This is a genomic window from Mycolicibacterium austroafricanum (assembly GCF_000612725.1).
GTDB lineage: Bacteria > Actinomycetota > Actinomycetes > Mycobacteriales > Mycobacteriaceae > Mycobacterium > Mycobacterium austroafricanum.
Genome location: NZ_HG964456.1, coordinates 403,049 through 459,743, shown reverse-complemented (window position 1 = coordinate 459,743; position 56,695 = coordinate 403,049). Strand labels below are relative to the sequence as shown.

Sequence of the window (56,695 nt, the reverse complement as noted above, 5' to 3'; positions counted from 1 at the left end):
CATTGGTCACCGGTGCGAGCGGAGGGATCGGCGAGGAGTTCGCCGTTCAGCTCGCCCGCCGTGGCGCGAACCTGATCCTTGTCGCACGCCGGGCCGAGAAGCTGGCCGCGCTGCAGCACACCCTCACCAGCCGCCACCCCGGGATCGTGGTCGACGTCCTGACCGTCGACCTCGCCCTGCCGGGTTCGGCCGCCGAGCTCGAAGCCGCAGTTCGCGAACTGGGCCGCACCGTCGACGTCCTGATCAACAACGCCGGTGTCGGGTTGCACGGCAAGTTCGCGACACAGGAGCCTGCTCCGAACGCCGCCCAGATCCAGTTGAACTGCGGGACTTTGGTCGATCTGACGGCGCGCTTCCTGCCTCCGATGATCGAACGCAGGCATGGCGTCGTCCTCAATCTCGCGTCGACGGCGGCGTTCCAGCCGACTCCCGGTATGGCCGTCTACGGCGCCACCAAGGCGTTCGTGTTGTCCTTCACCGAGGCGCTGTGGCAGGAGTGCCGGGGCTCGGGGGTCAGGGTCCTCGCGCTGTGCCCCGGAGCCACAGAGACCGAGTTCTTCGACCGGACCGGCGAGGAATTCCTCACCGACGGCAGGCAGACCTCCCGACAGGTTGTCGACACTGCGTTCGCCGCGCTCGACGGATCCTCGCCGACAGTGATCTCGGGCTTCCGCAACAAGCTGTTGGCCTCCGGCTATCGCGTATCGCCGCGGAAGGTCCTGCTCGCGGTCTCGGAGTACATGCTCAAGGCCAACCGCTGAAAAAGGCAGCCCGATCGCGCTGTGAGGGCATCGCGGCGTTCGTCGATCTCGCGGCGAATGAGGGTGCGGATCTCGTATTACGTCCCTCAGAGATCGATTCGCCTCGGGCGGACCGGCTGGCCGATATCAGACCGGCGCCTGGCTCCGCGCGCTCTGGTAGAGGCAGATCGCCGCGGCGGAGGCGACGTTGAGACTTTCGGCGTTGCCGGGCATCGGAATCCGCACCCCCGCCGTCGCGAGTCCGGCGACGTCGGCGGGAAGGCCGTGGGCCTCCGGCCCGAACAGCCACGCGGTGGGCACCGACAGGTCCGCGTCCTCCAGACTGACCCGGCCGTCCAGCACCGTCGCCAGCACCTGCAGCCCCGCGTCCTTCAGTTTCGTGACAGCTGCGACGGCGTCCGGGGCGCTGAGAACCGGGATCGAGAAGATGCTGCCCGCCGAGGCGCGCAGGCACTTGCCGTTGTAGGGGTCGACGCTGTCGCCTGCGAGCACCACAGCGTCGGCGCCCATCGCATCCGCGACGCGGATCAGCGTGCCCGCGTTCCCCGGTTCGGAGATTCCGACCGGCACCGCGACCAGCCTCGGGTTGCCGGCGAGCACCTGATCGAGATCAGCCTCCGGAATCGAACACACGGCGACCAGTCCGACCGGGGTCACGGTGTCCGACAACGCTTTTGCCGCTTTGTCGGTGACCAGGTGGACGGGCGCGGCACCGAGCAGGGCGGCGAACTTCTCCGCCGCGCCCTCGGTGGCGAAGACCTCGTGAACGAGACCGCGCCGCAACGCGGCCTCGACGAGGTTGGGACCTTCGGCGAGAAAGCGTGCGGCGCGGCGGCGCCCGGTGTGGCGGTGCAGCTTGACCGCCGCCGCCACCCGGGCAGAACGCTCGGTGAGGGTCAGGCAGCCTCGCCCGACGGAGCGTTGACATCCTCTGGCAACGCGGCCTTGGCGACCTCGACCAGCGCGGTGAAGGCGGCCGGGTCGCTGACGGCGATCTCGGCGAGGTTCTTGCGGTCGACCTCGACACCAGCGGCCTTGAGGCCCTGGATCAGCCGGTTGTAGGTGATGTCGTTGGCGCGGGCGGCGGCGTTGATCCGCGAGATCCACAACTTGCGGAACTCGCCCTTGCGGGCGCGCCGGTCACGGTAGGCGTAAGTCAGCGAGTGCAGCTGCTGTTCCTTGGCCTTGCGGTACAACCGGGACCGCTGGCCGCGGTAGCCCTTGGAGGCCTTCAGTACAGTGCGCCGCTTCTTCTGCGCGTTGAGTGCGCGCTTCACGCGTGCCATGGGGTTTTCCTATCTCGGTGGGGTCAGGTGGTTCGGATGCGGCGGCGGTCAGCCGTTCAGCAGCTTCTTGACGCGCTTGACGTCGTTGGCTGCCACCACGGTGCGGCCGTCGAGCCGACGGGTGCGCTTGGTGGGCTTGTGCTCAAGCAGGTGCCTACGGTTGGCCTTCTGACGGACGACCTTCCCGGATCCGGTGGTACGGAACCGCTTCGAAGCGCCGCTGTGGGTCTTCGCCTTGGGCATTGTTTCCTCAGTTCTTTGGTGTGTCGGTCGGTGCGTCGGCTGCCTGCGCGTCACCGCGCTGCCCGGCCGGGGTGTCTGCATCGTGCGCCGCCTTGGCACGAGTCTTCGCGCCGCGGTGCGGCGCCAGCACCATCGTCATGTTGCGGCCGTCCTGCTTGGCGGACGTCTCGATGAAGCCGTATTCGGCGACGTCGGCGCCCAGGCGTTGCAGGAGCCGGAAGCCCAGTTCGGGCCGCGACTGCTCACGTCCGCGGAACATGATCGTCACCTTGACCTTTGACCCGGCCTCCAGGAAGCGGATTACGTGACCCTTCTTGGTCTCGTAATCGTGCGGGTCGATCTTGGGACGCAGCTTCTGTTCCTTGACGACGGTCTGCTGCTGGTTCTTGCGAGACTCGCGTGCCTTCTGGGCCGTCTCGTACTTGAACTTGCCGTAGTCCATGATCTTGCACACCGGCGGCTTGGCGTCGGGGGCAACTTCGACAAGGTCGAGATCGGCATCCGCGGCGACGCGGAGTGCATCTTCGATGCGCACGATGCCTACCTGCTCACCGCCCGGTCCGATCAGGCGGACTTCAGGTACGCGGATGCGCTCGTTGACGCGGGTCTCAGTGCTGATGGGGCCTCCCGGGATAGTTCCTGCTGTCCTAGCGGAACCCCATTCGCCGCCGGCACACTGCTCGCATAGAACAGATAAGCCCTGCTCAAAGCAGGGCCCAAAGCCGACCAGGACAGACATCTAAGATGTCTGTGACCGGACCGCAGTACCTTCGAATCATCGTCGGCCGGCGGTGGGAGTGGGACTCCACTTGCTGTCCCTGGCGTCAGCCGGGACGGTCGCGCATGCCAGTCTAGCAGGCATGACCGATAGCTCTGACATCCGCGGAACGGACGGCTCGGCCGTCAGGCCCAGATCCGACGGCTCGGCCGTCGACCCCGATTCGGCCGCGCAGCCGCCGGTTCGCGAACTGGCCGAAGTTCCCGCGGTCGAGGTGATCACCCGGTCGGCCGTCATGCTGATGAGCGCCGCCGCCGAGAAGCTCGGGCTGTCGGACGCCGATCCCGAGGAGAGCCCCTACCGCGACCTCGACGAGGCCCGCCGGCTGATCACCGCGCTCGCCGGGCTCGTCACCGCGTCGGCCGAGTACCTCGGTCCGCACGCCGGCCCGGTCCGCGACGGTCTCAAGACCCTGCAACTGGCGTTCCGCGAAGCCAGCGCCGCACCCGACGAGCCGGGACAGGGTCCGGGCGAGAAGTACACCGGCCCGGTCTGGTAGCGCCGCCCGGAGCCGCCGGACACCCGCACGAGGCACGGCGTAACCGAATATCCTCGCCGGCTATGACGCCAACCAGCCTCGCCCGGGCCCGTCCGACGTCCAGCCACCGCTGGGTGCCCGCGGCCGCCGGGTGGATCGTGGGGGTCATCGCGACGCTGTCGCTGCTGGCCAGCGTCTCGCCGCTGGTCCGGTCCCTGATCCGGGTCCCGCGCGAGTGGGTCGACGACTACATCTTCAACTTCCCCGACACCAGTTTCGCGTGGGCGTTCGTGCTGGCGCTGCTGGCCGCCGCCCTGGCCGCGCGCAAACGCATCGCCTGGTGGATCCTCGTCGGCTACATGATCGCGGCGGCCGGTTGGAACATCGCCGGTCTGGCCGAGGGCCGAGAACGCTGGTTCGCCGAGGTCGGCGAGGTCATCGGTCTGGCGTTTCACCTGGCCGCCATCGCGTTCCTGCTGCTTGCCCGCAAGGAGTTCTGGGCCAGGGTGCGCCGCGGCGCGTTGCTCAAGGCCGCCGCGACGCTGGTGGCGAGCATGGCCGTCGGCACACTCATCGGCTGGGGTCTGCTCGAACTGTTCCCCGGATCCCTGGCCCGGTCGGACCGGTTCCTGTACGCGCTGAACCGGGTCAGCGCGTTCGCCGGGGCCGACGCCGCGTCGTTCAGCGGTCATCCGCACGTGTTCGTCAACGCGCTGCTCGGCCTGTTCGGGGCGGTGGCCCTGATGGTCACGGCGATCGTGCTGTTCCAGTCGCAGCGCGCGGACAACGCGCTCACCGGTGAGGACGAGTCGGCGATCCGCGGTCTGCTCGAGCTGTACGGCAAGAACGACTCGCTGGGCTATTTCGCGACCCGGCGCGACAAGGCCGTGGTGTTCGCGCCCAGCGGCCGCGCCGCGATCACCTACCGCGTGGAGGTCGGGGTGTGTCTGGCCAGCGGCGACCCGGTCGGTGACCCCAGGTCCTGGCCGCAGGCGATCGACGCGTGGCTCAAGCTGTGCCAGGCCTACGGCTGGGCGCCGGGCGTGATGGGCGCGAGCGCATCTGGCGCACAAACCTTTCGGGAGGCCGGGCTCAACGCCCTGCAACTCGGCGACGAGGCGATCCTGCATCCGGAGGACTTCCGGTTGTCCGGGCCCGACATGCGGGCCGTCCGGCAGGCGGTGACCCGCGCCCGGCGTGCCGGCGCCACCGTGCGGATCCGCAGGCACCGGGAGCTGCCCGCCGACGAGATGGCCGCGGTCATCGAGCGGGCCGATGCCTGGCGCGACACCGACGACGAGCGCGGGTTCTCGATGGCGCTGGGGCGGCTCGGCGATCCCGCCGACGGGGACTGCCTGCTGGTGGAGGCGGTGCAGGCCGACCAGGTGGTCGCGATGCTGTCGCTGGTGCCATGGGGCGGCAACGGAGTGTCCCTCGATCTGATGCGCCGTTCCCCGCAATCCCCCAACGGCACCATCGAATTGATGGTCAGCGAGCTGTGCATGCAGTCCGAGGACATCGGCATCACCCGGATCTCGTTGAATTTCGCGATGTTCCGCTCGGCCTTCGAGCACGGCGCCCAACTGGGCGCGGGTCCGGTGGCAAGGCTGTGGCGGTGGCTGCTGGTGTTCTTCTCGCGCTGGTGGCAGCTGGAGACCCTGTACCGGTCGAACATGAAGTACCAGCCCGAATGGGTTCCCCGGTACGCGTGCTACGACGACGCCAGGCTGGTGCCCCGCGTCGGCGTGGCCTCTGTGATCGCCGAAGGCTTTCTCGTGCTGCCGTTCTCGCGGCGCCATGAACAGCCGCACACCGGCCACCACATCGCCGCCCCCGGAACACTGGTGGCCACCGGCCTGTTGCACAGCGACGGCACCGCACCCGACGGGATGGGACTGCAGGCCGACCTGGCCGACGACGACCAGCCGAGGCTGCCCGAGCAGGTCCGGGTCAGGATGGCCAAACTCAAGGCGCTTCAAGCCCAGGGGGTCGACGCGTATCCGGTGGCCAACCCGCCCAGCCACACCGTCGCGCAGGCTCTGGCCGCCGAGGACGGCGCAGACGTCGCGGTCGCGGGCCGGGTGCTGCGGTCACGCGACTACGGCGGCGTGCTGTTCGCCCAGCTCCGCGACTGGTCAGGCGAAACCCAACTGGTGCTGGACAATTCGCTGCTCGCCGACGGCAGCACCGCGGACTTCACCCGGACCATCGACCTCGGTGACCTGATCGAGGTCACGGGCACGATGGGCCGCAGCCGGTCGGGCAAGTGGTCACTGCTGGTCAGCGGCTGGCGGCTGATCGGAAAGTGCCTGCGCCCGTTACCGGACAAGTGGAAGGGCCTGACCGATCAGGAGGCGCGGGTCCGCGCCCGCTATGTCGATCTCGCGGTCAACACCGATGCCCGGGAGCTGATCCGGGCCCGCAGCGCGGTGCTGCACGCGATCCGCGAGACCCTGGTCGCCAAAGACTTCCTGGAAGTCGAGACGCCGATCCTGCAACAGATTCACGGCGGTGCGAATGCCCGGCCCTTCCTGACCCACATCAACGCCTACGACCTCGACCTGTATCTGCGGATCGCGCCCGAGCTGTATCTGAAGCGGTTGTGCGTCGGTGGTGTGGAGCGGGTGTTCGAACTCGGACGCGCCTTCCGCAACGAGGGTGTCGACTTCAGCCACAACCCGGAGTTCACGCTGCTGGAGGCGTATCAGGCGCACGCCGACTACCACGTGTGGATCGACGGTTGCCGGGAGCTGATCCAGAACGCCGCGCAGGCGGCCAACGGTGCGCAGGTGTTCATGCGGCCCCGTGCGGACGGGGTTCTTGAGCCCGTCGACATCTCCGGTCCGTGGACGGTCAAGACCGTGCACGGCGCGGTGTCCGAGGCGCTCGGCGAGCAGATCGGCCCGGACACCGATCTGGCCACGTTGCGCCTGCTCTGCGACCGCGCGGGCATTCCCTACCTGACGCACTGGGACGCCGGAGCGGTGGTGCTCGAGCTGTACGAGCACCTCGTCGAGGACCAGACCCGGGAACCGACGTTCTACAAGGACTTCCCCACCTCGGTCTCTCCGCTGACGCGGCCGCACCGCAGCATCCCCGGGGTGGCCGAGCGCTGGGACCTGGTGGCCTGGGGTGTCGAACTCGGCACCGCCTACAGCGAGCTCACCGATCCGGTCGAGCAGCGCCGCCGTCTGCAGGAGCAGTCGCTGCTCGCCGCGGGCGGTGACCCGGAAGCGATGGAGCTCGACGAGGACTTCCTGCAGGCGATGGAGTACGCGATGCCTCCGACGGGCGGGCTGGGGATGGGCGTGGACCGGGTGGTCATGCTCATCACCGGGCGCAGCATCCGCGAGACCCTGCCCTTTCCGCTGGCAAAACCGCGGTAATCGGACCTCGTTCGCAGCGAGGTCACAGCCTGTTCCCAGCCACGCCGGTCAATCTGGGTGCCGTGACGTTGATGCACGGGTGGTTGCCTGTCGCGGTGCAGATCCTGGCCGTCGTCGCGGTGGTCACCGCCATCGGTCGGCGGACCCGGCGCTGGCGGCTGGTGTGGGTGCCGTGGTCGGCGCTGATCGGCGTGGTGCTCGCCGTGGCGGCCTACTGCTACATCGCGTCGGCCGGTGTCGCAGACGACTCGAACCCGGCACCGCACACACTCTGGGTCTGGATCGCGTTGTCCGGGTTTGCTTTCGGTGTCCTGGTGTCAGGCTGGCGCGGTGCCCGGTGGTGGCGCCGGACCGCCGCGACGCTGGCGGTACCGCTGTGCGTGCTCTCGGCGGCACTGGTGGTGAACCTGTGGGTCGGCTACTTCCCCACCGTGCAGACGGCGTGGAACCAGCTCACCGCGGGGCCGCTGCCGGACCAGACCGATGCGGTCACCGTCGCGGCGATGCAGAAGCAGCACGCGATGCCCGTCAAGGGCAGCCTCGTCGCCGTCGACATTCCCGACACCGCGTCCGGATTCCGGCACCGGCAGGAGTGGGTGTACCTGCCGCCGGCCTGGTATGCCAGTGACCCGCCACCCGCACTGCCCACCGTCATGATGATCGGTGGCGAGTTCAACACCCCCGCGGACTGGCTGCGCGCGGGCGGTGCGGCAAGGACGCTCGACGCCTTCGCGGCCGCCCATGGCGGATACGCTCCGGTGGTGGTGTTCGTCGATCCCGGCGGGACGTTCAACAACGACACCGAGTGCGTCAACGGCACGCGCGGCAACTCCGCCGACCATCTGGTCAAAGACGTGGTGCCGTATATGAAGTCGCATTTCGGGGTGAGCTCGGCCGCGGCCAACTGGGGTGTGGTCGGCTGGTCGATGGGCGGCACGTGCGCCGTCGACCTGACCGTCATGCACCCGGAGGTGTTCAGCGCGTTCGTCGACATCGCCGGTGACGCCGCACCGAACGCCGGCACCCAGGCTGAAACCGTGGACCGCCTGTTCGGCGGCGACACGGCCGCCTACACGTCGTTCGACCCGACCGCGGTGATGACCCGGCACGGCCCGTACCGTGGGGTGGCCGGGTGGTTCGACGTCAACGGCGCCGTCGCGGTGTCGGCCACTGCGCAACCCAACGATCAAGCGGTCGCGGCCAGTTCACTGTGCGCGACAGGTGGCAGGTCGGGCATCGACTGCGCGGTGGTGAGTCAGCCGGGCAACCACGACTGGCCGTTTGCGTCCACCGCCTTCACCTCGGCCCTGCCGTGGCTCGCGGGCCGGATCGGCACCCCCGGTGTGCCGCAGATCGATCTGCCCCGCACCGTGTCCGGGTAGCGTGAGAGGCATGCCGGACGATCCCAGCACCGAACCCGAACCCGGATACTCCTCTGACGGGGTGCCCACGTTCGAGTCCGTGCGGGAGAAGATCGAGACGCGCTATGCGACATCACTCGGTTCGGCCGAACTCGCGTCCGAGACACCCGAGGGACGCACCGTCGAAGAGCAGTACGACGCTCGGCAGCGGGCCGCCGCCGAGCGGCTTGCGCAGATCCGCGAGTCGATGGCGCCGGAACCGGACACCGATCAGTAGTCGGATTCGGCGGCGAGGAGCTCGGCGAGAAACGCGTCCGGTCCGGGCCGGGCGAGCCGGGCGCGTGCGAAGGTGCGCACCCGCTGCCGCACCTGCGGCGACTCACCGACGTCGGCTCCGATCGTCACCGCAGTGTCCCGCCAGTCACGGCCCCACGCAACCGATTCCGTGATCGGCGCCTGATCCTCGCCGACGAGCGCGACCGTCGCGGCACCCGAGGCGTCCAACGTCCCCGCCCCGTCGACCGCACCGGATCTGACCCGCACCGCGATCCCGGCCGCCGAAGCGCGGCCCGACAGCTCGACCAGGACCACCGCATTGGCCACGTCGTCCGCGGATTCGACACGCCAGCTGACGGTGTTCTCGGCCGCGTCGAACACCCCCGGCGGGACCGCGGCCCAGCTGACCGACGCGACCCCCGCCGCGATCGCGGCCGCGCCGCGCCGGGTCACCTCGCCGGCCACCAACGCGTAGTCGTCGCGCCGGGACTGCACTGCGACGGCCGCCGGCCCGGCCTCGACTCCGATGTCGGCGGCCAGCTCGGCGCAGGCCCGCGCCAGCTCAGCCACGCGCGGATCACCAAGTCGGGCAAGCCCTTCGAGCAATTCGGCGTGCGGGCGCAACAGCTCCGCGACGTCGGAGTCGAAGGTGTCGTCGACGAAGTAGTCCCCGGCGGCCGCTGTGAGCAGCGCGAGTTCGCCGTCCAGCACGGCGGCGCCGAGTTCGGGGATACCGTCGCGCACGCTCGCCGGCCACCAGCGCCGCATCCAGTGCCCCAGCGCCAGCCGGCGCAGAGAGTCCAGCGCGGCGGGCCGGACCGCGACACCCTCGACCTCCACCTGCCCGTCGGGGACGCCCCCGAGCGCGGACACGATCGCGCTGTGCGCCGACTCACCCACGACGCGCCACAGCCAGTCGGCCCGAACGGGATCGGTGAATGCGATGTGGACGTCGGACTCGGGCCCGTCGACGGACCAGGACAACACCGCGCCGGACACCTCCAGCACCGCGCTGAGCTGCACCGCATCCGGCCCGGGGCCGGTGGTCCACAATCCGGAATCCTCGGCGAACCTCATCGGAGGTCCCGCGCCTCGAGCATCGACTTGATGCGCTGACGGTGGTCCAGACTGACCGACCGGGAAATGCCCTCCAGAAGCTCCCGCACGTCGTCGATGTCGGAGCACGGCTCCTGCCACACGTCGCGGCCGTGCAGGCGGGCCCAGAGCCTGCTCAGGTAGGGCCTGCAGAACGCCGCGAGTTCGTCGACGACGAGTTGCTGGCGCGGATGCACCGGGCCACCGTCGGCGAGGTAGCGCCGGGCGTGCAGCACGTAGGCCTCCTTGCGCAGCCGGGCCTGGATCTGGCGGGACAGGTCATGTCGGGCCTGCGCGCACTCGTCGAGCGGCGCGAGGTCCACCCCGACCTCGATCCCGGCGATCACCGTCGCCTGCCTGTCCTCGCCGAGCAGCCCCCACGGCGCGCACGCCCGGTCCACCTCCTCGGCGCACAACAGCGGAACATCGGGCAGCTCGTCACGGGCCAGCGCCCGGCGCAGCGTCGCGCGCACCCGGTCGGCGACGCTGCGGTCGAGAGGCCGGTCGCCGTCGCCACCCGTGATCACCGGGCGACGTTGGGGCTGTACCGAACTCAGCCCGAGTTCGACGATCGACCACGGCGCGACCCGTTCGGGACGGCGCACGGCGGCGCCGAGGTTGTGCGGTGTGGGGTCGGCGATCAGCGCGGACCACACCCGCTGGCGGGCGACGGTGGCGTTGTGTCCGACCGCGCGTCCGAGCACCGTGGACAGGCCGGCGAGGAACGGTCCGGTGATCTCGTCACCGGCCCGTACGTCACGCCAGGAGCGCGCCAGTTGTTCCGACAGCGCCGCGACGACGTCGCCGTCGTCGAGATGCCGGTTGAGCACCTCGACCGCCGTGCGGTCCCGGTCGGAATGAATGTCGCGCAGCAGTGACTCGGCGGTGGCGCGGTCCTGCGCACCCGGGGCTCCCCGGGTGACGGCGAGTTCGTAGCAGGGCGGGAAGTAGAGCTCCTGGGCGTTGCCGGTGGTGATCCGCAACCGGCGTCGTTCGCGTTTGAGAAGGTCGAACCACGACGCGGTGGCCCGCAGTGTGTCGGCCTGACCCAGGATCGCGTCGCGCATCTCCGCGGCGACGTCGGGTGGCACGAAGGGCGCGGAGTACCGGGTGTTGGCGCGCAGCCGCAGCACGAGCGGGTCGATGATCCGTTTAACCGTGCGGCTCAGCGGTCCGCCGTCGTCGGCGCTGAGCACCTCGACGCCCGGACCGATCTCGCGCCAGGCACGTTCGATCACCGCGCGGCGCGGCTGCCGCACGGCCACCGGGACGTCCGGGCCGGCACTCACCGGATCAGGATAGAAGTTGGGTTCGGTAGCGGGCCTGTTCACCGAGCCTGACAGCATGCCCGGATTGCTGACGCTGATCTTCTTCGGTTTCCTGTTCGCCGGCACCGCGGCGGTGCTGCTCGCCCCGACGGGGACGGTTGTCCGGTCCCGCGGTGTGGTGGTGGCGTTGCGGCTGACCGGCGACTTCTGCGCGGGCTGTTCCGAGGTCGAACTCGACGTGATGGTCAGCCGCCCCGAGGGTGGGCAGTTCGCGGCCCGCCAGAGGACCCTGATTCCCGACAAGTCGTTGGGGCGCTTCGTGCCCGGCAGCGTCGTCGACATGTACTACCGCCACGGTGACGAGTCGTCGGTCGCGGTGGGAGTCACCGCGCACCGTCCACCGCGAAGGTGACCAACGCCGCCCAGTACAACGGGGCGGCGGCATCGTCTCCGGCACGCCAGCGCGTCAGCTGTGCGCGCTGCCAGGCGTTGACCGCCCGGCCCGCATGCTGCGCCTCGTGCGCCGTGTCGACCGCGATGACGACCGCGGCCATCGGATCGTGGGAGGCGTCGGCCGCCGGGCAGAACTGTCGGTAACCGGCGGCGGTAGGCAGTGACCACAGCGTGGCGGTTACCACGAGCGCACCGCCGAGGATGAGCGCGGCCACCAGTCCGGTCGCCTCGTCGAAGCGGTAGTCGCCGCCGGAGGAACACGCCAGCAGCGCGGCGCGCGGCGGGATCGCCAGCTGCGCGGTCATCAGATCCGCGGCCGTCAGCGGCTGCTCATCGGCCAGGTGCAGCGCGGCACGGTCGGCGTGGCCGACGTCGCCGTCGGCCGCGGTGGCGTGTCCGACGAAGAGAAGCCGGCTCGGCTCGCGGGTGAGCTGGGCGGCCAGCCAGCCGCGGTCGGCGTGCGCGCTGCGGAACAGCTCGACGGTGGATGCGACGTCGGGCAGAACCTCACACCGTGCCCTCAGCTCGGCGAAGTGGCGGGTCAGTGCCGCGTCGGGATCCGGGCGCCCCAGCACCGAGCCGAGCGCGGAATCGGGGCGCTGACCGGGCACGCGGGGGTCGAGGATCAGCAGCCGGGCACGGTTGTCGCGGCGCTCGTCCCACTGTGCGGGCGTGCGGGCGGCATTGGCGATGTTCGGTGGCGCCGCGACGAGGATGTCGGCGAACTCGAGGAGCCGTCGTGGATCGTCGCCGGGAATCGCGAGCAGCGACCACGGCACCTGGGCCAGCCGAGCGGTCGGCGCGACGAACAGAGCCGGGTACTGCCTGGCCGAGTGCCGGGTGATCAGGTCCCAGCCCGCAGCGGAGATCAGATGCCGTCCGAGGATGTCGGCGAATTGCTGCTCGGCCGTTGCGGTGGCGAAAGAACCTGCGGTGAAGGCACGTTCGAGAGCCTCGCGGACGTTCTCGGAAGGTCGTGGGTCGGGCAGCGCGTCGGCGAGCAGGCCGAGCGCCTCGGCGAGTGCCGGCTCCTCGATCACCCAGGTGACGGTGCTGTCCGGCTGTCCGACGACACGCAGGCCGGCGTAGGTGGCGACGCCGACATCGGCGTAGCGCAGCACCAGCGTCGCGGCGGCGTCGGTCATGGCCACGTGCTCCATTCGGCTTCGGCTGCGGTGATCTGCCGCCCGTAGCGTTGATGGGCCAGCTCCCGGTATCGCGCCAGCACGGGGCCGGACTGCGGATCCATGCGCAACGGCGGCAACGCTCCGAGCCGGGTCAGCGCTCCCCCGGTCGTCATCCCGCTGCCGGAGGCGACCAGTGCGTATTCGTCGGCGTCGTCGACAGGAACCGCGGCCGTGGCCGTGTCCGCCCAGTCCGCAGTGTGCGGGGATGCGGGGACACTGATCGCCCCTCTGGCGCAGTGGTATTCGATGAGCTCGCTGACCAGCGCGGTGTTCCCCCACTCCCAGGCCACCGCGAACGCGCCGGCGAGCAGGCGGGCCGACACATGCACGGCCCACCTCATCCTGGCGTCCGCGTCGCCGATCGCGTGGCGCACCGAATCGACGGCCAGTGCGGCGGGCACCTTGAGATCAGCGGCCTGCGCGAACTTCTGCTGCGCGGTGTCCGGGTCGGCCAGCGCCTCGGCCCGCAGGATCGAGCCCAGATGATCGTCGAGGCGGGCGTGCTGCAGCCAACTGCGCCTGGGCCAGCTGTCGAGAAGCTCACGCGCCGCCGCCACGCGGTCGGTGGCAGCGCTGAAATCGCCACGCAGGATGTCGACCCAGCTGCGCTGCAGCAGAATCCGGTGAATGTGCAGCGGCTTACCCAGCTCCCGCCAGTGCCGTTCGGCGTGGCCGAGCCGCTCGTCGGCGTCGTCGAGCGCCCCCACCGAGATGCTGATCAGGCCGAAGTACAGCCAACTGCGCGAGACATCGTGCGCGCGGGCATGTTCGGCGATGGCCGGGTAGGCCTGGTGGACGAGGTCCTGCGCCTGTGCGCGGTCGCCGGCCGCCCACGCCGCGGTGGCACGCTCCAGTTGGGTTCGCGCCGCGGCCAACTGCCACCCGCGGGCATGTGCGCGGGCGCCTGCGCGACGCAACCAGGGTTCCGCCTCGGTCAGGCGTCCGGTCTCGACACAGAACCGGCCGTAACCGGTGCCGGCCAGGACACGCAGTGCGTCGTCGATCTCGCCACCATCGCCCGGCCCGTCCAGATCATCGAACACCTTTTCCCACAAGGGAATTGACTGTACGTGCAGATCGTCGTCGCACAGCGCGACGGCACACAGAATGCGGGCGTGGGTCACCAGGTACGCGTGCTCGGCGGCGAGATCAGTGAACATGCCTGGCTCCGCGACGAGCGCTGCCAACGTGGTTGCGGCCGCTTCGTGTTCGCCGTGCGCGGCCGACAGGCCCGTGCGCAGGAACAGTGCCCGCCGGGTGTACCGGCAGCTCATCTGCTCGATCCGCGCCGGCGACAGCGAGACCTTCGCGGCGTCGTCCGGGCGGAGCCCCGCCTCGATGTCCCGGTAGATCTGCAGGCAGTCGCCGATGCGTTTCAGGCATTCGGTCACCCCGTCGTAGGCCGTCCGAACCAGATAGATCTCGCCGAGCTGGGCATAGACCTCCAGCATCAGATCGTCGCGGTCGATCTCCTCGATGCGGGGCATCAGCGACAGCAGCAGATCCTTGGCCGCGCCTTCGTCTGCGGCGAAGGCCAGGTGACGGGCCCGCTCGAGGTCCTGCTCGATCGTCACCGCGCAATCATAGGAAGCGGCGGGCGCGTCGGGCGCGCCCGCCGCTCCGGGAGAGGACACGTCTCAGCTGCAGGACACCGTGACGGTGAACGGCTTGGTGATCATTCCCGCCATCGGGTTGCTCATGTCGGCGCCGACGGCCTCACCGGTGATGGTGTAGGTGTCGCCGTCGACCTTGACCTCGGCGGAGCCGGACTTGGCGCCCATCGCGTTGGCGACCGCGAGCGCGTTTCCGTCGACGACCATGCCGAGGGATTCGACGACCGGCGTCGCCTCGTCGGTCATCACGATGCCGAGTCCCTGTTGCCCCCCGATCGCGCCGCTGGCGACGTTGATCTTGCCGCCCTGCTTCACGCAGGTCACCGAGTTCAGGTCCAGGCCGGCCAGGTCGGCACCGTCGACTTTGACCTCGGTCTTTCCGCCGGTGCTCGCCTGGGGCGCGGCGGCAGCGGAGGACTGGGAGGACTCGGACGGCGAGGGCGAGGGGCCGCTCTTGTCGTCGGAGCAGCCCACCAGCACGGCGGCGCTCGCGGCCAGCCCGATCACTCCCGCACCAACTCGCTTCATAGCCGACTTTCCGTCCACGTGGGTTTCCCTTCGTTCGTGCTTCGCCTCGGTGGCGTCGTCGGGTTGAAGTCAAGATGCGGGGCCGCGCTACCGATCCCAACTTTGTCGCCGCGGTGTCGGTCGCCGCCGGTACGGTTCGAACTCGATGAGGTCGATCACCATTGACGAACGGCGCGCCCGGCTGGCCAGGCGCCACCACCTCGCCCCCGGCCCGGACGGTGCCCCGTCGGTGCACGCGGTGACCGGCAGGCTGGTGGGGCTGCACGCGACGGATCCGGCCACCCCGCACCTGTCGCTGTGGGCGCGGCTGCCCGGATACACGGTGGCCGATCTGAACGCCGCTCTCTACGAACGGCGTTCGGTCGTCAAGCAGCTGGCGATGCGGCGCACGCTGTGGGTGATACGTGCCGAGGATCTTCCCGCCGTGCAATCGGCCGCCGGCGACCGGGTGGCCACCAACGAGACCCGCCGACTGGCGGCCGACGCCCAGAACGCAGGGGTGGCGCGGGACGGACACGCGTGGCTGGAGGCGGCGTGCGCGGCGGTGGTGCGCCATCTGCGTGGCGCAGGGCCGTGCACGGCACGCGAACTTCGAGAGGCGCTGCCCGAGCTGACCGGCACCTACGACCCCGCTCCGGGGAAGCCCTACGGCGGTGAAGGGCACCTGGCGCCCCGGGTGCTGACGGTGTTGTCAGCCCGCGGTTTGATCGTCCGCGGCCCCAACGACGGTGGCTGGACCACATCGCGTCCGCGCTGGGCCGCGGCGGGGTCGTGGCTGGGCCCCGCTGACCCCGTCTCAACGGATCAGGCCCGCGCAGAGTTGGTACGGCGCTGGCTCCACGCGTTCGGGCCCGCCACCGTCGACGACCTCAAATGGTGGTTCGGCGCCACCCTCGGCTGGGCCCGGCAGGCACTGTCCGATGTCGACGCGGTCGAGGTTGCCGTGGAAGGTTCAGCCGGTACGTCAGGCTTCGTGCTTCCGGGCGACGACGGTCCGGAGCCCGATGTCGAACCGTGGTGTGCACTGCTTCCCGGCCTGGACGTCACCACGATGGGCTGGGCGGGACGCGACTGGTATCTGGGACCGCACCGCGGCGCGGTGTTCGACCGCAACGGCAACGCGGGCCCCACGGTCTGGGTGGACGGTCGCGTCGTCGGCGCATGGCGTCAGGACGACGACGGGCGGGTCGAGCTGATGCTGCTCGAAGACGTGGGACGCCCGGCGCTCAGGGCGCTGACCGCGCGCGCCGAGGAGCTGACGGCGTGGCTCGGCGGTGTGCAGGTGAAGCCGCGGTTCCCTTCCCCCGCGAGCAAGTCCGCGGCTAGGCGCTGACCTTGCTTCGCCTGCGCGACTTCGGTTTCGGCCGGGCCACGCCCAAGGTCTCGGCGAGGAAGTGCCCGGTGTAGCTGTCCGGGTTGGCCGCCACGTCCTCGGGGGTGCCGGTCGCGACCACGGTGCCGCCGCCCGATCCTCCCTCGGGACCCATGTCGACGACCCAGTCCGAGGTCTTGATCACGTCGAGGTTGTGCTCGATGACGATGACCGTATTGCCCTTGTCGACGAGGCCGTTGATCACGGTGAGCAGCTTGCGGATGTCCTCGAAATGCAGCCCGGTGGTGGGCTCGTCGAGGATGTAGATGGTCCGGCCGGTCGAACGCTTCTGCAGTTCCGAGGCCAGCTTCACGCGCTGGGCCTCGCCGCCGGACAACGTCGGTGCGGGCTGACCCAACCGCACATATCCCAGACCGACGTCCACGAGCGTCTTGAGATACCGGTGGATCGAGCTGATCGGCGCGAAGAACTCGGCGGCCTCCTCGATCGACATGTCGAGAACCTCGGCGATCGTCTTGCCCTTGTAGTGCACCTCCAGGGTCTCCCGGTTGTAGCGGGCCCCCTGGCACACCTCGCACGGCACATACACGTCGGGCAGGAAGTTCATCTCGATCTTGATGGTGCCGTCGCCCGAACAGGCCTCGCACCGGCCCCCCTTGACGTTGAACGAGAACCGGCCCGGCTGGTATCCGCGGACCTTGGCCTCGGTCGTTGCGGCGAACAGGGTGCGGATCTTGTCGAAGACACCGGTGTAGGTCGCCGGATTGGACCGTGGTGTCCGTCCGATCGGCGACTGGTCGACACGGACAAGCTTGTCGAGGTGATCGAGTCCGTTGACCCGGGTGTGCCGACCGGGCACCAGCCGCGCTCCGTTGAGCTTGTTGGCCAGCACCGACGCCAGGATGTCGTTCACCAGAGTCGACTTGCCCGAACCCGAGACACCGGTGACCGAGGTCAGCACCCCGAGCGGGAACGCCACGTCGATCTCGCGCAGGTTGTGTTCGCGCGCACCGACGACGGTGAGCTGACGTTTCCTGTCCACCACCCGGCGCATGTCGGGGACCTCGATCTCCTCCTTGCCCGAAAGATAGGCCCCGGTAATGGAATTCGGGTTCCTGAGCAGATCCTCGTAGGTGCCGCTGTGCACGATCTGGCCGCCGTGCTCGCCGGCGGCGGGCCCGATGTCGACGACCCAGTCGGCATGAGCGATGGTGTCGAGGTCGTGTTCGACGACGATGAGGGTGTTGCCCAGATCGCGCAGCCGCACGAGCGTGTCGATCAACCTGCGGTTGTCACGCTGGTGCAGACCGATCGAGGGTTCGTCGAGCACGTAGAGCACCCCGACCAGGCCGGACCCGATCTGGGTGGCCAGCCGGATACGCTGCGCCTCACCTCCGGACAAGGTGCCCGCCGCCCGGGACAGCGACAGGTAGTCCAGGCCGACATCGAGCAGGAAGCCCAGCCGTGACTGGATCTCCTTGAGGACCTGCCCGGCGATGGCGGCCTCCCTGGTGCCAAGGGTCAGCGCGTTGAGAAACTCCGCACAGTCGGCGATCGACAGTTCGGCCACCTCGGCGATCGACTTCGCGCCGAAGTTTCCTGCGGTCATCGTCACCGCCAGGATCTCCGGTTTGAGGCGGGTGCCGTCGCACTCGGGGCACGGCACGTCACGCATGAAGCCCTCGAGCCGCTCCTTCATCTGCTCGGAGTCGGTCTGCTCCATGCGGCGCTGCAGGAACGCCATCACGCCCTCGAAATCGGCGTAGTACGACCGGGTGCGGCCGTAGCGGTTCTTGTACCGCACGTGCACCTGCTCGTCGCAGCCCTCCAGAATCGCCCTGCGCGCCTTGGCCGGCAGCTTCTTCCACGGGGTGTTGACGTCGAATCCGAGTTGATCGCCCAGGCCGGACAGCATCCGGGTGAAGTACTCCGCGGTGTGGCCCATCGACCACGGGGCGATGGCGCCTTCGGCGAGCGTCAGGTCGGGATCGGGCACCACCAGGTCGGGGTCGACCTCCTTGCGGATGCCCAGCCCGGTGCATTCCGGGCAGGCGCCGTAGGGCGAGTTGAACGAGAACGAGCGCGGTTCCAGGTCGTCGACGGCCAGCGGGTGCCCGTTGGGGCAGGCCAGCTTCTCGGAGAAGCGCTGCTCGCGGTGCGGATGGTCGTCTTCCCGGTCGACGAACTCCAGCACGACGATGCCGTCGGCGAGGTTCAGCGCCGTCTCCACCGAGTCGGTGAGCCGCTGCTTGGCGGTCGCCTTGACCGTCAGCCGGTCCACCACGACCTCGATGTCGTGCTTCTCCTGCTTCTTCAGCTTGGGCGGATCGGTCAGCGGATGCACCACGCCGTCGACCCGCACCCTGCTGTAGCCCTGGCTGTTGAGCTTGTCGAACAGGTCGACGAACTCCCCCTTGCGGGTGCGCACCACCGGCGCGAGCACCTGGAAGCGGAGCCCCTCGTCCATCGCGAGGACCTGGTCGACGATCTGCTGCGGGGTCTGGCGGGCGATCCGCTCACCGCACACCGGGCAGTGCGGCGTCCCGGCCCGCGCGTACAGGAGGCGCAGGTAGTCGTAGACCTCGGTGATGGTGCCGACGGTCGAGCGCGGGTTGCGGTTGGTGGACTTCTGGTCGATCGACACCGCGGGCGACAGTCCCTCGATGAAGTCCACGTCCGGCTTGTCCATCTGGCCGAGGAACTGCCGGGCATACGCCGACAGCGACTCGACGTAGCGGCGCTGCCCCTCGGCGAAGATGGTGTCGAACGCCAGCGACGATTTGCCGGAGCCCGACAGCCCGGTGAACACGATCATCGCGTCACGCGGCAGGTCGAGGTCGACTCCGCGCAGATTGTGCTCCCGGGCACCCTTGACAACTAGGCGGTCAGCCACCGATGCCCCTTCTGATACTCAGATTCGTCGGCCCTGTGTCGTTCCCAGGGCGCAGTACAGAACCATGCTAGGTCTGACCGCCGACAAGTTTCGTCGACGGTGCCGACGCCGCCCGAGGTGCACGAAGTAACGTGAGTCCACATGACAGTCGTCGACGACAACTACACGGGCCACGTCGAGCCCCGCACGGCGGCGCGACGCATTCTCCCCGGCGCGTCGATCGTGAAGGTGTCGGTGGGCCCCATGGACAACGACGCCTACCTCGTCACCTGTTCCCGGACCGGCGAAACGCTACTCATCGACGCCGCCAACGACTCCGCCGTCCTGCTCGAGCTGATCGAGCGGTACGCCCCGAAGCTGTCCCTGATCGTCACCAGCCATCAGCACCAGGACCACTGGCTGGCGTTGGAGGACGTGGTGGCCGCCACCGGCGCGCCGACCGCGGCCCACAGCCTGGATGCCGGGCCGCTGCCGGTGACACCGGACCGACTGCTCGCCGACGGTGACACCGTCACGATCGGGGACTTGAACTTCGACGTCATCCACCTGCGTGGACACACCCCCGGCTCGGTCGCGCTGGCACTGAGCGGGCCGGCCACCGACGGCCGGGTGCATTTGTTCACCGGCGACTGCCTGTTCCCCGGCGGCGTCGGCAAGACCTGGAGAGAAGGCGACTTCGAACAGCTGCTCGGTGATGTCACCAGCCGCGTGTTCGACGTCTTCGGTGATGACACCGTCGTGTATCCAGGACACGGCGACGACACGACGCTCGGGACCGAGCGCCCACATCTCGGCGAATGGCACGAGCGCGGTTGGTGACCGCGGTTATCGAGAAGGTTCAGGAAGGGATCATGAACAGCGATCAGTTCAACAAGGCGCAGCGCGGCGCCGGGTTCATTGCGGCGCTCGACCAGAGTGGTGGCAGCACCCCCAAGGCGTTGAAGCTGTACGGCATCGCCGAGGACGCGTACGCCGGTGACGCCGAGATGTTCGATCTGGTGCACCAGATGCGCACCCGCATCATCACCAGCCCGAGCTTCGACGGTGACCGCATTCTCGGCGCCATCCTCTTCGAGGACACCATGGACCGCCAGATCGAGGGTCGGGACACCGCCGACTACCTGTGGAACGTCAAGCAGGTCGTGCCGTTCCTCAAGGTCGACAAGGGCCTGGCCGACGAGAAGGACGGCGCACAGGTCATGAAGCCCATCCCGGGCCTGGACGACCTGCTGGCCCGCGCCCGCGACAAGGGCGTCTTCGGCACCAAGATGCGCTCGGTCATCAAAATGCCCGGCGCAGGCCTGGAAGCGGTCGTCGAGCAGCAGTTCGAGGTCGGTCGGCAGATCCTGGCCGCCGGTCTGGTCCCGATCATCGAGCCCGAGGTCGACATCCACAGCCCGGAGAAGGGCAAGGCGGAGGAACAGCTCAAGGCGGCGATTCTCAAGGCTCTCGAAAGCCTGGGCGACGACCAGGCCGTGATGCTGAAGCTGACGCTGCCGGACGTCGACAACCTCTACCGCGAGCTCGTCGAGCACCCGAAGGTGCTCCGGGTGGTCGCCCTGTCCGGCGGCTACGGCCGCGACGAGGCCTGCGAGAAGCTGGCCGCCAACCACGGCGTCATCGCCAGCTTCTCCCGTGCGCTCACCGAAGGACTGACCGCTCAGCAGAGCGACGAGGAGTTCAACGCCGCACTGGACGCTGCGATCACCGCGATCGCGAAGGCATCCAACACCTGACATGGGAAAACCCTGGGTCGGCAATCGCCGGCCCAGGGTTTTTCGTTCTCGCTCCGGTCAGGAGGTGTGCACGATCAGCACGTCGATCTTCGACCGCCGCGCCACGTTGGCCGGGACCGATCCCAGGAGTCGACCCGCGATAGTGCTCAGGCCCACGTTGCCGACGACGAGCAGGTCCGCGCCGACCTCCTCGACGAGGTCGACGAGAGCGTCGACGGGCGCTCCCACGACCGCCTTCTCCTCGATGTTCTCGGCTCCGGCAGCTTTCGCACGGTCCCGTGCCTCACGCAGGATCGCGTAGATCGGGGCATTGCCGGACATCTTGTAGCCCTCGTCCTTGAGGACGTCCGCGGCGCGCGCGTCCTCGGTCTGAGGGAAGTAGGCGGTCGCGACAATGAGCTTCGCGTGCGCCCCTGCGGCGATCTGACCGGCGCGGTCCACGGCACGCAACGACGAATCAGATCCGTCCGTACCAACCACCACCGTTTGATAGGCGCTCATCCATATCCTCCCAGTGTCAGTTGCAACGCCACCCGAGACAGTAACCCGCCCACACACGAACATGGGTGCGAATCACCAGACAACGATGGCATCTGCCCGCCGTCGAGTCGATTGAACGACGGCAACGTCACTCGACGTCCCCGACGTGACGAGGAGTACACGCCGAGCAATCTCGCACTGCGCCAATGGAAATGCCAACGGAAATCTTGCCGAGGGGTCACCACTGGTCGCGACGCTGACCCGGTGGCGCGTCCAAGGCAGCCGCGTCGCCTTCCGGTGCCGTACGTCCTGCCGACCACGCCGTGCCCTCGCATACGAGGTCTTGAGGGATCGGCAGGGTGGCGGGCAGAAACGGCACCCCCGGCACGGCGTCGCCCAACGGCACGGCCGGAAGCCCGAGGGGCGGAGCCGGCACCGCAGCCGGGGCGCCTGTGGGCACCACCGGCACCGGGACGCCGACGGGTGCCACCGGTACCGGCACGCCGGCCGGAACCACCGGAACGACCGGCCCGGGAAGAGCGGGCGGGACCGCGGCGGCGTGGAACACCGGAGCCGATTCCACCGGTGCGGCCGCCGGCTCCATGATCGGCGCGGGCTCCGCTGCGGCCACCAGTTCCACCGGTGCGGGCCCCGGTTCCACCGGTGCGACCGCGGCCGGGGTCGGCTCCGCCGCGGCGGGCGCCATCACAGGCTCGGGCGCAACGGGTTCCGCGACGGCGGGCGCGACATCTGTCGGCGCAGTCGGCGGTGGTTCGGGCGGCGCGGGCGGAGCTGGTTCGACCGGCGGTGGCGCCGCGGCCAATTCGACGGGCGCAGCCTCCCCCGGGGCGGGCGGCACCGGGGCGGGCGCCACCGGTTCCGGGGCGGAGGCCAGGACGGCCTCGACGGGGGCGGCGACTGGCACGGCCGGTGGCGGCGCCACCACCGGCACCGGGGGCGCGAGCGGAATCACAGCCGGAATCGGCGGTGCCACAACGGGAATCGGAGCCGCGGCGGGCACTGGGCCGGCAGCCGCCTGCACCAGGGGCGCGGCGAGTGGGGCCGCATCGACCGGCGGCACCGGCGGCGCAGCGAGTGGGGCCGCGTCAACCGGAGGCACCGGCCCGGGGGCAGCCAGTGCCGTCAGGCCGTGCACGACCTCCGCCACGGGAACCGGCGGCAGCGCCGGAGCCGCCTCCGGCACAACGTTGTTCAGCGCATTGGCGGCGGTGTCGAGCGTCTCGGGGACACTGGGCGGTGCGGCCGCCAGTTGTTGCAAGATCTCGAGGCATGGCACGCCCGGGCTCGGTTCGGCCGCGGCCGGAGCCCCGTAGAACAGGAACGGCCACACCATGCCCAGCGCGGCAAGCGTCGTGACGCTGATGCGATTCATGCTGGGTGACATCTTCCTTCGAACTCTCATCGGCGCCCCACCTGCAGAGAAACCTAGTGGTTCATCCGCACGGACGGCGAGACGGTTACCGAACCGATACCGGCCGGAGGTTCATCGGTGACAATCGTGGCTGGTCTTCCAGATACGTTGCCGAAGAGGAGAATTGGCTCAAGTGTCCTGACCGAGGACGCGCTGCGCGACGAAAGTGGCTGCCTCGTTGACCATTCCGTTCCACGGATACGACCAGTGGGCGAACATGTTCACGCCGGAAGAGCAGTAGGGGTCCCCGTCGACGCAGAGATCGATCGTCTTGTGCCCGTACTGCGGACTGATATCCGTCAACGGCCCGAGGTATGAGTAATCGCGCGAGGGGTTGGCGAACACCGCGACCGCGACGACGTGGTTCACCATCGCGTCGGGAAGCGGCGCGGGAGTGAAGAACCAGATCTTCCGGTTGCCGATGGTGATCAGGTCGATCACGCCTGCGCCCTGCGACATTCCGCCGAGCACGATCTTGGTGTCCGGGCACATACCGGCCACGTACTGAACGTGCTTGTTGGCATCGACCGCCCCGGCGGACGTCGACTTCGAGAAGTTCCAGCTAGCGGGGTAGTCGACAGCGTAGGCCGAGACTTTCTTGCCGAGGAGCTTCCATTTGAGGGAATCGATGAAGGCCCTACCCACCGACCCGAACCCTTTGGTGTCGCTGGTACCGCGGGCGAACACCACCTCGACATCGGGGCACGACGCAGCCCCAGCAACGGGAGCGGCCACGGTGGTGAGCGACAGAGCCCAGGCTGTCACCACCGCAACAACAAGCGAACGGGCCACCTGGCGTGCGAGCACGCGATCACGTTGTCACAGTTCTAGCAAAGATGAGCTACGCAGCGACGCAACGGTGATCGAACGGTTGCCGATTCGTGTTGCAACAGAATGTCCAACTCCGTCAGCGTGTGGATAATCCGGTGTCGCCGCCTCAGTGCGCGGCACCGAGCTCGACCAGCAGCACGCCCGCCGCGATGAGCGCGATCCCGCCGACCATTCGCCGCGTCAACGGCTCGGCGAACAGCACGTGAGAGGCCAGCGCGGTCAGTGCGACACCGGCCGCGGCCCAGATGCCGTAGGCGATTCCGAGCGGCATGCCCTGCCTCAGCGACGCCCACAGCAACGTGAAGGCCGCCACATAGCCGACGACCACGAAGGCGTAGAACGGGGGCCGCCCCCGCGCGGCGACGCGCAGTGCCAGCGTTCCGCTGACCTCACAGCCGATGGCGGCCATCAGAAGGAGGTACTGCATCAGTCGGCCTCCTGGTGCGACCCGGACTCGACGAGCACCACGCCGGCGATGATGCACGACAGACCGACACCCATCACCGCCGTGAGGGCCTCACCGAACATCACCGAGGACAGCACAGCGGTCAGGGCAACGCCGGTGGCACCCCAGATGCCATATGCGACACCGAGTCCCATCCCCCGCTTGAGCACCAGTGCGAGAAAGACGAACGAGGCGACGTAGCCGAGCACCACCACGATGTACAACGCCGGCACGGTTGCCAACCCCTTGAGGGACAGCGTCGCCGCGACCTCGGTGCAGATCGCCAGCATCAGGTACAGCCAGGTCATCGCGGACCCTCCCCCAGGAGCTCGAGAGCCACCGAAAGCACTTGGGGCCGTTCATCATCAGCGAGCGGGAAGGTGCTCGACGAATCGGCCAGCCATGCACCGTCGGCGAGCAGGCGCGCGGCATGCAGCCGGGCCTGTTCATCCGGCGGGAGATCGGCGGGCACCTGTACCCACTGCGCGAAGCGCTCGGTCCACCGGGCCAGCATCCGATCGGCCAGCTTGGGATCGCTCAGCATCACCAGATCCGATCGCCGATGCCGACTCTGCAGCGCCCACCGCACGTAGGCGCCCAGACGTTGCCTCGGCGATGCCGATCCCAGCGGGACGTCCAGAAACCGGGCGAGTTCCCGCTCCTGCGACGCCACGACATGGTCGACCAGCGCCTCCATCAGTGCCGACTTGGTCGGAAAGTGATACATCAGGCCCGGCTTCGTCAGGCCGGCTGCGTGGGCGACGGAATCGAACGACACCGGCGTGCCCTCGTCGAGCAAGGTGCGGGCGGTGTCGAGAATGGCCGGCGCAGACGAAGGCCGTCCGCGCGCCGCTGGTGATGAGGTCACGGAATTACTTTACCGTCCGGTTGGTAAAGTAAACGTGGCGTCCGGCGCCGCGGCCCCGCCGTTGGCGGGCAGCGTGACATCGATTCCCGCCGGCCATTCGTTACAGCCGACAGCCGATTCCCAGCTAACCGAAACACGGCGCGGTCCGGTAGCCGCCTCCCACCTGCGGTTACAGAGTTCGATCCAATTAGCCTGTCTTACCGGGGTTTACGTGACGCCATTCGCGGCCATAGTTCTCCCTGCCGGGGGTAGTGTCGTTGCCATCCACCATGGGCGGCAACGGCCGACGTGCATCGCACGTATCCGAGTACCGCGCATCCTGCGGTATCTCGCGAGGAGAACGAGGAGGTTCACGACATGGACTTGAAGAAAATGACAGCAGGTGTCGCGACGGCAGGTCTGCTCGGTCTGGGCGGACTCGGCGTGGCTGCCGGTCTCGCTCAGGCCGACCCACCGTCACCGCGGCCGGACAACCCGGGTAACTCGGACAATCCGGGCAACTCGGGCAATGCGGGCGGGAACGGAAACGCCGGCAATGCCGGCGGTAACGGCAACCCGGGTCCCCGCCCGGACACGGTGACCGGCCCCGGCGTGAACGCCGGCGATCCCGGCACCCCGCTGCCGCCCGGGCTCGGCTACCTGCCGCCTCCGGGACAGGGCGGGCCGATGCCGCAGGACACCATCCTGCTTCCGGAGACGCCGGCATGGGTGACGACGCCTGTCGTTCCGCCCGAGGATGCTCCGCCGCAGCCGGAGCTGCCGGAGTGGGCCGTCGGCCTGCCGATCGTCTGGAACCCTGACCTCGGCGTCTGGGGTGTCTGGAACGAGGACACAGGTATCTTCGTCCAACTCTGACAGTGAGAAAGGTCGCCTCACCCACGTGCGGGTGAGGCGACTTTTCGTCGCCGGGACGGCTATGCGAGCGAGTGACGGGATTCGAACCCGTGTAAACGGCTTTGCAGGCCGGCGCCTAGCCACTCAGCCACACCCGCACTGACGATCACAGTGCCACCGCGCCGACGCTCAGGCGATACTTCGGATCAACGTGATCGCAAGCGACCGCTTCGGGTCGAGGCCACTGTCGCGAGCACGGCGAGCACCGCGAACGAGGCGAACAACCAGCGCGCCGCCGCGACGTCCCCGGTGTGCGAGAGGTTGACGATCACCCCGGCCAGCGCCGCGCCGAATGCCGCCGAGATCACCTGCACCGTGTTGATGGCCGCGGCAGCGGCCGGCCCCTCCGCCGGGTCGTCCACCTTGCTCATCGCCCACGCCGACAGGTGCGGCCATGCGATGCCCACGCCGGCGCCGGTGATGATCAGGCCCACAGCCCAGAGCGCGACCAGCATGGGCCCGGCGTCGCGGTGCTGGGTCAGCGCGCCGATCGTCAGGCCGGTCGCCATCACCGCCGGCGCGACCGCCACGGTCCGCACCACCACCCGGTGACGGGTCAGCGACGCGCTCCCGATCTCGCCGACCGTCCAGCCGATCGCGAGCCCGGCCCCCAGGAAGCCGGCCGCGACCGGGGTCAGGTGCGCGAGCCGCTGACCGAACAGCGGCACGTACATGTCCACCATGGTGGCCGCCATCAACCCGCCCAGCGTCAGATAGATCCACTTCAACGGCCCGCGACCGAATGCACTCGGCGGCAGCACCGACGCGGCGACCCGGCGGTCGACCACCACGAACACGGCCACCAGCACGAATCCCGCCACGACCAGCCCGGCGGTGGCGCGCACGTCGTGCGGAATCCCGGCGACGCTGACCAGCAACGCGGCCGCGCCGAGCAACAGCAGCGACCAGAACGGGATGCGGCCGGGCGGCGCCCCGGAGCCGAGATGCGCGGCGCGGGCGCGCGCGGGCAGCGCCATCGGCACCAGCGCCGACATCGCGGTCGTCATCACCACGAGAATGCCGAAAGCCCAACGCCACGAACTGTACTGAGCGAACAACCCACCCGCGGCGGGACCGACCAGGGTGCCGACACCCCACATGGCCGACACCAGAGCGGACGCCTTCTTCCACAGCACGCTGGGCAGCACCGTGTTGATCACCGCGTACCCGAGGCCGGCCAGCAAGCCCCCCGCGGCGCCCTGCACGGTGCGGCCGGCGAGCAGTATCTCCATGCTCGGCGCCACCGCACAGACCAGACTGCCGAGACCGAACACCGTGAGCCCCAACAGGTATGCCCACCGCGGCCCGAGTCGCGTCAACACCGAGTGAACCGTGGTGGCGGCCATCACCGACCCGACGAGATACACCGTCGTCACCCACGCGTAGAAGCGGTGACCGCCGATGTCGGCCACGGCACTCGGCATCAGGCTGATCGTGAGGAACTCGTTGGTCGCATACAGCGCCACCCCGCCGGCGAGCACGGTCGAGGCCCCGAGGTACTTCGGGCCGAGGAGTTCACGCCAGCTCCCGGTGGCGACGGCCGCGCTACCGGCTTCAGTGTGGGTCACGGCTTTGACCGTAGGACCTCAACAGGGGTTGAGATCAACTCATTTGAGTCCGGCGGCATCCATGCCGCGCAATTCCTTCTTCAGGTCGGCGATTTCGTCGCGGATCCGCGCTGCCAGCTCGAACTGCAGGTCGCGCGCCGCCGCCATCATCTGCGCGGTGAGGTCCTTGATCAGATCGGCGAGCTCGGCACGCGGCATGTTGCTGGTGTCCCGGCCCTCGAACACCCCGGCGCTGACCGCCCGGCCCGGCTCGCCCTGGGCTCGCCTGCCTCGGGAGGCGTTGCGGCCGGACCCGCCGATCGGGACGGACTCGGCGGCTTCAGTATCATCAGCCTCGCGGTACACCTGATCGAGGATGTCGGCGATCTTCTTGCGCAACGGTTTCGGGTCGATGCCGTGCTCTTTGTTGTAGGCGGTCTGCTTCGCGCGGCGCCGCTCTGTCTCGTCGATGGCCTGCTTCATCGAGTCGGTCATCTTGTCGGCGTACATGTGCACCTCGCCGGAGACGTTGCGGGCGGCACGGCCGATGGTCTGGATCAGGCTGCGCGGCGAGCGCAGGAAGCCTTCCTTGTCGGCGTCGAGGATGGCCACCAGCGACACCTCGGGCAGGTCGAGACCCTCACGCAGCAGGTTGATGCCCACCAGCACGTCGTACTCCCCCAGCCGCAGCTGGCGCAGCAGCTCCACCCGGCGCAGCGTGTCGACCTCCGAATGCAGGTAGCGGACCCTGATCCCCATCTCCAGCAGATAGTCGGTGAGATCCTCGGCCATCTTCTTGGTCAGCGTGGTCACCAGAACCCGCTCATCGCGTTCGGTGCGTTTGCGGATCTCGCCGATCAGGTCGTCGATCTGGCCCTTGGTCGGCTTGACGACCACCTGCGGGTCCACCAGGCCGGTCGGGCGGATGACCTGCTCGACGAACTCACCCCCGGACTGGCTGAGCTCATAGGATCCGGGTGTCGCCGACAGGTACACCGTCTGCCCGATCCGGTCGGCGAACTCCTCCCACGTCAGCGGCCGGTTGTCCACCGCCGACGGCAACCGGAAACCGAAATCGACGAGGTTGCGTTTACGGGACATGTCGCCTTCGTACATGCCGCCGATCTGCGGGACGGTCACGTGGGACTCGTCGATGACGAGCAGGAAGTCTTCCGGGAAATAGTCCAGCAGCGTCGCAGGCGCCGAGCCTGCGGGCCTGCCGTCGATGTGGCGGGAGTAATTCTCGATGCCGGAGCAGAACCCGACCTGGCGCATCATCTCGATGTCGTAGTTGGTGCGCATCCGGAGCCGCTGCGCCTCCAGCAGCTTGCCCTGCCCTTCCAGCTCGGCCAGCCGCTCTTCGAGTTCGGCCTCGATGGTCGAGATCGCCTGGGCCATCCGCTCGGGCCCGGCGACGTAGTGGGTGGCGGGGAAGATCCGCAGCGAGTCGACCTTGCGGATGATGTCGCCGGTCAGCGGGTGCAGGTAGTAGAGCTCTTCGATCTCGTCGCCGAAGAACTCGATGCGCACCGCGAGCTCCTCGTACGACGGGATGATCTCGACGGTGTCGCCACGGACCCGGAACGTGCCGCGGGTGAACGCCATGTCGTTGCGGGTGTACTGGACATCGACCAGCAGCCTGAGCAGCCCATCCCGGGGCACCTCATCGCCGACCTTGAGCTCGACCGAGCGGTCCATGTAGGACTGCGGCGTGCCCAGACCGTAGATGCACGACACCGACGCCACCACGACCACGTCGCGGCGCGACAGCAGATTCGACGTCGCCGAGTGGCGCAACCGCTCCACGTCGTCGTTGATCGAGCTGTCCTTCTCGATGTAGGTATCGGTCTGCGCGATGTACGCCTCGGGCTGGTAGTAGTCGTAGTACGACACGAAGTACTCGACGGCGTTGTGCGGCAGCATCTCCCGGAGCTCATTGGCGAGCTGCGCGGCCAGGGTCTTGTTCGGGGCCATCACCAGGGTGGGACGCTGAAGTCGCTCGATCAGCCATGCCGTGGTCGCGGATTTTCCCGTACCGGTGGCGCCGAGCAGCACCACGTCCTTCTCGCCCGCCCGGATCCGGCGCTCCAGCTCGTCGATCGCGGCGGGCTGGTCTCCGGCCGGTTCGAATTCACTGACCACCTCGAAGCGCGCACCGCTACGCACCACCTCGTCGACGGGGCGATACTCCGAATGCGCGAGCACGGGGTGTTCGGTCGCGAAAGCCATTTCACCAGGGTAGAACCTGGCTCCGACAGCTTTCTGTTCCCAGTTCTGTGCGCACCGCAGGACGCCGCCGCCGACCTGCGGTTATCCTGATCGGCATCCATCCTCCCAAGCACGAGATCTTCGACCTCACGGCGCGCACCAACACCGACCCGAAGGGCATCGTCCGGGCGGTGGACATCTACACCGTTGCGCCGTGGGGGCTGTACATGGCACGCCCCGCGCCGGGTCGCGCGCAGTTCCACTACCTCGAGTCCTGGCTGCTACCTCCGCTGGGCCTCCGGGTCACGGTCTTCCACTTCAACCCGGGCCACGAGCGGGACCAGGACTTCTACCTCGACGTCGGCGAGTACACCCGGGGCCCCCGGCGGTGGCAGAGCCGGGATCACTACCTGGACCTGGTACTGCGCACCGGCCGGGACGTGCAGCTGGCCGACGTCGACGAGCTGGCGGTGGCGCTGGCCGAGGGCCTGCTCACCGCGGAGGCGGGCGAACGCGCGATCCGCACCGCGGTCACCACCGTCGAAGCCCTGGCCAGGCACGACTACGACCTGGACCGCTGGCTGGAGACGAACGGAATGTCGCTGACCTGGCGCGGCCCGGCCATTGACGCCCGGCACGCGTAACGGATCGCGTCCGTCGGCCGATCTTGATTTTGATGGCAACGACTGTGTTTTTGACCGGGCAATTCCGGACGGTAATCTCTGGTCACATGGTTCCCGGCAAGCGCAGGCGGACCGCTGCTGCGGCCGCCGCAGCCGCGCTGATGGCCGCTGTGCTCGCGCCCCCTGTCGCTTCGGCGCAGCCCGCGGACCCCGCGACCACCGACGCTGCCGCGGCACCGCCGGAGACCCAGATCCTGCACAACGTCATCTATCGCGCGCGGGCCGACGGCACTTCGCGCGGCGCTGTCGTCGCGTACAAGATGGACGACGCCAACGTCAACAGCGCCCAACCCACACTGCTGCCCGGCCAGACCTTCGAGATCAACGCCGTATTGGCCGACCCCACCCTGGCCGGCATGGAACTCTCGATCGAGTGGCCGTACGGGTCCAACCTGCATTGCGAGATCCTCGTCGACGACCAGGTGGTCGCCAAGGCCGACCAGTTCATCGCGCCGCGGCTGTTCCGACCCAAGGACGACCCGCTGTACGGGGTGCTGCAGTGCGGAGCACCGCTGAATCTGCCGATCGACGGTGTGTCTCCTCCGAGCACACCGACCGAAACCCCGGCGCCGCCCACCGACGAGGCGCCCCCGCAGGGCTGACGAGCGCCTACGGCCGCCAGCCTGTGGTGTCCGCCCACTCCCACGCCCTGCGGTAGGCATCGAGGAACCACGGCTCCTTGGCCTCGGCGTAAGCCCCCGTCATCGCATGCTCCTGCGCGGCGACCCTGCGTTTCACGTCGAGGTACTCGGCCCGGACGGCGGGGTTGGCGTTCAGCCAGGCCACGAACAGCAACGCGAACTGCTGGCCCGGCCGGCCGTCGACGCGGACGTGGACGTTGGTCGGGCGGCCCGGGTCGGCCGAGCAGTACAACCGCTTGAGCCACCCGTCGCCGCCCTCGTGGTCGAACTCGGCCACAGTGCTGCGCGGATCCGGCTTGCTGATGTCGGTGGTGACCGGCGTGCGCACGTATCCGGCCCCCAGCAGCGCGTCGGCGAGTCCGTCGGCGACTTCCAGGGACGCGACGGTCACCTGCACGTCGATCACGTCCTTGGCATCCAGGCCCGGCACCGCCGTCGATCCGATGTGGTCGATCCGCGAGGCCCGGTGGCCGCAGGCGGTCCGCAACCGGGCCAGGATCCGTTGCGCCTGGGCCGGCCACGACGGATCCGACGGAACCAGCCGGGCCTCGGACTTCGCGGGGGTGCCTGCTTCGAGGTTGCGCGCGAACGGCTGGATGCGCTCGTGCCACAGCGCCCGGGCCTTCTCGACGAGTTCACCGGCGCTTCCGGAATTGTCCAGCCAGACATCGGCCACCGCCCGGCGCTGCTCCTCGCCGGCCTGCGCGGCGATGCGGGCCCTGGCGTCCTCCTCGGTGAAGTGCCGGTACTCGATGAGTCGCTTGACCCGCACCTCCTCGTCGGCGTGCACGATGACGACCAACGGGAACATCGGCGCCATCTGCGATTCGACGAGCAACGGGATGTCTTCGACGATCACGGCCTCCTCGTCGGCGGCGTCGATCAGCTCGGAACGCCGGTGCGCGACAAGCGGATGCACGATCCCGTTGAGGGTGGCTCGCTTCTCCTCGTCGCTGAACGCGATGGCCGCCAGGGCGGGGCGGTTCAGCGCGCCGTCCGGCAACAGGATGGCCTCCCCGAACGCGTCGACGAGGCTGGCCAGACCCGGAGTCCCCGGTTCGACGACCTCACGGGCGATGACATCGCCATCGATGACGATGCCCCCCAGATCGCTGAACGTCGCGGACACCGTCGACTTGCCCGCCCCGATGCCTCCGGTCAAACCGATGCGTAACACCGCACCAGTGTGTCAGGCCGTGCACGGTGTCGATGCACGTGTCGGATTCGTGCGGCGCCGTTCGTCGGTCAGGTAGAGAGTGGAACACCAGGGTTCCACTCCAGGCTCCGGAGGACATCACCATGTACTACTTCGCACTGCTGCAGGTTCCCGAGCGTGACCTGACCCCCGAACAGCGTGAGTCCGAAATGCGTGCATACACCGATTTCCACGCTCTGGCGGCACGGGCCATCCTCGCCGGTGACGCGCTGGCGTCCGCGACGGAGGCGGTGCGCATCAGCGGCGGGCCGGACAACCCGATGGTCACCGACGGGCCCTTCGCCGAAGGCGCCGAGGTGGCAGGCGGGTTCTATGTCTTCGAGGCCGACAACCTCGACGACGCGCTCAAGCTCGCCGAGCAGATCCCCGCGGCCGGGTACGGCGCCGTGGAGGTCTGGCCGATGGTGCACTGGAACGCCCCCGACCGGCCGACCACCGGAAACGACTGGCTGGCACTGCTGCTGGAGCCGGCCGAGCAGGTCACGACGCCCTGCACCCCGGAGTGGGACGAGGGTGTGTGCCGGCATGCCGACTTCAACGCCGCGGCCGGCGAGCACGTGCTCGGCGGGGCTCCGCTGCACCCCCCGACGACCGCGACGACGGTCCGGGTGCGCGGGACCGAGGTGCTGATGACCGATGGGCCGTTCGCCGAGAGCGCCGAGGTGGCCAACGGCTTCTATCTGTTGCGCGCCGCCGACCGCGACGAAGCCGCGAAGGTGGCCGCGATGATTCCCGCGGGGGCGGTGCAGGTGCGCCGGCTCGCGGGTGTGGCAGGGCTTTAGCCGCGGATGCAGTCCCTGGACGGCGTCTTCCGGCGCGAATGGGGTCGCACGGTGGCCGCGATCGCACGTTGGTGCGGCGATCTCACCGTCGCCGAGGACGCCGTCCAGGAGGCCTGCGCCGACGCGCTGCGGTCCTGGCCGCGCGACGGGGTGCCCGAGGTGCCCGGCGCCTGGCTGGTGACGACGGCCCGCAACCGGGCACGCGACCGTCTGCGGCGCGAGTCGGCTCGCCCGGGGAAGGAGTTGGCAGCGGTGCTCGACGACATCATTGCCCGCACCGACGGACCCGAAGTGCCCCACCGGGTGCGCGACGACGAGCTGCGGATGATGTTCACCTGCGCGCACCCTGCGCTGGAGCGGCCGTCGCAGCTTGCGCTGACGCTGCGACTGGTGTCCGGGCTCACGGTCGCCGAGATCGCGCGGGCCCTGTTGCAGAGCGAAGCCGCGGTCGGGCAGCGAATCACCCGCGCCAAAGCCAAGATCCGGCACGCGAACATTCCGCTGCGGGTTCCGCCGGGCGAGTTGCTGGCCCAGCGCACACCACACGTGCTGGCCTGCATCTACTCGGTGTTCACCGAGGGCTACTGGTCCACCGCCGGCCCCTCGGCGATCCGCGATGAGCTGTGCGACGAGGCGGTGCGCCTCACCGGTGAACTGTGCGTGGCGATGCCCGAGGAACCCGAGGGGCATGCGCTGGCGGCCCTTGTGCTGCTGCATGATTCGCGTCGCGCCACCCGGACCGACGGACGTGGGACGCTGGTGCCGTTGGAGGAGCAGGACCGGCGGCGCTGGGATCGCGGCAAGATCGCCCGTGGCCTGGAGCAGTTACGCCGAGCCGGCGGGTCGCCCGGACCGTACCTGCCGCAGGCGGTGATCGCCGCCGTACACGCGACTGCTCCCTGCTGGGAGCAGACCGACTGGGTCACCATCTGCGCGGCCTACGACCGGCTGCTCGGTATCGCCGATTCGCCGGTGGTGCGGGCCAACCGCGCCATGGCCGTCGGATTCCGCGACGGCCCGGATGCCGGGCTGGCAGCGTTGGAGACGGTGGCCGACGATCCGCGGCTGGCGCGCTCTCCCCTGGTGGCCACGGTGCGCGCCGATCTGCTCCGGCGCGCGGGCCGTGACGACGAGGCCGTGGTGTCGTATCGACATGCCCTGGCCGCGAACGGGTCAATACCCGGGCGGGAGTTCCTGGCGCGCCGGATCGCCGAATGCGGCGGCTGACCGCCTGCACGACAAAGGCCCCGGCTCACCAGGAGCCGGGGCCTTTGATCGTCACGAATCAGGCGTTGCCCGCGAGCTTCTCGCGCAGAGCGGCGAGCTGCGCGTCGCTGGCGAGCGACCCGCCTGCCGACTCCTCGGAGCGCGCACCGTTCGACGACGAAGACGTCGGGCGGGCGGCCTCCTCGGCCTCGGCAGCAGCGAACTTCTCCATCTGCGCAGTGTGCATCTTGTGGCGGCGCTCGGCCTCGGCGTACCGCGCCTCCCACTCGTCACGCTGCTTCTCGAAGCCTTCGAGCCACTCGTTGGTGTCGGCGTCGAAGCCCTCGGGGAAGATGTAGTTGCCCTGGTCGTCGTAGCTGTCGGCCATGCCGTACTTCCAGGCCTCGAACTCCTCGGAGTAGTCCTCGTTGGCCTGCTTGAGGCTCAGCGAGATCCGGCGACGCTCCAGGTCGATGTCGATGACCTTGACCATCGCGTCGTCGCCGACCTGGACCACCTGGTCCGGAACCTCGACGTGGCGCTCGGAGAGCTCCGAGATGTGCACCAGGCCCTCGATGCCCTCCTCGACGCGGACGAACGCACCGAACGGCACCAGCTTGGTGACCTTGCCCGGCACGATCTGACCGATCGCGTGGGTACGCGCGAAGTGGCGCCACGGATCTTCCTGAGTTGCCTTGAGCGACAGCGAAACCCGCTCGCGGTCCATGTCGACGTCGAGCACCTCGACGGTGACCTCGTCGCCCACCTGGACGACCTCGGACGGGTGGTCGATGTGCTTCCAGGACAGCTCGGAGACGTGCACTAGGCCGTCGACGCCGCCGAGATCGACGAACGCGCCGAAGTTGACGATCGACGACACCACACCCTTGCGGATGGCGCCCTTGGTGAGCTGGTTGAGGAACTCGCTGCGCACCTCGGACTGGGTCTGCTCCAGCCAGGCGCGACGCGAGAGCACCACGTTGTTGCGGTTCTTGTCGAGCTCGATGATCTTGGCCTCGATCTCCTTGCCGATGTACGGCTGCAGATCGCGGACACGACGCATCTCGACCAGCGAGGCGGGCAGGAAGCCGCGCAGACCGATGTCGAGGATCAGGCCGCCCTTGACGACCTCGATGACGGTGCCCTTGACGGCCTCGTCCTTCTCCTTGAGCTCTTCGATGGTGCCCCAGGCACGCTCGTACTGAGCGCGCTTCTTGGACAGGATCAGGCGGCCTTCCTTGTCCTCCTTGGTGAGGACCAGAGCTTCGACCTCGTCGCCGACGGACACAACCTCATTGGGGTCGACGTCGTGCTTGATGGACAGCTCGCGGGAAGGGATGACGCCTTCAGTCTTGTAACCGATGTCGAGCAGGACTTCGTCACGGTCAACCTTGACGATGGTTCCCTCGACGATGTCGCCATCGTTGAAGTATTTGATGGTTTTGTCGATGGCGGCGAGAAAGTCCTCAGCCGAGCCGATGTCGTTGACGGCTACTTGCGGCGAGGTGACGGAGGGACTTGGCATGTGGTGGGTTGCTCCGGACAGGTTTAATCGTAGGGACAGAGTGTGTTTTGTTTTTGGCACCCGCGAACAGCGCACACAGGTACTCGACAAGGCTACTCGACTGGGTCCTTGCTGGACAAACCCGCCTCCCCGAACCGGCTAACCTGCTGTCGTGTCCTACGCCGGCGCCCCTGGGGGGCCTCACCGCTTTCCGCACTACGGCGCCCCGTTCGCGCGGCGTGTCCGCTCGGTCGGCGCACCGTTGGGCCTGATCATCGGGCTGGGCACCCTGGCGGGGCTGATCGTCATCCTGCTGACCCTGGCCAACCCGGTCGGCACAGCGATCGGGTTCGTGTTGTCCAGCGTCGCGATGACCCTGGTCGTGCTGGCCTATCTGTGGCTTGACCGCTGGGAACCGGAACCACCGCGGCTGCTGGTGTTCGCGTTCGTCTGGGGCACATCCGTCGCCGTGGTGATCTCCGCGATCCTGCAGATCTTCCTCGACGCCTGGCTCAATCCGGCGGTCGATCCAGCCGCCACCGGAATGAGTCCGTTCGCGCTGGTCGTCGGCGCGCCGGTGACCGAGGAGGCGGCCAAGGGGCTGTTCCTGCTACTGATGATGAACGGTGCGCGTCGCAACGAGATGAACTCACTGACCGACTGCCTGGTGTACGCGGGACTGGTCGGCGCGGGCTTCGCGTGGCTCGAGGACATCCTCTACATCGCCAACGGCGAATCGCTGGCCGATTCCCTGTTCACCGCGGTGCTGCGGCTGGTCATGGGCCCGTTCGCGCACTCGTTGTTCACCACGTTGTTCGCGCTGGGAGTCTGGTTCGCGTTGCACAGGCGCAGCGGGATCGCCAAGGCGGGCTGCATTCTGCTCGGGTATCTCGGCGCGGTCGTTCTGCACGCGATGTGGAACGGCTCCTCGCTACTGGGTGCGGGCGCCTACTTCGGCACCTATGTGTTCTGGATGATGCCGGTGTTCGGGCTGGCGATTGCGCTGGCGGTCGACAGCCGGCGCAGAGAACAGCGCGTCGTCGCCGAGAAGCTGCCCGGGATGGTCGCCGCGGGCGTCATCACCGCCAACGAGGCGACGTGGCTGGGCTCGCTGCGGACGCGCAGGCAGGCGGTGGCCGAGGCCACCCGGTTCGGCGGCAAGCCGGCCGGGGACTCCGTCAAACAGTTCGCGCAACGGGTCGTCGAGTTGGCGTTCGTGCGCGACCGCTTCGACCGCGGCTTCGGCGACCAGCGGCTGGCGGCCCTGCTCCACGAGGAGACGTTCGCGGTGTACGCCGCGAGGGCGGCGTCACCGGCGCTGCAGCGATTGGCCGGTTTCAGGACGTACGCGCCACCTGCGCCTAGGTCTTGAAGTAGACGACCTGGTGGGTGGTGACGAGCAGGTCACCCGAGCGGCTCCAGATCTCGGCCGAGTGGTCGAAATACCCGCGCGAGAAGCGATGCGCGCGGGCCCGGCACAGGACGAAATCCCCACCGGCTGACGCGAGTTCGTCTCCATCGGCGTGGAAGTAGGTGGTCAGCGAAATGGTGCCGGCGGGCGACGGCGCGCCTCGGCGCAGGAATACGCGGGGATAGAAGATGTCGCTGAGCGCGGTCAGAGACGGGAAATCCAGTGCGCGGCCCCGCCGGTCCCGCGCCCACAACGTGGTGGTCGACGAGCCTGCCGGGCCGTGACCGTCCCCGGGGATGCCGCCCTCGACGTACCGCATGTCGTAGTGGCCGGCCCACACCACCGTCCCGGGCAAGCCGGTCGGCGCGATGTCCTCAGGCTCCGGGACCGAAGGCCGCAACCGTTCGGTGTCCGACCAGGTGTCTCGGCGCAACCCGAACACCGCTGTGGCGTTGGTCCTGATCTCGCCGTCCTGCCACAACTCGATCAGCCAGTGCTGGTTCGTGCGGTTGGTGCGGACAGGCTTGGCCGCGATGTCGAATACACCGTCGAGTACGGGTGCGGCGAAGTTCACCGTCAGTGCGACGGGGTCACCGGTCCGGTCGGGCTGCAGTTGGACGGCGCGCAGCAGGGCGGCCGCGGTCACTCCGCCGAACGGGCCGACCATGTTCGCCCATTCGGGACTGGTGTGCCCGCGCAGCACACCCTTGGCTTCGGTGGATTCAAGTTCGATCGCATCGTCGAACGGGTGTCCGGGCACGCGCAGTCCTTTCACCCCCCCTATGTATACAACCCTACATAACGGCCGGAGCGGGTCAGCGGGCGACCCGCGAGGTGAATGTGCCGTGATAGCTCATCGGGACATGGAACGGCAGCCACGCTTCGGCGACGGGGCCGTCGGCGATTCCGGCGGCGTCGAACACCATGAGCCGGCTGCGGTGGTGGCTTTCCTGGTAGCCGACGGTGATCACCCAGCCGTCGTCTTCGGCGTCGCCGCCGGGCCTCGGCACGAAAGTCGGCTCCACAAGCACGTTTCCGGGCGGACAGAACACCTGGCCGGCTCCACTGCGGTGGTCGATGCGGGCGATCCCCTGGCCCTGGAACCGCACCGGGTCCTGCACCGCGACGTAGGAGTAGTCGTGCCGCCTGGTGGAACGCCGGGGATCGATCTGCGGGAACTCGCAACCGAAATCGGCGAGCGGTTCGCGCGTGACCCGACCGGACGATCCGATGCGGAACCGGGTCAGCACCACGGCATCCGATGGGTCCGCGCCGCCGACCTGGGCGCTGCCGGACCGGACATGCGCGGTGTAGTTCTTCACGCCCTCGTACGTGTGCGGTGCGAACCTCGGCAGCTCCACCACGACGTCGTCGCCGTCGTCGTAGGCATTCGTGAAGTGCCAGTGGTAGAAGGCGTCGGTCTCGACGGTCCGCACCGGTCCGCCGCTACGCGGCGCCAACAGGAAGTACGTCGGTGTGTCGGTCAGGAAGCGCATGGAGTCCCAGAAGGACGCGTGACCGGTGAGTGCCCACGGATTGATCCGCATCGGCGAGACGACGAAGATCGCGTAGCGCCGGGTCAGCGCCATGTCGTGCACGATGCCCATCCCCGGCAGCGGGACCGCGCGCAGATAGCGGGTGACGCCGTCGGTGTCGGTTTCGTAGAGCCGCAAGCGAACTCGGGGTACGGCTTCGCCGACGAGGTCCCGCAGCCTTCTGCGTCGTTCCGCACCGCTCACCCCGCGCAGCGCCCACCGCAGGTCGATCCGGGGAAAGTACGGGTCGAAACCGAAGTTGACCTTGGCGCCGGTTTCGGGGTCGAGCGTGTAGTGCGCCGAGTACGCCCCCACCGGGCCCCTCAACGCACCGCCGAGGTCGCTCATCCCGTAGGTGTCGAGGCTGTCGGGATCGAGCTCGTGCGGCCGGCCGCCCTCCCAAAGGGCCAGTAGCCGATCGTTGTTCATCATCACGCTGGTATTGGCGGTGTTCACCGGCAGGCGAAGCGCATTGGCCCGGATGCCGCCCGGCCGCTGCGCGCTGAAGCCGCGGCCGATGGGCCGTCCGGCCCGTGTCGACTGGACGAAATGCCTGGTGCGGACGAACCTGTTGCGGAACCGGACGCCGGCTCCGTTCAGCACGAAGGCGCTCACCATTCCGTCGGCGTCGTAGATGCTCTCCACCGGCGACGAACCGATGTTCCAGCGCCCGGACCCGTTGCGGTACAGCGTGCCGGTCAGCCCCTCGGGCAGAGTTCCGGTGATCTCCTCGACCGGGATGTCGAATTCACCGTCGATGTCGTCCCAGTACCGGGTGCCCGCGACCATAAAAGACAGTGTGTCTTTTATGGTCGGCGGATGTCAATGGCCTTGATGTCGTCGTCGACGAACGGCAGCGCCGCACCGCCGTCCCAGCACAGCGCGGTGAGGTGCTCGACGAGCTCGGCACGCGTCATTGTGCCTGTGCGACACCACCATTCGGCCGCCGACACCGCCGATCCCACGATGGCACGCGACCACGGCGCAGAAGCCGGCGCGCGGGCATCGGCGGCGAAGGCGGCCGTCAACATGAACTCGACAGCCGCGGCGAGTTGCTCGAACACCCCGGTGGCCGGATCGCTGTTGAGGGCGCGGTGCACGTCCGGCTCGGCGGCGATCCATCCGCAGACGACGTCGAAGAACAGCGCCATCCGCTGCCGGAGGTCGGACGAGCCTTCCGCCCGCCGGGTGATGTCGGCCAGCAGCCGCTGAGCGGTGCGCTCGCTGAGGGCCGCGAGCAGCGCGTCACGGTTGGGGTACATCGCGTACACCGCCGACCGGACGAAGCCCGCCTCGGCCGCGACGTCGCCGAGACCGACGTCGGGCCCGTTGGCACGGATGGCGCGTTCGGCAGCGTCCAGCAGCAGGGCACGGCGTTCACCGGGGTCGACCCGCGACCCGGTGGGCCTGCCTCGGCGGCGTTTCTCGGCCTCCACAGCGTTGCAGCCTACGAGAGTCCGCTAGTGGGCCCGCCCACTAATGAGCGGCACTGTCCCAGCTGCGGCCGTATCCGACCGAGACCTCGAGCGGCACATCCAGCCGATAGGCGCTGCCCATGTGCTCGCGGACCAGGGCATCGAGCGCGTCGCGTTCGCCGTCGGCAACCTCGAAGAGCAGCTCGTCGTGCACCTGGAGCAGCATGCGAGACGACAGCCCCGCCTCCTTGATGGCCTGGTCGACGTTGATCATCGCGACCTTGATGATGTCGGCGGCACTGCCCTGGATCGGCGCGTTGAGCGCGGCACGTTCGGCAGCCTCCCGCACCTGCCGGTTGCTGCTGTCGAGCTCGGGCAGGTAACGCCGGCGACCGAACACCGTCGACGTGTATCCGTCCTTGCGGGCCTGGTCGACCACGTCGCGCAGATAGTCGCGCACCCCGCCGAACCGGGCGAAGTACTGCTCCATCTGCTCCTTGGCCTCCTCGGTGGAGATCTTGAGCTGCTGGGAGAGCCCGTAGGCGCTCAACCCGTACGCCAGTCCGTACGACATGGCTTTCACCCGACGCCGCAGCTCGGGGGTGACCTCGTCGAGCGGCACCGAGAACGCCCGGGATGCGACGAACGAGTGCAGGTCCTCCCCCGTGTTGAACGCTTCGATCAGGCCTGCGTCCTTCGAGAGATGCGCCATGATCCGCATCTCGATCTGGCTGTAGTCGGCGGTCATCAAATCGGCGTAGCCCTCGCCCACCACAAATCCGTCGCGGATGCGCCGCCCGGCCTCGGTGCGGATCGGGATGTTCTGCAGGTTCGGCTCGGTCGAGGACAGCCGGCCGGTCGCCGCGATCGTCTGGTTGAACGTGGTATGAATTCGCCCATCTGCGGCAACCGAATTCAGCAGCCCGTCGACGGTGACCTTCAGCCGGGTGGCGTCCCGATGGGCGAGCAGATGCTGCAGGAACGGGTGCCCGGTCTTGTCGAACAGCGATTGCAGTGCGTCGGCGTCGGTGGTGTAGCCGGTCTTGGTGCGCTTGGTCTTGGGCATCTCCAGCTCGTCGAACAACACGACCTGCAGCTGCTTCGGTGAACCGAGGTTGATCTGTTTGCCGATCACCGCGTAGGCCGCCTCGGCTGCGTCGCGGATCTGGCCGGCAAACTCGCTCTGCAGCTCCGAGAGCATCGCGAGGTCGACCGCGATGCCCACGGTTTCCAGCTGGGCCAGCACCCGCTGCACCGGCAGTTCCATGCTGCCCAGCAGCGCCGAGGAGTCGATGCGGGCCAGTTCCTCGTCGAGGGCGTCGGCGAGGTCCACGACAGCGCCGGCCCGCAACAGCAAGGTCTGCACCGCCTGGTCGTCGACGGCGTCGCTGTCATCGAGCAACGAAAGCTGTTGCTGTTCGGGGTTATCGGCGCGTAGTTCGCGTTTCAGGTAGCGCAGCGACAGGTCATCGAGCGCGAAGCTGCGTTGACCGGGCCGCACCAGGTAGGCGGCCAGCGCGGTGTCGGAGGTGACCCCGGCCAGCGTCCAGCCCCGGCCCTGCAGGTCGTGCATCGCGAGCTTGGCCTCGTGCAGCGCCTTCGGCGCATCGGGATCGGCAAGCCAGGATGCCAGCGCCTTCTCGTCCTCGGGGTCCAGCCGGGTGGTGTCGATGTAGCGTCCGTCGCCGTCGGAGGCGACGAGCGCGACCGCGGTGGCGTCGCTGTCGAACGCCAGGTGGTTGCCGACGACGGCGACCCCGAACCGCTGACCGTTGCTGTGCTCGGCCAGCCAGGCGGCCAGTGTGCCCGCCTCCAGCGCCTCGCCGCGCACTTCGAAACCCTCTTCCACCTCGGGGTCGGCGGAGGCCAGCGTGTCGAACAGCCGGTCGCGCAGTACCCGGAACTCGAGGTCGTCGAAGAGCCGGTGGATCTGGTCGCGGTCCCACGGCTGCATCCGCAGCGTGTCCGGGGTGTGCGCCAACGGCACGTCTTTGACCAGGTCGGTGAGCTCACGGTTGAGCACGACGCTGGACAGGTGGGCACGCAGCGCGTCGCCGACCTTGCCCTTGACCTTGTCGACGTTGTCCACCAGCGACTGCAGTGAGCCGTACTCGGCGATCCACTTGGTCGCGGTCTTCTCCCCCACGCCCGGGATGCCGGGCAGGTTGTCGCTGGGGTCGCCGCGCAGCGCCGCGAAGTCGGGGTACTGCGCCGGTGTGAGCCCGTACTTCTCCTGCACCGCCTCCGGGGTGAACCGGGTCAACTCGCTGACCCCCTTGCGGGGATAGAGGACGGTGACGTCGTCGCTGACCAGCTGCAGCGAATCGCGGTCGCCGGTCACCACCAGCACGCGGTGTCCTTCGTTCTCGGCCTGCGTGGCGAGTGTCGCGATGATGTCGTCGGCCTCGAAACCGGGCTCGGCCAGCACCGTGATCCCCAGCGCGCCGAGCACCTCCTTGGTGATGTCGATCTGGCCGCGGAATTCGTCGGGCGTCGCCGAACGGCCCTCCTTGTACTCCGGGTATTTGTCCTTGCGGAACGTCTGGCGGGACACGTCGAACGCGGCCGCGATGTGGGTGGGCTGCTCGTCGCGCAGCAGGTTGATCAGCATCGCGGTGAAGCCGTACACCGCGTTGGTGGTCAGCCCGCTCTTGGTTTTGAAGTTCTCTGCCGGCAGTGCGTAGAACGCGCGAAAGGCCAGTGAGTTGCCGTCCAGAAGCATCAGCGTCGGCTTCTCGCTGGTGTCCGGTTTACCGGCTTTCGTCTCCGACGCAGTCTTGGCAGGGCTCACGCGTTCACTCTAGGCACCCGGTATGACAGCCGGTGTGCCCGTCGCCGCAATCATCGCGCGGGCGCGCGCGTTGAGCAGCCGCGCCGCCGGGCCGCTGATGTCGGTGCGCCACGCCCACACCAGCCTGCCGCGTAGTTCCGGGCTCAGCCGCAGTGGGTGCAGGCCGGCACTGCCGCGCGCCATGGACCGGGGCAGGATCGCCACGCCGAGGCCGTGGCGCGCGAGGTCCGCAAGCTCGAGCGGGCTGGTGGCCTCGAACGCGATCCGCGGTCGCAGTCCGGCGGCCGCGCAGGCGTCGTCGAGCCGCGACCGCAGCCCCGTCCCCGCCGGAAGCGAGATCACCGGGTACTCGCAGAGTTGCTTGAGCGACAGGGACTTCCGCCGGGCGAGCCGGTGCTGGGCGGTCACCGCCGCCTCCAAGGCCTCGTCGGTGATCACCTCGTACTCCAGCCCGGCCGGATCCTCGTCGGCGCCGATCGACACGATGGCCGCATCGAGTCGGCCGTCCTCCAGTTTGGCCAGCAGGACGTCGGAGGTGTCGGTGCCCAGCGTGATCTCGACGCCGGGATGCTCGGCGTGGAAGTTCGCCATCAGGCGCGCCACGTCCACCGGGTGCAGGGTGACGGTCCCGATCGCGACGGCTCCGCGCACCAGGTTCGCGACATCGTCGACCGCGGCCTGCGCATCGCGCACGGCCGCGAGCGCCGCCCTCGCATGGGGCAGCAGCGCGGCGCCGGCCGGCGTCACCCGCACACCCCGGTGCGAGCGGGTCAGCAGCGGCTGCCCCACCTGACGCTCGAGCCGGCGGATCTGAGCGCTGACGGCCGGCTGGGCCACCCGCTCCCGCTGTGCCGCCTTGGTGAAACTGCGTTCCTCGACGACGGCGACCAGATATTCGAGCTGACGAAGCTCCATAAGCGTTGATTATGGACCCTAGATCAGTCATGTATTGGACTTATGTCCCGGACCGGGCCAGTGTTGACTCATGAGCAGCTACGTCCTGATTCCCGGAATGTGCCACGGCGCATGGTGTTTCGACGAGGTCGCCGCATCACTTCGGTCGGCGGGCCACCACGTGCTGGCGCTCACGTTGACCGGCGTGGGGGAACGGTCACACCTGATGCCGGGCGGGGTCAACCTCGACACCCACATCGTCGACGTGCTCGCCGCGATCGACAACGATGCCGCCACGGGCGCCGACCTGATCCTCGTCGGGCACAGCTACGGGGGCATGGTGATCACCGGTGTCGCCGACCGGATCCCGGACCGGGTGGACTCGCTGGTGTTCCTCGACGCGGTGGTCCCCCGCGACGGCGAGGCGTGCTGGGACCTGGTGAACGACGAGGAACGCCAGTGGTACGTCAAGGTCGACGACAGCGGGTTCGGCGTCCCACCGATGCCGTTCTTCGACGACCGCGCCACCTCGCACCCGCTGGCCACCGTCCTGCAACCGCTACGGCTGCGCGGCGACCTGAACGGCTTCCGGCGGCGCATCTTCGTCTACGCGCTGGACTGGCCCGGGGAGTCGCCGCTGCGGCCGTCCTACGACAGGGTGCGTGACGACCCCACCTGGATCTGTCACGAACTCGACGGCAGGCACAATCTGATGCGCGACAGACCCGCCGACCTGCTGCGAATCCTGTTGTCAGCCAGTCAGAGTTGACCGGGTCGGCTCAGTAGCCGAGGAGCTTGCGGAACCGCTGACCGACGGCCATCGACCGACCCATCCGCTGCACCCATCCGTCGAGCGCGGCCTTGGCGTCCGTCGGGCTCCAGCCCCGTTCGGCTGCGATGGCGATCATCCCGGCCTCGTCGGTGACGCCGCGGGACTGCGCGATCCGGGCAAGGTCGGCGTAGTCCTGCAGCGAGATGCCGTTGATGGGCGCCCAGATCGGGTCGTCGGCTGCCACCGAACGGGTGGACGGACCGCCCAATACGGCGGGGTCGATCGGCCCTGCACCCCGGACGTGCACCATCTCGGGCTGCTCGGCGGCTTCGCGCACTTTCTTGAAGAATCCCATCGCTGCTCTCCGCTCTCCCGGGCCCTGACGTGATGCCGGGGCCGCTGCTCGCGAACGAGTGCACACCGTCACGACCCCTACCGATCCCAAGTCGCCCATCGACTCAAACTGGAACACGTTTCAGTTTTCCGCCGCGACTGGGTACGCTGACCCGCGTGTCAGCTTCCACGCAGCCTGCGATTGATGGGTGGTTCGCCACCGACGGCCGAGCCGTCGATTCAGGCCCCGACGGCCGAGCCGTCGATTCAGCCACCGATGGCCGAGCCGTCGATTCAGCCACCGATGGGTCGGGGGATCCGTATCTGATCGGTGGTAAGTGTCATGAGTGTGGGACGTTTGTGTTCCCGCCGCGGGCCAACAACTGCCCCAATCCCGGCTGTGGCGGTGACGAGCTGGCCCAGGTGCCGCTGTCGCGGCGCGGCACGTTGTGGAGCTACACCGAAAACCGCTACGCCCCACCCCCGCCGTATCCGTCCCCGGACCCGTTCGAACCGTTCGCCGTCGCCGCCGTCGAGCTGGCCGACGAAGGCCTGATCGTGCTCGGCAAGGTCGTCGAGGGCACCCTGGCCGCCGACCTGACCATCGGCATGCAGATGGAACTGACCACCATGCCGCTCTACATCGACGACGACGGCACCGAACGCATCGTCTACGCCTGGAGGATCGCCCAATGAGCCCCGAACCGGTCTACATCCTGGGCGCGGGCATGCACCCGTGGGGCAAATGGGGACGCGACTTCACCGAATACGGTGTGGTGGCCGCCCGGGCCGCCCTGGCCGAAGCCGGCCTGCACTGGCGCCAGATCCAACTCGTCGCCGGCGCCGACACCATCCGCAACGGCTACCCCGGCTTCGTCGCCGGCGCCACCTTCGCCCAGAAACTGGGCTGGAACGGCATCCCGATCACCTCCAGCTACGCCGCCTGCGCCTCCGGCTCCCAAGCCCTCCAAAGCGCACGCGCCCACATCCTGGCCGGACTGTGCGACGTCGCCCTGGTCATCGGCGCCGACACCACCCCCAAAGGGTTCTTCGCCCCCGTCGGCGGCGAACGCCGCAACGACCCCGACTGGCAACGCTTCCACCTGATCGGGGCCACCAACACCGTCTACTTCGCCCTGCTGGCCCGCCGACGCATGGACCTCTACGGCGCCACCGTCGACGACTTCGCCGCCGTCAAAGTCAAAAACGCCCGCCACGGCCTACACAACCCCAACGCCCGCTACCGCAAAGAAGCCACCCTCGACGACGTCGCCGCCTCCCCCGTCGTCTCCGACCCGCTACGGCTGCTCGACATCTGCGCCACCTCCGACGGCGCGGCCGCACTCATCGTCGCCTCCAAAGCCTTCACCGAAAAACACCTCGGTTCGGTCAACGGCGTCCCCAGCGTGCGCGCGATCAGCCTGCAATCCCCGCAATACCCGCAACACCTGCCCGAACTACCCGACATCGCCACCGACTCCACCGCCGTGGTCCCCGCCCCCGAGCGGGTGTTCAAAGACCAGATCCTCGACGCCGCCTACACCGAAGCCGGCATCAGCCCCCAAGACCTCTCCCTGGCCGAGGTCTACGACCTGTCCACCGCACTGGAACTCGACTGGTACGAACACCTCGGCCTGTGCGCCAAAGGCGAAGCCGAACACCTGCTACGCAGCGGCGCCACCACCCTCGGCGGCACCATCCCGGTCAACCCCTCCGGCGGACTGGCCAGCTTCGGCGAAGCCATCCCCGCCCAAGCCATCGCCCAAGTCTGCGAACTCACCTGGCAACTCAAAGGCCAAGCCACCGGACGCCAAGTCGAGGGCGCCACCGTCGGCATCACCGCCAACCAAGGCCTCTTCGGCCACGGCTCCTCCGTCATCATCGCCCGCTAACCCCCCACCCCCGACGCGAGCCACGGGCGGCCAACGCCTGCTCCGGCCGGTCACTCCGCCTGTCCGGCGACACCCGCGGTGAGCAGTTGCTGAGCTTCGGGGTTCCCGAGGAGGCGACTCCTGCGGGCGACGATCTGCCACCGGTCGTCGATGCGGCGCAACCGGAAATGGTTGGCCGCCGCGCGCCAGACGACGTACCCGGGCGCGGGCAGATCGTGTGCTGTCGCACCGCTTTCACGTTCGGGATACCCGTCCGCCGCCCGCAGCACGACCAGGGACACGCACCCTGCCACCGCGTCGTCGCCGTCGACGGTGACCACGGCAGGACCGAGGAAGTGGCAACAGCCGTTGGCCACCAACCGGCGGTGGCCATCCGAACCCACCATCGCAGCGATGTCCTCGCGGCCCGACATCAGCCAGCCCTCGACGTCGTAGGTGCCGTCGGCACTCCACAGCGCGGCGGCCCCTTCCGCGTCCGCTGCGTCCACAGATGGGCCGTAACTGGCGATCAGGCGCGCGATGTCACGCTCGTCTTCGATGTGCCGCAACCGCTTCTCCAGCTGCGCCAGTCTGGCTTCGAGACCCTCGTGGTCAGTGGACATCATCGCTTCCCTTCATCGGATCTTCCGTCCGCGACAGCGCTTCACAGCTCGTCGACGAGATCGCGCAGCGAGGCGAGTTGGTCGCAGTAGTGCTCGGCCGAAGACGCACTCAGCGAGCATGTCACGGCTGTGGCGCCGACATCCCGCAATGCGCGCAGCCGGTTCAGGCATTCGTCGCGTGCCCGCGGATCGAGCGGACCCACCGCGAGCACGATGTCAAAATCGTCGGGAATATCCACTGCGGCAAGCATTTCCGCGATCCGGGCGGGCGTCAGCCCGAATGGCATCCATCCGTCGGCGAGTCCGACCGCACGACGCAACGAGCGCGCGGTGCGCCCTCCCACCCAGATGGGCACCCGTGGCTGCACGGCGTGCGGCTCGACCATCATCGCCTGGTATCGGTGGAACTCGCCGTGATAGGAGGGCGCGGATACCGACAGCGACGACCGCAGCGCGCGGATGGCGTCGTCGGCCCTGACACCACGGTCCTCCCACGGCGCGCTCAGCATCTCGAATTCCGCGCGCAACGAGCCGACGCCGACGCCGAGAACCAGCCGCCCGCCGCTGACCCGGTCGAGGGTGCCGTACCGCTTGGCGATCTCCAGTGGATGGTGATAGCCGAGAACCAGAACCGAGGTGGCCAGCCGAATCCTGGACGTCCGGGCGGCCAGGAACCCGAGCGTGGCCAGCGGATCCCAATACACGGCGCCACGGAGGCCTGCTTCATCGACAGGCACTGCGACGTGCTCGGAGCACGTCAGATAGTCGAATCCGAGGCTGTCGGCCACTTCGGCGATGCGGGCGACGTCCTCGATGTCAGCGCCGCCCTCCCAAGGACTGGCCATCGCCGGCGTTTGCACAACGACAGGCGTCGACAATCCGATCAGCACCTTCCCGTTATAGCCGCGGCCGGTTCTCGTGGGCCGGTCGGGGTCTCCGCTTCAGTTGCCGGCGCTCTTCGCGTGTGTCTTCTTCTGAATCCACGCGGTGACGAGCCCGTGACGGGGACTCAACAGGTATACGAGAGTGAAGATCACGCCGTTGGCGAGCACGATCATCGGTCCCGACGCGGTATCGGCGTAGTAGCTGACGTAGATCCCGACGAGCCCGGCGAACGCTGCGGTGGCGGGCGCGATCAGCAGCATCCGCTGGAATCGATCGGTCAACAGATACGCGGTGGCGCCGGGGGTGATCAGCAGGGCGACGACGAGGACGACGCCGACGGCCTGCAGGGCGACGACCGCCGTCAGGGCGAGCAGTCCGAGCAGGGTGGCGCCGAGGAATCGCGGGTTGAGCCCGATCGCGTGGGCGTGGGTGGCATCGAAGGCGTAGAGCGTGAAGTCGCGGCGTTTGAAGACGAGCACGGCCAGGACGACCGCGCCGAGCACGACGACCTGCGTCAGGTCCGCGCGGGACACCCCGAGCAGGTTGCCGAAGATGATGTGGTTGAGGTCGACCTGACTGGGGGTGACCGAAATCAGTACCAGGCCAAGGGCGAACAGCGTGGTGAAGACGACGCCGATCGCGGCGTCCTCCTTGATTCGGCTGGTGCCGCGCACGATTCCGATGAGAGCGACGGCGGCGAATCCGAAGATGACCGCGCCGAGCGCGAACGGGGCGCCGACGATGTAGGCCAACACCACTCCCGGCAGCACCGCGTGTGAGACGGCGTCGCCCATCAGAGACCAGCCGATCAGGACCAGCCAGCAGGACAGGGTGGCGCACACGACCGAGGCGACCAGTGTGGCGGCGGTGGCCCGAACCATGAAGTCCAGCCGCATCGGCTCGATGAGGAACTCCAGGACGCTCATGATTCGCCCGCGACGTCGAAGCCGAAGGCGCGGGCGAGGTTCTGCGGCTGCAGCACCGTCGCGGGCCGGTCGTGCATGAGCACGGTGCGCATCAGCAGGATCGCTTCGTCGGCCAGATCGGGCAGCGCGTGCAGATCGTGCGTGGCGATCAGGATGGTCGCGCCGGCGGCCGCGAGGTCGCGCAGCACCCGGCTGATGGTCGCTTCGCTGCGCTTGTCGACGCCGGCGAAGGGTTCGTCGAGCAGCAACAGGTCGGCGCCCTGGGTGATGCAGCGCGCGAGGAATGCGCGTTTGCGCTGACCTCCCGAGAGCTGCCCGATCTGCCGGTGCTGGTAGCCGTCGAGTTCCACCCGGCTCAGGGCGGTGTCGACGGCCTCGTGGTCGCTCTTGCGGGCGCGCCGGGCCGGGCCCATGTGGCCGTAGCGGCCGGTGAGCACCACGTCGCGCACCGACAGCGGGAACGTCCAGTCGATGTCCTCGCTCTGCGGCAGGTAGCCGACATGGCCGGCTCTGCGCGCCTGTGCCGGGGTGCCCCCGTTGATGAGGACGCGTCCGGTGTCGGGGCGCACGAGCCCGATGATCGTCTTGAACAGGGTCGACTTTCCGGAGCCGTTCATGCCGACCAGCCCGCACACCCTGCCCGCCTGCAGCGAGAGCGTCGCCCGGTCCAGGGCCAGTACCGGGCCGTAGTGCACGGTGACCGAATCCACCAGCAATGCGGCGGTCACGATTTCGGGTTGCCGGTCAGGGCAGCCGTGATCGTTTCTGCGTCGTGTCGGATCAGCTCCAGATATGTCGGCACCGGACCGTGGGCCTCGGAGAGCGAGTCGACGAACAGCACCCCGCCGAAGCGGGCCCCGGTGGCTTCGACGACCCGTTGCATCGGCGCATCCGACACCGTCGATTCGCAGAACACCGCGGGCACGTCGTTGGCGTCGACGAACTCGATGGTCGAGGCGATCTGTTGTGGGGTGGCCTGCTGCTCGGCGTTGACCGGCCAGATGTACTTCTCGGTCAGGCCGGTGTCGCGCGCGAGGTAGGAGAAGGCCCCTTCACAGGTCACCAAAGCGCGCTGGGCGGCGGGCACGGCGTCGAGTCGGGCGAGAAGATCGTCATGGATCTGCTGGAGCTCCCTGCGGTATTCGGCGGCGTTCGCCGCGTAATCGGCGGCATTGCCGGGATCCAGCTCACTGAACGCGGTAGCCATGTTGTCGGCGTAGATCTGCACGTTCAGCGGTGACATCCACGCATGCGGATTGGGCAGTCCCGCATACGCATCCGCGCTGATGTCGAGCGGGACGATCCCGTCGCTGACCATGACGTGCGGCACGTCGATCCCGTCGACGAACCGGGCGAACCAGGCTTCCAGGTTGAGCCCGTTGTCCAGGATGAGATCCGCCTGCGCGGCCTTCCTGATGTCGCCCGGCGTGGGCTCGTAACCGTGGATTTCGGCTCCGGGCTTGGTGATCGACTCGACGACCAAGTGCTCGCCTGCCACATTCGCCGCGATATCGGCCAGCACGGTGAAGGTGGTCAGCACAACCGGCCGGTCCGCTTCGCCGCGTTCGGCGGACGCGCACGCCCCCACCACTGCTGCGATGCCCGCCACCGCCAGCACCTGCCGGACCCGCCGTACGCCTCGCCTCACCCGTGAGCCCCCTGTCACAAATTTCGCCGTCGCCAGTCTAAAAGTTTGGGTGACCGAAAACTATAGGACATGCGCGTTCCAGCAGCCGCGTCATTGACAGGCAAGTGGCCACTTGCCTATCGTCGGGTCGTGTGGGTGACGTCTTCAAGGCCTTGGCCGACCCCACCCGTCGCACAATCCTCGATGAGCTGACCGACCGGGACGGGCAGACGCTCTTCGAGATCTGTGCGCGCCTGACGACCAAGCACGGGATCACCGCGTCTCGCCAGTCGACGTCGCAGCACCTGGACGTGCTGGAGTCGGCAGGCCTGATCGAGACCCGCCGCGAAGGTCGGTACAAGTTCCACCACATCAACACCGCCCCACTCGCCGAGATCGGCGAGCGATGGCTCAAGGGAACCGGTTCCGAGGGAGGATCGACATGAGAATCAGCTACGCCAGCATGCTCGTCGACGATCAGGAGAAGGCGCTGCAGTTCTACACCCGGATTCTGGGGTTTCAGGTCAAACACGATGTGCCGATGGGTGATGTCCGCTGGCTCACCGTGGTGTCCCCGGAAGACCCGGACGGGACCGAACTCACTCTGGAACCCGACGGCCACCCCGCGGTCAAACCGTTCAAGGACGCCCTTGTCGCCGACGGGATTCCCTTCACCGCCTTCGTGGTCGACGACGTTCGGGCGGAGTACGAGCGGCTCGCGGCGCTGGGTGTGCGCTTCACGCAGCAACCCACCGACATGGGCCCGGTGACCACGGCTGTGCTCGACGACACGTGCGGCAACCTGGTTCAGCTACAGAGCGCCACCGGGTGAGACCCCGTCAATCCTGGCTGCGGTTCCACTCGATCCAGCCCACTCCGGTGCGACCGTCGGCGGTGGTGACCTCTCCCCACGCCCGGGGGAAACGGCTGTGCCGGCCGTCCGGCGACGTGAGCAACACCGGTGCGTGACCGCGGACGTCGATGGTGGCGGTGATGTCTCCCGGCGCGTAGTCGACCAGCGCCGAAATGGGTAGGCCGTTGTCGGCGAACGTCGTACGCGCACTGACCTTGGCAAGCTCGACGAGAGGTTCGCCGTCCCGCTGGACATAGCCCACCGCCAACGGTGGCATGCCCGGGATCAGAATCTCCACTCCGTGGATGTGCGTGCCGTCGTCGAGGTGCAACGCGCTCCACATCCAGTCCATGCTCCACCAGTCGCGTGCCGCCCACGAATGGTCGCGTTGACCGGGAACACCGGCGATTGCGTACGTCCGGCCGTCGGCGACCACGGTCCCCGTTACCGTGCAAGGGATTTCGTATCGCGGTGACATCCGGTACTGGTACGGCCGCCCGACGGTGCTCCAGGTGAGGTCCATCGACACGTCGACGGGCCGACCGGCCTCCCCACGCAGCAGCGCCGCGGGGTCGTCATGAGCCTCTCCCCGACCCCGCAGCACCACCCGATAGCTGCTCAGAGGCTCCAATACCTCGAGGTCGAGCTCGATGCCGTCCGCGGCGACGTGCGTGTGGTCCTCGGGAAGCGGGGCCTCGAAGTCGAGCACAGCGATGGTGGGGCCGCCCGGAGCGCACCACAGGCCGTTGATCCACGCATGGTCCTGGTTCGGGATGAGGCCGAGCCTGATCCAGCCGCCGAGCTGCTGTCCCGGATCCGCGAAGTCGAAGTACCAACTCTCGCTCCACAGCGCTTCATCGGTCGGTGAGTGACGGCCCTCGTCATCGGCGTTGGGCTGCAACGGTTCCGGCGTGCCCGGCTCGGGAAGGACGGCCAGTGCGCCGGTATCGATGACGTGCTGGCAGTGCCGGGCGATCATCGCCATGAACATCTCGTCCCCGCGCTCGGTCCGCTCGACGAGCATCGGCGACACGATGGACATCAGCACGCCGAAGAAGCTCTGGCGCCGCACCCCCTCGCGGACCTCGTCGATGCTCACACCGGCTGTCGGGCCGAGCGCGCCGTGGTAGGCGGCGAGCAGCGCGTCGTAGTGTTCACGGCGCTGCTCGACGGGCAGCGCGCAGCCGAGGAAGTACGCGACGTCGCTGAATGCCGGGCCCCATGTGACGGTCTGCCAGTCGACCACGGTCAGCGGGCGATGGGCCCCGTCCTGGCCGAAGAGCATGTTGTCCAGCCGGTAGTCACCGTGGACCAGACCACGCGGGGTGTCGGCGTCGTTCTCTGCGGCCATATAGGCGTCGAACGACTCGACGAACCGTTCGCACACGTTGCGATGCTCGGGCGCGATCTGTTCGCGGTAACGGTCGATATACCCGGCATAGAGCGCGCTGATCAGGCCCTGGTTCACCGGCGATTCCCGGTTGAGCCAGTCGGCGCCCGCCAGGGCCTCGTCGTTGAGCAGCGGGCCGTGCACGAGACCGATCTGGGTCACCGCCAGCATCGCCTCTTCGACTGTGGCGCCGCGTATTTCATCGCCCACCAGCGCCGGCGCGGCGTCGGCGAGCAGCAGGTCGAAGGCGCCGGTGTCGGGGTCGTAGGCACCGTGATGGCAGGGCGCGACCGGGCCGCCGAGGCCCGGCGCGATGTCGGTGTAGAAACGGACCTCACGCTCGTAGAGGCCCATGGCGAGGCCCGTCTGGCGGCTGCTCGGATCGGCCGCGGCGACTTTGAGCACCACCGTGGCCGGGCCTGCCCCGTCGTCGGCGTAGCTCAGCGCGACGCGGTAGCACTCGCTCATCTGCCCGGTGCCGATCCGGTCGACGGTGAACTCGGTGACGGTGCCCTGTCCGATCACGGCGGTCAGCCATTCGGCGGTCAGGTCGGAGGGGCGTTCGATCAGCCGTGGACGCAACGATGAGTGCACCCGGCCAACGTATAGCAGCGCCGGCGGCCCGGCGGGCACATCGGCGGAATTACTTGACGGATGTCAACTAGCGGGTGCGCGGCCGTACCCGAACCGCGAGACGGTAGCGTCCGTGGCGGCGCCAATCGGAGGGGGCACATGAAGGTACTGGTCACCGGCGGCACCGGTTTCGTCGGTGCATGGACCGCGAAGGCAGCCCAGCAGGCCGGACACCAGGTCCGGTTCCTGGTCAGGAACCCCGACCGGCTCACCACCAGCGCCGAGAAGATCGGCGTCGACATCAGCGACCACGCCGTCGGCGACATCGCCGACGCCGCGGCCACCGCGGCGGCACTCGATGGCTGCGACGCCGTTATTCATTGTGCGGCAATGGTTTCCACCGACCCCAGCCGCGCCGACGAGATGTTGCACACCAATCTCGAAGGCGCCCGCAACGTCCTCGGTGAGGCCGCGCGGGTCGGCATCGACCCGATAGTGCACGTCTCGAGCTTCACCGCGCTGTTCCGCCCCGACCTCGACGTGCTGCACGCCGACCTGCCCGTGGTGGGCGGCAGCGACGGCTACGGACGGTCCAAGGCCGCGGTCGAGGCTTACGCGCGCGGTCTGCAGGACGGGGGCGCGCCGGTCAACATCACCTATCCCGGAATGGTGCTCGGACCTCCCGCCGGTGACCAGTTCGGGGAGGCCGCCGAAGGCGTCGAGGCGTCCGTGAAGATGCGCGGAGTGCCCGGGCGCAGCGCGGCCTGGATCGTCATCGACGTCCGTGATCTCGCGGACCTGCATGTGGCGCTGCTCGAACCCGGACGGGGACCGCGCCGCTATATGGCTGGCGGACAACGTGTCCCGGTCGACATGCTGGCTTCGATGATCGGCACCGCGGCCGGCCGGTCGCTGGCCGTCTACCCGGTGCCCGACGTCGCGCTGCGCAGCGCGGGCAGGCTGCTCGACGTGGTGGGCCCCTTCCTGCCGTTCGAGACGCCGATCAACTCTGCGGCGATGCAGTACTACACCCAGATGCCCGAATCCGACGACACCCCAAGCCGGCGCGACCTCGGCATCACCCAGCGCGACCCCGCCGAAACCATCGCCGACACGGTCGAGGGCCTGCGGCGGGTCGGCCGACTCTAACCGTCGACGAGGCGCAACCTCAGCGCGGCAGCGGTGGCCGGGCCGACGACGCCGTCGACCTTCAGACCGGGCGTCCGACGCTGGAATTCCCTGACCGCCGACTCGGTTTCGGGCCCGAATACGCCGTCGATCTCGAGCCCGCCGGCGTATGAGGCGTACGCGTACCTGAGTCGCCGCTGGAGCTCGGCGACCTGCGGGCCGCGCACCCCGCGGTACAGCAGCACGTCGGCGTACTCGCCCACCGGGACCGGTGGGCGTGGGGTTCCCCCGCCGGCGACCGCGCCGATCCGCTCGCCGACATCCCGGCGCAACTGATCCATGTCGATCGCGCCCGGATCCCATTTGCCTTGTGCGCGACCGGCATACTCCTTGTGACCGATGGTCCGGCCCGCCGGTTGACCGAGGTGCCGGTTGATCGCCGCGCAACTGCCGACCAGGGCGAAGTACTGCGCGTCGGGCCAGTTGCGCCGGTGCGGTGCGGTCGGGCTCGTGCCTGAGTTGGCGCACTCGATGCCGATCGTGTGCCAGTTCCCCATGTTGGCGGGCAGCCACGGGTACATGCCCACACCGGCGTGCCATGCCACGCCGGCGGCGACCACCGTCACGGTGCCGTCACGGGCGATGTGCAGCTGCGACAGCGGACCCGCCAGATCGGGCCGACCGAACGCGATCGACGCCGCGGTCGCGGAGTTCGAGCCGGTGTGGTGCACCATCACACCCCGGATGTCCTTGAAGTCGCCGTGTCCCCGTTGCCGCCAGCCCGGGAATTCGACGACATCGAGCCCTTCGGCACGCAGGACGTCGGCCAGCCAGACCGGGTCTCCACGCCAGCCGGGGACCTGCGGCATGCGACGTCACCTCCGTCGGATCGCGGGACTGTCCCTACTCCCACGCTAGGACCTCTGCGCGGCGTTTGCCTGCGCGCGACGGGGGTAGCCGGTTCGGGTGGCATCAGAACCTGAGGAGATCACCAGCTCGCCGTTGGTCCGGCGGGAGACCTCGGCCTCGCGGCAGCAGGTGTGGGCCGTGATCGCCGACGGCTGGACCTACTCCCAATGGGTTGTCGGGAACAGCCGGATGCGCGCCGTGGACCCGAACTGGCCGCAGCCCGGCAGCACGCTCCATCATTCGATCGGTGTCTGGCCGGCCGTCATCAACGACAGCACCGTCGTGGAGTCCTGCACGCCGGAGGAAGAGCTGGTGCTGATCGCCAACGGCCGGCCGTTCGGCAAGGCGCGGATCACGCTGCGACTGCACGACCTCGACGGCGGCGGCTGCGTCATCGAGATGGCCGAGGTGCCGGTGTCCCCGCCGCTGAGCTGGCTGCCCAGATCCGCTGCATTGGCTGCCGTCTTCCCGCGCAACCGGGAGACCACCTGGCGGCTGGCCGCGATGGCCGAGCGTCGCACGTCCGAAGACACCTAGCCCGACCCCCGGTGGTCGTCGTGGTACGGGGCGATACCGTCATGGCACCCGGGTGGGCGATCTGCCGGCCCTGTAACAGACGAGGTGTGCGATGCATCCATTCCGGCAGGCGGTCGAGGCACGTGACGAGGCCGCCATGGAGGCGCTGCTGGCCGACGACGTCGTCTTCACCAGCCCGGTGGCGTTCAAGCCGTACCCCGGCAAGCCGATCACCGCCGCCATCCTGCGGGGTGTGATGCGGGTGTTCGAGGACTTCCGCTACGTGCGCGAGATCGCGGACAGCAACGGCCGCGACCACGCCCTGGTGTTCGAGGCCACCGTCGCGGGCAAGAAGGTCACCGGCTGCGACTTCCTCCACGTGAATGACGACGGGCTGATCGACGACTTCATGGTCATGGTGCGACCGCTGTCGGGAGCCACCGTGTTGGCCGACGCCATGGGCGCCCAGTTCGAGCGCATCCAGCGGGAAGCCATCGAACGCAGCTGAGAGCCTAAACACCAGCCGCCACCCTGACGACGCGGATGCACCTGCCCGGCAACGGAAGTCACGGTCCTTGGTCGTCTTCGGGGAGTAGGTGGCGTTCGGGGTGGTGGTAGTCGTTGGTGCGGTGTTGGCCTGTGTCGAGGTCCGGTGGCGGGAGCCATTCGGTCTGATTCTTGCCGTTTTTGCGGGTGCGCCAGCCGGTGTTGTCGAGCATGCGGTGATCGCACGGGCATGCCAGGGTCAGGTCGTCGATGTTGGTCAGTCCGCCGTCGACGAAATCGGCGCTGGCGTGGTGGGCCTGGCACCAGTACCCGGGTGCGGTGCAG

The 56,695-nt window shown here is 68.6% G+C and carries 56 protein-coding genes, 1 tRNA gene and 1 pseudogene (1 of these 58 only partly in view); 23 read left to right on the top strand and 35 right to left on the bottom strand.

The features are described from left to right. Positions 1-761: the 3' portion of an SDR family NAD(P)-dependent oxidoreductase gene (locus tag BN976_RS24755; RefSeq protein WP_036374824.1), read on the top strand. 22 nt of this gene lie to the left of the window's left edge; 761 of the gene's 783 nt are visible here — the last part of the coding sequence; its start codon lies beyond the left edge, outside the window; it ends in the stop codon at positions 759-761. A gap of 126 nt (positions 762-887) precedes the next feature. Here the strand turns inward: BN976_RS24755 and BN976_RS24750 are convergent, their stop codons facing one another. Genes BN976_RS24750 through infC form a run of 4 tightly spaced genes read right to left on the bottom strand, consistent with a single transcriptional unit; the run spans position 888 to position 2,909 of the window. Then, positions 888-1,634, bottom strand: coding sequence for a TrmH family RNA methyltransferase (locus BN976_RS24750; protein ID WP_036374821.1), 747 nt, complete (start codon positions 1,632-1,634; stop codon positions 888-890). 23 nt (positions 1,635-1,657) lie between these two features. Further along, a complete protein-coding gene (gene rplT, locus BN976_RS24745; protein ID WP_011780528.1) occupies positions 1,658-2,047 on the bottom strand; it encodes a 50S ribosomal protein L20 in 390 nt (129 codons plus the stop codon). A 48-nt stretch (positions 2,048-2,095) separates the two neighbouring features. Next, positions 2,096-2,290, bottom strand: a complete 195-nt coding sequence (gene rpmI / locus BN976_RS24740) for a 50S ribosomal protein L35 (RefSeq protein WP_011780529.1) — start codon at positions 2,288-2,290, stop codon at positions 2,096-2,098. Between the two features lie 7 nt (positions 2,291-2,297). Further along, positions 2,298-2,909, bottom strand: a complete 612-nt coding sequence (gene infC, locus BN976_RS24735; protein ID WP_162144960.1) for a translation initiation factor IF-3 — start codon at positions 2,907-2,909, stop codon at positions 2,298-2,300. Positions 2,910-3,150: 241 nt separating this feature from the next. Here infC and BN976_RS24730 point away from each other — a divergent pair, with 241 nt between their 5' ends. The 4 genes from BN976_RS24730 (at position 3,151) to BN976_RS24715 (ending at position 8,570) form a co-directional block, all read left to right on the top strand. Next, complete coding sequence (locus BN976_RS24730; protein ID WP_036374815.1) at positions 3,151-3,567, top strand: DUF1844 domain-containing protein; 417 nt, start codon at positions 3,151-3,153, stop codon at positions 3,565-3,567. Positions 3,568-3,629: 62 nt separating this feature from the next. Continuing rightward, positions 3,630-6,932, top strand: coding sequence for a bifunctional lysylphosphatidylglycerol synthetase/lysine--tRNA ligase LysX (gene lysX / locus BN976_RS24725; RefSeq protein ID WP_036374812.1), 3,303 nt, complete (start codon positions 3,630-3,632; stop codon positions 6,930-6,932). A 71-nt stretch (positions 6,933-7,003) separates the two neighbouring features. Then, positions 7,004-8,314, top strand: a complete 1,311-nt coding sequence (locus BN976_RS24720) for an alpha/beta hydrolase (RefSeq protein WP_011780533.1) — start codon at positions 7,004-7,006, stop codon at positions 8,312-8,314. A 10-nt stretch (positions 8,315-8,324) separates the two neighbouring features. Then, the gene (locus BN976_RS24715) at positions 8,325-8,570 is read left to right on the top strand and encodes a PspA/IM30 family protein (protein WP_011780534.1); all 246 of its coding nucleotides are present in this window, start codon (positions 8,325-8,327) and stop codon (positions 8,568-8,570) included. On the opposite strand, the gene BN976_RS24710 is transcribed toward BN976_RS24715, so the two are convergent. Next, a complete protein-coding gene (locus tag BN976_RS24710; protein ID WP_011780535.1) occupies positions 8,564-9,646 on the bottom strand; it encodes a hypothetical protein in 1,083 nt (360 codons plus the stop codon). The two genes, BN976_RS24715 and BN976_RS24710, sit on opposite strands and share 7 nt — an antisense overlap. Further along, a complete protein-coding gene (locus BN976_RS24705) occupies positions 9,643-10,953 on the bottom strand; it encodes a hypothetical protein (protein ID WP_036375021.1) in 1,311 nt (436 codons plus the stop codon). Before BN976_RS24705 ends, BN976_RS24710 begins: the two co-directional genes overlap by 4 nt. Positions 10,954-11,008: 55 nt before the next feature. On the opposite strand from BN976_RS24705, the gene BN976_RS24700 reads away from it, so the two are divergent. Beyond that, positions 11,009-11,344, top strand: a complete 336-nt coding sequence (locus tag BN976_RS24700) for a hypothetical protein (RefSeq protein WP_049778120.1) — start codon at positions 11,009-11,011, stop codon at positions 11,342-11,344. Here BN976_RS24700 and BN976_RS24695 read toward each other — a convergent pair. The 3 genes from BN976_RS24695 to BN976_RS24685 all read right to left on the bottom strand — a co-directional run bounded on the left by BN976_RS24695 (position 11,316) and on the right by BN976_RS24685 (position 14,713). Then, the gene (locus tag BN976_RS24695; protein WP_036374808.1) at positions 11,316-12,545 is read right to left on the bottom strand and encodes a CHAT domain-containing protein; all 1,230 of its coding nucleotides are present in this window, start codon (positions 12,543-12,545) and stop codon (positions 11,316-11,318) included. The two genes, BN976_RS24700 and BN976_RS24695, sit on opposite strands and share 29 nt — an antisense overlap. Beyond that, entirely contained in the window at positions 12,527-14,146 is a 1,620-nt protein-coding gene (locus BN976_RS24690; RefSeq protein WP_036374806.1) for a hypothetical protein, read from the bottom strand. The genes BN976_RS24695 and BN976_RS24690 overlap by 19 nt, the downstream gene beginning before the upstream one ends. Before the next feature lie 63 nt (positions 14,147-14,209). Then, the gene (locus BN976_RS24685; RefSeq protein WP_036374805.1) at positions 14,210-14,713 is read right to left on the bottom strand and encodes a lipoprotein LpqH; all 504 of its coding nucleotides are present in this window, start codon (positions 14,711-14,713) and stop codon (positions 14,210-14,212) included. A 145-nt stretch (positions 14,714-14,858) separates the two neighbouring features. Here BN976_RS24685 and BN976_RS24680 point away from each other — a divergent pair, with 145 nt between their 5' ends. Continuing rightward, positions 14,859-16,046, top strand: coding sequence for a winged helix DNA-binding domain-containing protein (locus BN976_RS24680; RefSeq protein ID WP_011780540.1), 1,188 nt, complete (start codon positions 14,859-14,861; stop codon positions 16,044-16,046). Here the strand turns inward: BN976_RS24680 and uvrA are convergent. After that, positions 16,036-18,939: an excinuclease ABC subunit UvrA gene (gene uvrA / locus BN976_RS24675; RefSeq protein WP_011780541.1), complete on the bottom strand. Its 2,904-nt coding sequence runs from the start codon at positions 18,937-18,939 to the stop codon at positions 16,036-16,038. The two genes, BN976_RS24680 and uvrA, sit on opposite strands and share 11 nt — an antisense overlap. A gap of 141 nt (positions 18,940-19,080) precedes the next feature. Here uvrA and BN976_RS24670 point away from each other — a divergent pair, with 141 nt between their 5' ends. Further along, on the top strand, positions 19,081-19,758 hold the full coding sequence (locus BN976_RS24670) for an MBL fold metallo-hydrolase (protein ID WP_011780542.1): 678 nt from the start codon (positions 19,081-19,083) through the stop codon (positions 19,756-19,758). 32 nt (positions 19,759-19,790) lie between these two features. Then, positions 19,791-20,675: a fructose bisphosphate aldolase gene (locus BN976_RS24665; protein ID WP_036375016.1), complete on the top strand. Its 885-nt coding sequence runs from the start codon at positions 19,791-19,793 to the stop codon at positions 20,673-20,675. A 57-nt stretch (positions 20,676-20,732) separates the two neighbouring features. Here BN976_RS24665 and BN976_RS24660 read toward each other — a convergent pair whose 3' ends face one another. The 6 genes from BN976_RS24660 to BN976_RS24635 form a co-directional block, all read right to left on the bottom strand. Next, positions 20,733-21,176: a universal stress protein gene (locus BN976_RS24660; protein ID WP_011780544.1), complete on the bottom strand. Its 444-nt coding sequence runs from the start codon at positions 21,174-21,176 to the stop codon at positions 20,733-20,735. Positions 21,177-21,393: 217 nt separating this feature from the next. After that, positions 21,394-22,548 carry a hypothetical protein gene (locus BN976_RS34630; RefSeq protein ID WP_268748866.1) on the bottom strand — a complete coding sequence of 385 codons (1,155 nt, stop codon included), beginning with the start codon at positions 22,546-22,548 and terminating at the stop codon, positions 21,394-21,396. Between the two features lie 168 nt (positions 22,549-22,716). Next, on the bottom strand, positions 22,717-23,355 hold the full coding sequence (locus BN976_RS24650; protein ID WP_049778121.1) for a cutinase family protein: 639 nt from the start codon (positions 23,353-23,355) through the stop codon (positions 22,717-22,719). Positions 23,356-23,524: 169 nt separating this feature from the next. After that, a complete protein-coding gene (locus tag BN976_RS24645) occupies positions 23,525-23,845 on the bottom strand; it encodes a DMT family transporter (protein WP_011780547.1) in 321 nt (106 codons plus the stop codon). After that, the gene (locus BN976_RS24640) at positions 23,845-24,171 is read right to left on the bottom strand and encodes a DMT family transporter (protein WP_011780548.1); all 327 of its coding nucleotides are present in this window, start codon (positions 24,169-24,171) and stop codon (positions 23,845-23,847) included. Before BN976_RS24640 ends, BN976_RS24645 begins: the two co-directional genes overlap by 1 nt. After that, positions 24,168-24,731 (bottom strand): TetR/AcrR family transcriptional regulator, encoded by a 564-nt coding sequence (locus tag BN976_RS24635; RefSeq protein WP_011780549.1) that lies wholly within the window; start codon positions 24,729-24,731, stop codon positions 24,168-24,170. The genes BN976_RS24640 and BN976_RS24635 overlap by 4 nt, the downstream gene beginning before the upstream one ends. A gap of 357 nt (positions 24,732-25,088) precedes the next feature. Here BN976_RS24635 and BN976_RS24630 point away from each other — a divergent pair, with 357 nt between their 5' ends. After that, on the top strand, positions 25,089-25,586 hold the full coding sequence (locus BN976_RS24630) for a hypothetical protein (protein ID WP_011780550.1): 498 nt from the start codon (positions 25,089-25,091) through the stop codon (positions 25,584-25,586). Positions 25,587-25,652: 66 nt separating this feature from the next. Here the strand turns inward: BN976_RS24630 and BN976_RS24625 are convergent. The 3 genes from BN976_RS24625 to uvrB all read right to left on the bottom strand — a co-directional run bounded on the left by BN976_RS24625 (position 25,653) and on the right by uvrB (position 29,401). Beyond that, positions 25,653-25,723: transfer RNA gene (locus BN976_RS24625), tRNA-Cys, on the bottom strand. Positions 25,724-25,771: 48 nt separating this feature from the next. Then, positions 25,772-27,193 (bottom strand): MFS transporter, encoded by a 1,422-nt coding sequence (locus BN976_RS24620; RefSeq protein ID WP_011780551.1) that lies wholly within the window; start codon positions 27,191-27,193, stop codon positions 25,772-25,774. A 39-nt stretch (positions 27,194-27,232) separates the two neighbouring features. Continuing rightward, positions 27,233-29,401, bottom strand: a complete 2,169-nt coding sequence (uvrB, locus tag BN976_RS24615; protein WP_011780552.1) for an excinuclease ABC subunit UvrB — start codon at positions 29,399-29,401, stop codon at positions 27,233-27,235. Between the two features lie 95 nt (positions 29,402-29,496). Here uvrB and BN976_RS24610 point away from each other — a divergent pair, with 95 nt between their 5' ends. Both BN976_RS24610 and BN976_RS24605 read left to right on the top strand, forming a co-directional pair. Further along, positions 29,497-30,024 (top strand): ribonuclease FAU-1 family protein, encoded by a 528-nt coding sequence (locus BN976_RS24610; RefSeq protein ID WP_036375011.1) that lies wholly within the window; start codon positions 29,497-29,499, stop codon positions 30,022-30,024. Positions 30,025-30,110: 86 nt separating this feature from the next. After that, positions 30,111-30,665 (top strand): hypothetical protein, encoded by a 555-nt coding sequence (locus BN976_RS24605; protein WP_036374801.1) that lies wholly within the window; start codon positions 30,111-30,113, stop codon positions 30,663-30,665. Between the two features lie 7 nt (positions 30,666-30,672). Here the strand turns inward: BN976_RS24605 and coaE are convergent, their stop codons facing one another. Next, positions 30,673-31,881, bottom strand: a complete 1,209-nt coding sequence (gene coaE / locus BN976_RS24600) for a dephospho-CoA kinase (RefSeq protein WP_011780555.1) — start codon at positions 31,879-31,881, stop codon at positions 30,673-30,675. A 122-nt stretch (positions 31,882-32,003) separates the two neighbouring features. On the opposite strand from coaE, the gene BN976_RS24595 reads away from it, so the two are divergent. Beyond that, entirely contained in the window at positions 32,004-32,702 is a 699-nt protein-coding gene (locus BN976_RS24595) for a YciI family protein (protein ID WP_036374797.1), read from the top strand. Between the two features lie 6 nt (positions 32,703-32,708). Then, on the top strand, positions 32,709-33,929 hold the full coding sequence (locus BN976_RS24590) for an RNA polymerase sigma factor (protein WP_011780557.1): 1,221 nt from the start codon (positions 32,709-32,711) through the stop codon (positions 33,927-33,929). 58 nt (positions 33,930-33,987) lie between these two features. Here BN976_RS24590 and rpsA read toward each other — a convergent pair whose 3' ends face one another. Next, positions 33,988-35,433, bottom strand: coding sequence for a 30S ribosomal protein S1 (gene rpsA, locus BN976_RS24585; RefSeq protein WP_011780558.1), 1,446 nt, complete (start codon positions 35,431-35,433; stop codon positions 33,988-33,990). A 151-nt stretch (positions 35,434-35,584) separates the two neighbouring features. Here rpsA and BN976_RS24580 point away from each other — a divergent pair, with 151 nt between their 5' ends. Then, positions 35,585-36,784 carry a PrsW family intramembrane metalloprotease gene (locus tag BN976_RS24580; protein WP_011780559.1) on the top strand — a complete coding sequence of 400 codons (1,200 nt, stop codon included), beginning with the start codon at positions 35,585-35,587 and terminating at the stop codon, positions 36,782-36,784. On the opposite strand, the gene BN976_RS24575 is transcribed toward BN976_RS24580, so the two are convergent. From BN976_RS24575 to BN976_RS24555, 5 genes are read right to left on the bottom strand one after another with little or no spacing between them, the layout of a single operon-like run. Next, positions 36,774-37,583, bottom strand: coding sequence for an acyl-CoA thioesterase (locus BN976_RS24575; protein ID WP_011780560.1), 810 nt, complete (start codon positions 37,581-37,583; stop codon positions 36,774-36,776). The genes BN976_RS24580 and BN976_RS24575 overlap by 11 nt on opposite strands. 55 nt (positions 37,584-37,638) lie before the next feature. After that, positions 37,639-39,147: a carotenoid oxygenase family protein gene (locus BN976_RS24570; protein ID WP_011780561.1), complete on the bottom strand. Its 1,509-nt coding sequence runs from the start codon at positions 39,145-39,147 to the stop codon at positions 37,639-37,641. A gap of 17 nt (positions 39,148-39,164) precedes the next feature. Next, positions 39,165-39,794: a TetR/AcrR family transcriptional regulator gene (locus BN976_RS24565; protein ID WP_011780562.1), complete on the bottom strand. Its 630-nt coding sequence runs from the start codon at positions 39,792-39,794 to the stop codon at positions 39,165-39,167. A gap of 40 nt (positions 39,795-39,834) precedes the next feature. After that, complete coding sequence (polA, locus tag BN976_RS24560) at positions 39,835-42,564, bottom strand: DNA polymerase I (protein WP_011780563.1); 2,730 nt, start codon at positions 42,562-42,564, stop codon at positions 39,835-39,837. A gap of 9 nt (positions 42,565-42,573) precedes the next feature. Next, complete coding sequence (locus BN976_RS24555) at positions 42,574-43,479, bottom strand: LysR family transcriptional regulator (RefSeq protein ID WP_036374795.1); 906 nt, start codon at positions 43,477-43,479, stop codon at positions 42,574-42,576. A 70-nt stretch (positions 43,480-43,549) separates the two neighbouring features. Between BN976_RS24555 and BN976_RS24550 the strand changes: the two genes are divergently transcribed. After that, positions 43,550-44,227, top strand: coding sequence for an alpha/beta hydrolase (locus tag BN976_RS24550; RefSeq protein WP_011780565.1), 678 nt, complete (start codon positions 43,550-43,552; stop codon positions 44,225-44,227). A 10-nt stretch (positions 44,228-44,237) separates the two neighbouring features. On the opposite strand, the gene BN976_RS24545 is transcribed toward BN976_RS24550, so the two are convergent. Beyond that, a complete protein-coding gene (locus BN976_RS24545; RefSeq protein WP_011780566.1) occupies positions 44,238-44,585 on the bottom strand; it encodes a hypothetical protein in 348 nt (115 codons plus the stop codon). 155 nt (positions 44,586-44,740) lie between these two features. Here BN976_RS24545 and BN976_RS24540 point away from each other — a divergent pair, with 155 nt between their 5' ends. Together BN976_RS24540 and BN976_RS24535 are read left to right on the top strand one after the other, a co-directional pair. Continuing rightward, the gene (locus BN976_RS24540; RefSeq protein WP_011780567.1) at positions 44,741-45,259 is read left to right on the top strand and encodes a Zn-ribbon domain-containing OB-fold protein; all 519 of its coding nucleotides are present in this window, start codon (positions 44,741-44,743) and stop codon (positions 45,257-45,259) included. Beyond that, on the top strand, positions 45,256-46,455 hold the full coding sequence (locus BN976_RS24535; RefSeq protein ID WP_036374793.1) for a lipid-transfer protein: 1,200 nt from the start codon (positions 45,256-45,258) through the stop codon (positions 46,453-46,455). The genes BN976_RS24540 and BN976_RS24535 overlap by 4 nt, the downstream gene beginning before the upstream one ends. Positions 46,456-46,505: 50 nt before the next feature. Here the strand turns inward: BN976_RS24535 and BN976_RS24530 are convergent, their stop codons facing one another. From BN976_RS24530 to BN976_RS24510, 5 genes are read right to left on the bottom strand one after another with little or no spacing between them, the layout of a single operon-like run. Further along, positions 46,506-47,060 (bottom strand): nuclear transport factor 2 family protein, encoded by a 555-nt coding sequence (locus BN976_RS24530; RefSeq protein WP_011780569.1) that lies wholly within the window; start codon positions 47,058-47,060, stop codon positions 46,506-46,508. Between the two features lie 38 nt (positions 47,061-47,098). Continuing rightward, positions 47,099-47,947: an LLM class F420-dependent oxidoreductase gene (locus tag BN976_RS24525; RefSeq protein ID WP_036374792.1), complete on the bottom strand. Its 849-nt coding sequence runs from the start codon at positions 47,945-47,947 to the stop codon at positions 47,099-47,101. 51 nt (positions 47,948-47,998) lie between these two features. Further along, positions 47,999-48,868, bottom strand: a complete 870-nt coding sequence (locus BN976_RS24520) for a metal ABC transporter permease (protein WP_036374790.1) — start codon at positions 48,866-48,868, stop codon at positions 47,999-48,001. Then, complete coding sequence (locus BN976_RS24515; protein WP_011780572.1) at positions 48,865-49,596, bottom strand: metal ABC transporter ATP-binding protein; 732 nt, start codon at positions 49,594-49,596, stop codon at positions 48,865-48,867. The genes BN976_RS24520 and BN976_RS24515 overlap by 4 nt, the downstream gene beginning before the upstream one ends. Next, on the bottom strand, positions 49,593-50,477 hold the full coding sequence (locus tag BN976_RS24510) for a metal ABC transporter substrate-binding protein (protein ID WP_269156264.1): 885 nt from the start codon (positions 50,475-50,477) through the stop codon (positions 49,593-49,595). The genes BN976_RS24515 and BN976_RS24510 overlap by 4 nt, the downstream gene beginning before the upstream one ends. Before the next feature lie 170 nt (positions 50,478-50,647). Between BN976_RS24510 and BN976_RS24505 the strand changes: the two genes are divergently transcribed. Continuing rightward, a complete protein-coding gene (locus BN976_RS24505) occupies positions 50,648-50,941 on the top strand; it encodes an ArsR/SmtB family transcription factor (RefSeq protein ID WP_036374784.1) in 294 nt (97 codons plus the stop codon). Continuing rightward, on the top strand, positions 50,938-51,327 hold the full coding sequence (locus BN976_RS24500; RefSeq protein ID WP_036374778.1) for a VOC family protein: 390 nt from the start codon (positions 50,938-50,940) through the stop codon (positions 51,325-51,327). Before BN976_RS24505 ends, BN976_RS24500 begins: the two co-directional genes overlap by 4 nt. 7 nt (positions 51,328-51,334) lie before the next feature. On the opposite strand, the gene BN976_RS24495 is transcribed toward BN976_RS24500, so the two are convergent. Further along, positions 51,335-53,332, bottom strand: a complete 1,998-nt coding sequence (locus BN976_RS24495; RefSeq protein ID WP_036375005.1) for a DUF7064 domain-containing protein — start codon at positions 53,330-53,332, stop codon at positions 51,335-51,337. A gap of 138 nt (positions 53,333-53,470) precedes the next feature. Between BN976_RS24495 and BN976_RS24490 the strand changes: the two genes are divergently transcribed. Further along, positions 53,471-54,460 (top strand): SDR family NAD(P)-dependent oxidoreductase, encoded by a 990-nt coding sequence (locus tag BN976_RS24490; RefSeq protein WP_036374775.1) that lies wholly within the window; start codon positions 53,471-53,473, stop codon positions 54,458-54,460. Here BN976_RS24490 and BN976_RS24485 read toward each other — a convergent pair. Beyond that, complete coding sequence (locus BN976_RS24485) at positions 54,457-55,308, bottom strand: peptidoglycan recognition protein family protein (RefSeq protein WP_011780578.1); 852 nt, start codon at positions 55,306-55,308, stop codon at positions 54,457-54,459. The genes BN976_RS24490 and BN976_RS24485 overlap by 4 nt on opposite strands. Positions 55,309-55,405: 97 nt before the next feature. On the opposite strand from BN976_RS24485, the gene BN976_RS24480 reads away from it, so the two are divergent. Continuing rightward, a complete protein-coding gene (locus BN976_RS24480; RefSeq protein WP_011780579.1) occupies positions 55,406-55,885 on the top strand; it encodes an SRPBCC family protein in 480 nt (159 codons plus the stop codon). A gap of 91 nt (positions 55,886-55,976) precedes the next feature. After that, a complete protein-coding gene (locus BN976_RS24475) occupies positions 55,977-56,372 on the top strand; it encodes a nuclear transport factor 2 family protein (protein WP_011780580.1) in 396 nt (131 codons plus the stop codon). Between the two features lie 58 nt (positions 56,373-56,430). Here BN976_RS24475 and BN976_RS24470 read toward each other — a convergent pair. Further along, positions 56,431-56,695 (bottom strand): annotated as a pseudogene (locus tag BN976_RS24470) (HNH endonuclease signature motif containing protein); the annotation flags it as partial.

Bases quoted from the DNA above. Each gene is read 5' to 3' on its own strand.
- BN976_RS24720 (WP_011780533.1), top strand. From the start codon at position 7,004: ATGCACGGGTGGTTGCCTGTCGCGGTGCAGATCCTGGCCGTCGTCGCG.
- rplT (WP_011780528.1), bottom strand. From the start codon at position 2,047: ATGGCACGCGTGAAGCGCGCACTCAACGCGCAGAAGAAGCGGCGCACT.
- BN976_RS24660 (WP_011780544.1), bottom strand. From the start codon at position 21,176: ATGAGCGCCTATCAAACGGTGGTGGTTGGTACGGACGGATCTGATTCG.
- BN976_RS24490 (WP_036374775.1), top strand. From the start codon at position 53,471: ATGAAGGTACTGGTCACCGGCGGCACCGGTTTCGTCGGTGCATGGACC.
- BN976_RS24730 (WP_036374815.1), top strand. From the start codon at position 3,151: ATGACCGATAGCTCTGACATCCGCGGAACGGACGGCTCGGCCGTCAGG.
- BN976_RS24680 (WP_011780540.1), top strand. From the start codon at position 14,859: ATGAGGTCGATCACCATTGACGAACGGCGCGCCCGGCTGGCCAGGCGC.
- BN976_RS24665 (WP_036375016.1), top strand. From the start codon at position 19,791: ATGAACAGCGATCAGTTCAACAAGGCGCAGCGCGGCGCCGGGTTCATT.
- BN976_RS24715 (WP_011780534.1), top strand. From the start codon at position 8,325: ATGCCGGACGATCCCAGCACCGAACCCGAACCCGGATACTCCTCTGAC.
- BN976_RS24590 (WP_011780557.1), top strand. From the start codon at position 32,709: ATGCAGTCCCTGGACGGCGTCTTCCGGCGCGAATGGGGTCGCACGGTG.
- BN976_RS24700 (WP_049778120.1), top strand. From the start codon at position 11,009: ATGCCCGGATTGCTGACGCTGATCTTCTTCGGTTTCCTGTTCGCCGGC.
- BN976_RS24535 (WP_036374793.1), top strand. From the start codon at position 45,256: ATGAGCCCCGAACCGGTCTACATCCTGGGCGCGGGCATGCACCCGTGG.
- BN976_RS24545 (WP_011780566.1), bottom strand. From the start codon at position 44,585: ATGGGATTCTTCAAGAAAGTGCGCGAAGCCGCCGAGCAGCCCGAGATG.
- uvrB (WP_011780552.1), bottom strand. From the start codon at position 29,401: ATGGCTTTCGCGACCGAACACCCCGTGCTCGCGCATTCGGAGTATCGC.
- BN976_RS24630 (WP_011780550.1), top strand. From the start codon at position 25,089: ATGGACTTGAAGAAAATGACAGCAGGTGTCGCGACGGCAGGTCTGCTC.
- rpmI (WP_011780529.1), bottom strand. From the start codon at position 2,290: ATGCCCAAGGCGAAGACCCACAGCGGCGCTTCGAAGCGGTTCCGTACC.
- lysX (WP_036374812.1), top strand. From the start codon at position 3,630: ATGACGCCAACCAGCCTCGCCCGGGCCCGTCCGACGTCCAGCCACCGC.
- BN976_RS24555 (WP_036374795.1), bottom strand. From the start codon at position 43,479: ATGGAGCTTCGTCAGCTCGAATATCTGGTCGCCGTCGTCGAGGAACGC.
- BN976_RS24570 (WP_011780561.1), bottom strand. From the start codon at position 39,147: ATGGTCGCGGGCACCCGGTACTGGGACGACATCGACGGTGAATTCGAC.
- BN976_RS34630 (WP_268748866.1), bottom strand. From the start codon at position 22,548: ATGAATCGCATCAGCGTCACGACGCTTGCCGCGCTGGGCATGGTGTGG.
- BN976_RS24695 (WP_036374808.1), bottom strand. From the start codon at position 12,545: ATGGAGCACGTGGCCATGACCGACGCCGCCGCGACGCTGGTGCTGCGC.
- BN976_RS24475 (WP_011780580.1), top strand. From the start codon at position 55,977: ATGCATCCATTCCGGCAGGCGGTCGAGGCACGTGACGAGGCCGCCATG.
- BN976_RS24685 (WP_036374805.1), bottom strand. From the start codon at position 14,713: ATGAAGCGAGTTGGTGCGGGAGTGATCGGGCTGGCCGCGAGCGCCGCC.
- BN976_RS24530 (WP_011780569.1), bottom strand. From the start codon at position 47,060: ATGATGTCCACTGACCACGAGGGTCTCGAAGCCAGACTGGCGCAGCTG.
- BN976_RS24595 (WP_036374797.1), top strand. From the start codon at position 32,004: ATGTACTACTTCGCACTGCTGCAGGTTCCCGAGCGTGACCTGACCCCC.
- BN976_RS24520 (WP_036374790.1), bottom strand. From the start codon at position 48,868: ATGAGCGTCCTGGAGTTCCTCATCGAGCCGATGCGGCTGGACTTCATG.
- BN976_RS24640 (WP_011780548.1), bottom strand. From the start codon at position 24,171: ATGACCTGGCTGTACCTGATGCTGGCGATCTGCACCGAGGTCGCGGCG.
- BN976_RS24645 (WP_011780547.1), bottom strand. From the start codon at position 23,845: ATGCAGTACCTCCTTCTGATGGCCGCCATCGGCTGTGAGGTCAGCGGA.
- BN976_RS24550 (WP_011780565.1), top strand. From the start codon at position 43,550: ATGAGCAGCTACGTCCTGATTCCCGGAATGTGCCACGGCGCATGGTGT.
- BN976_RS24670 (WP_011780542.1), top strand. From the start codon at position 19,081: ATGACAGTCGTCGACGACAACTACACGGGCCACGTCGAGCCCCGCACG.
- BN976_RS24710 (WP_011780535.1), bottom strand. From the start codon at position 9,646: ATGAGGTTCGCCGAGGATTCCGGATTGTGGACCACCGGCCCCGGGCCG.
- rpsA (WP_011780558.1), bottom strand. From the start codon at position 35,433: ATGCCAAGTCCCTCCGTCACCTCGCCGCAAGTAGCCGTCAACGACATC.
- BN976_RS24605 (WP_036374801.1), top strand. From the start codon at position 30,111: ATGGTTCCCGGCAAGCGCAGGCGGACCGCTGCTGCGGCCGCCGCAGCC.
- BN976_RS24500 (WP_036374778.1), top strand. From the start codon at position 50,938: ATGAGAATCAGCTACGCCAGCATGCTCGTCGACGATCAGGAGAAGGCG.
- BN976_RS24485 (WP_011780578.1), bottom strand. From the start codon at position 55,308: ATGCCGCAGGTCCCCGGCTGGCGTGGAGACCCGGTCTGGCTGGCCGAC.